The organism is Phytopseudomonas flavescens (assembly GCF_900100535.1).
Taxonomy (GTDB): domain Bacteria; phylum Pseudomonadota; class Gammaproteobacteria; order Pseudomonadales; family Pseudomonadaceae; genus Aquipseudomonas; species Aquipseudomonas flavescens.
Genome location: NZ_FNDG01000017.1, coordinates 1 through 55841, shown reverse-complemented (window position 1 = coordinate 55841; position 55841 = coordinate 1). Strand labels below are relative to the sequence as shown.

Below are 55841 nucleotides of genomic sequence, written 5' to 3'. Positions count from 1 at the left end.
TCTACGGCGACGGCCGCTTTCCGAGCGCCAACGGCCGCGCGCGTTTCATCGCCGAGGCTTACCAACCGGCCAAAGAGCGGCGCGACAGGCACTACCCCCTGAGCCTCAACACCGGGCGCCTGCGTGATCAGTGGCATGGCATGAGCCGCACCGGCACCGCAGCACGGCTGTTCGCCCATGTCGCAGAACCACTGCTCGACCTGCACCCGCAGGACATGGCGCAGCGGCACCTGCACGACGGCCAACTGGTCGAGGTAAGCAGCCGCCGTGGCACGCTGGTGGTGCGCGTACAGGCCGACAAGGGCCTGCAACAGGGCCAGGCGTTCCTGCCCATGCACTGGGGCGACCGCTTTCTCAAGGGCCTGGGCATCAACGCGCTGACCTTGCCGGCGTTCGATCCGCTGTCGAAACAGCCGGAGCTCAAGCACGCCGCCATCGACGTACAGCCCATCGACCTGCCCTGGACCTTCCACGCGCTGGTCGAAGGCGATGTCCAGCGGCGCCTGGAAGCCCTGCGCCCGCTGTGCGAAACCTTCGCCTACGCCAGCTTCGGCCTCGCCGGCCGCGAGACGTCGGCACTGGTGATGCGCGTCGCCCACCACCACGCGCCGGATGCCGGGCTGCTCAAGCAACTCCAGGAAAAACTGGGTTTGCACGAGGGTCCGGTGATCCGTTACGACGATCCTCATGGCGACCCAGGCTGCCTGCCCGTTCACAAGCGCGTGCGTATCGACGGCGGTCGCCTGACGGGCTTCTCGCTGAGCGGCGAGACCCGCGCCCGCGGTTGGCTGCATGACCTCTGGCAAAACCGGGTTGCCCTGGATGACGACAATGGCCGGCCCCTGCGTCGGTGGCTGCTGGCGCCGGTGGACGGCCCACCCGGCGAGACTCGCCAAGCGGGCGGCAGGATCCTGTGCACCTGCCTGAACGTCAGCGACAGCGCCGTACGCGAGGCCATCCAGCGCGGCTGCGACCTCAATGCGCTCAAGCAGCATCTCGGTTGTGGTACCGGCTGCGGCTCCTGCGTGCCGGAAATCAAGCGCCTGCTGGCACAGCAGCGCATGGAAGCCTAGCGACCTGGTCGCTGCCCGCGCAGGCTGGCTCGTCGCGCCGAGGCAGGGGTTCCCGACGGATCCGTACACATGCCTGTAGCAGGTCGGTTGGACTGCTATTTGCACCGTTCCAGTTCAACCGTGTTGCCGGAAAGACTGCCCCCATGCCTGACGCCACGATGCCTGCCGCCCTGCGTTTCATGCTCGCCGCCCGCCGCTGCGAGCTGCAGGGCCTGGAAAGCCTGTCCGTCACCTGCCAACTGGTGACCCATATCAGCCAGTTGGTGCACCAACTGCAAAAAGAACGCGGTTTCTGCAACCTCTACCTGGGCAGCCAGTCGAGCCATTACCTGCAGCAACTCGATGCACTCAGTGCCGAATCGGCTGCGGTGGAGCGTCAGGTACACCAGTGCTTCATGGCCATGGATACCGCGCAGGCCAATACGGCGGACCGGGCACGCCTGTTCAACCGTATCGCCTACGTGCTGCATGGCCTGGACGAGCTACCGGGCCTGCGTCGCCGCATCCGTGAGCTGCAACCCACGACGCGCCAGGCAACCCAGGCGTTCACTCGCCTGATCGGCGGGTTGCTGGCCGTGGTTTTCGAGGCTGCCGATACCGCCGTCGACCCGGGCATCACCCGGCTGCTGGTGGCCATGTTCAACTTCATGCAGGGCAAGGAACTGGCCGGCCAGGAGCGTGCGGCCGGGGTCGAGGGTTTCTCCCGCGGGTTCTTCGACGCTGAATTGCAGGAACGCCTGCAGCAACTCCAGGACGGTCAGGAGCGCTGCTTCGAGGTGTTCAGCGAGTTCACCGAGAGCGAGGCGCTCGCCCTGTGGCAGCGCATTCACGCCGGTGAGGCCGTCGAACAGGTCACCCGCCTGCGCGTTATCGCCCGGCGTACCGCGGCCAATGCCAGGGTCGATCCAGGTCTCTGCGAGCTGTGGTTCGAACTCAACACGCGGCGTATCGACGCCATGAAGGAGGTGGAGAATCATCTGGCCGAACGCCTGCTTGCGCATTGCCGCAGCAGCATCGCGCAGGCCCATGCCGACCTCGACAACCACCGCACCTTGCTGGGGCGCCTGGCGCAGATGGACGCCGGCAGCGACCAGGCATTGCTGTTCAGCGTACACAGCAGCACCCTGGACAGCGCCCCCCGGGATGCCGTGGGCAATCACCTGGCGCGCTCGGTGCTCGACCTGCTGCACGCGCAGAACCAGCGCCTGCAGCGGGTCAGCGACGAGCTCAAGGAAACCCGCGAAACCCTCAACGAGCGCAAGCTGATCGAACGGGCCAAGAAACTGCTGATGCACGACTACCGCCTCAGCGAGGAGGATGCCTACGCACGCCTGCGGCAGTCAGCCATGGAGCGCAGCATGCGCCTGGTGGATGTCGCCCAGAGCCTGCTCGCCTTCGCCGCCCGCAAGGCCCAGGAGAACCCGCACGGCGACATGAGCAGGCGCGGCTGAGGGAATCGCCCCGGTATCGCTGCGCTCCGCCACAAGCTACCGCCCCCTTCTGGCAACCCGGCGCTGAACGCAGCGATGCCCGGGGCCGACCCCCATCGGTCGTCTCTCCCCCATGCACCTGCGCCGCGCACCGCAGGCGGCAGACGCCCCGCGGTTGTGCGGTACCAGCATCCGAGTCGAGGGAATGCGCGATCGGCGAGATCACCCAGCCCAGCCGGAAAGGCTTTCCCGCTCAACCGCTGGGGCGCACACGGCGAGTCCGACAGGCAATCGTCAGCCAGCGGGGCCAGTCGCACCAGCCACTGGCATGCAACCTGCTACGTGCATGACCGAGAGGCAGGCCCTGCCTCCATACAATCCGAATCCTGGACAACGGCGTCCACCCTTGTTGCAGCCCGTGTGCTGCCATGAGTGTGACGCCGTTTTTTATTGCGCGCCTTTTGGGGATAACGAGATGGACGACAAGCCACGTACAGCGCCAACCGTTGATGACAGTGCCGATCAAGCGCGCCGCACCTTTCTCAAGCGCTCCACGGGCCTGCTTGCAAGCGGCGCGTTGATGAACCTGCTGCCCGCAGGGCTGAGCAGCGCGGTCTGGGCGGCGGACAGCGATGGCCTGGAGACCACCCGGGCCAGGCTCGGCTTCATCGCTCTGAGCGATGCCGCCCCCCTGTTCGTGGCCGATGAGCTGGGCCTGTTCGCCAAGCACGGGATGACCGATGTCGAGGTGCTCAAGCAGTCGTCCTGGGGCACCACCCGCGACAACCTGATGCTCGGCGCCGGCAGTGGCGGTATCGATGGCGCCCATATCCTCACGCCGATGCCCTACCTGATGGCTGCCGGCAAGATCACCAGCAACAACGCGCCGCTGCCGATGGTTCTGCTGGCGCGCCTGAACCTCAACGGCCAGGGCATCTCGATCAGCAACGAGTACCAGGATCTCAAGCTTGGCAGCGATGCCAGCGCCTTCAAGCAGGCGCTTGCCGCCAAGCGGGCCAAGGGGCAGAAAATCGCCGCAGCGATGACCTTTCCCGGCGGCACCCACGACCTGTGGCTGCGCTACTGGATGGCAGCCGGCGGCATCGAGCCCAACAAGGATCTGCCGACGGTGGTCATCCCGCCACCACAGATGGTCGCCAACATGAAGGTCGGCAGCATGGACGCCTTCTGCGTCGGTGAGCCATGGAACGCACAGTTGATCAACCAGGGGATCGGCTACAGCGCGGTGACCAGCGGCGAGCTGTGGGCCAATCACCCGGAAAAGGCCCTGTCGCTGCGTGCCGACTATGTGGATGCCAACCCGAATGCCACCCGCGCCCTGCTCAAGGCGGTGATGGAGGCGCAGATGTTCTGCGAAGCCGCGGAGAACAAGGAAAGGGTCGCCGAGATCTGCGCCAAGCGCCGCTGGATTGGCGCACCGGCCAAGGACCTGCTGGCGCGCCTGCAAGGCAACATCGCTTACGGCAACGGCCGCGTGGTGGAAAACAGCCCGCATCGGATGCGTTTCTGGAGCGAGTTCGCCTCCTACCCCTTCCAGAGCCACGACCTGTGGTTCCTGACCGAAAACAAACGCTGGGGCTACCTGCCAGAGGATTTCGACAGCCAGGCACTGATCGCCACCGTCAACCGCGAGGGCATCTGGCGCCAGGCCGCCGCCGAACTGGGGGTCCCCGCCGAGCAGATTCCGCAGGGCAAATCCCGCGGCGTCGAGACCTTTTTCGACGGCAAGACCTTCGACCCGCAGAACCCGCAAGCCTATCTCGACAGCCTGTCCCTGAAAGGCCTAACCGGAGCAACGCCATGAATGCGCCCGTCAAATCGCTGGCCCTGCCGGCTGGCGTCATCGCCCCCAGTTGGTCGAAACGCCTGTCGAACACCCTGCTGCAATCGGTGCTGCCCCCCCTGATAATCACCGCCGCTCTGCTGCTGATCTGGCAACTGCTGTGCAGCGGTGCCAACGCATCGTTGCCGCCGCCCAGCCAGGTCATCGAAGACACCTGGGAACTTATCGTCGATCCCTTCTACGACAACGGCGGCACCGACGTCGGCATGGCCTGGCAGTTGCTCGCCAGCCTCGAGCGCGTAGCCTACGGCTATGCCCTGGCGGTGGTCGTCGGCGTGGCCCTGGGGGTGCTGGTCGGCCAGTCGAACTGGGCCATGCGCGGCCTCGATCCGCTGTTCCAGATCCTGCGTACCGTGCCGCCGCTGGCCTGGTTGCCGCTTTCGCTGGCTGGCTTCAAGGACAGTTACCCCTCGGCCCTGTTCGTGATTTTCATCACCGCCATCTGGCCGATCATCATCAACACCTCGGTGGGCATCCGCAACATCCCCGAGGACTACCGCAACGTCGCCAGGGTGCTGCGCCTCGATGGCGTGGAGTACTTCCAGAAGATCATGTTGCCCGCCGCCGCGCCCTACATCTTCTCCGGGCTGCGCATCGGCGTCGGGCTGTCCTGGCTGGCGATCATCGCCGCGGAGATGCTGATCGGCGGCGTGGGTATCGGCTTCTTCATCTGGGACGCGTGGAACGCCTCGCGCATCAGCGACATCATTCTCGCCCTGGTCTACGTCGGCGTGGTCGGTTTCCTGCTCGATCGCCTGGTGCTGTTCGTTGGCAATCGCATCACCCGCGGCACATCGGCCTGAGGAATACGGATATGAGCAAGCACTACTTGAGCATCGAACAGGTGGAAAAGTACTTCGAGCGTGACGGCGTCACCTCCCACGTGCTGAACCAGATCAACCTCGACGTCGAGCGCGGCGAGTACATCTCCATCATCGGCCATTCCGGCTGCGGCAAATCGACGGTGCTGAACATCGTCGCCGGCCTGACCGACTCCAGCAGCGGTGCGGTGATTCTCGACGGTAGAGAGGTTCGCGGCCCCGGCCCGGATCGTAGCCTGGTGTTCCAGAACCACTCGCTGCTGCCCTGGTTGACGGTGCAGGAAAACGTCGCCCTGGCCGTCGACAAGGTGTTCAAGCGCAGCAAGAGCAAGGCCGAGCGCCGCGACTGGACGCTGCATCACCTGCAACTGGTGAGCATGGGCCACGCCCTGCACAAGCTGCCCAGCGAAATTTCCGGCGGCATGAAACAGCGGGTCGGCATCGCCCGCGCGCTGGCCATGGAACCCAAGGTCCTGCTGCTCGATGAACCCTTCGGCGCCCTCGACGCCCTGACCCGCGCCCACTTGCAGGACGAGGTGATGCGTATCCAGGGCGAACTGCACAACACGGTGCTGATGATCACCCACGACGTCGACGAAGCGGTGCTGCTTTCCGATCGTATCGTGATGATGACCAATGGCCCGTCGGCGACCATCGGCGAAATCCTCACCATCGACCTGCCGCGCCCGCGCGAACGCATCGCCCTGGCCGACGACCCGCGCTACAACGCTTATCGCCACAGGGTGTTGAGCTTCCTGCACGAGAAGCGGCGCGCGGTCGAACCCATGGGTGCGCGCCGTGGCGCCGCTGGCGCGACCGAGGAGCTGACCGGCAAGGCACGCGCACGTGCCTGAGGGGCTTGCGTCAGTCGCGGGCGATGCCGGTGACGGTGATGCCGAAGCGCTCCTCCAGGCGGACAGCGGGAGTCTGCTCCTCGTGGGGCTGCTCTTTCGGTTCGAGGCGTTCGAGGTTTTCCTCGGCCCATTCCAACAGCCAGATCACGGCCTGCTCGAGGCTGGGTTTCTCTTTCGATTTGACCTTGAGGACTTCTGCCGCCTCATCTCTGCTGTAGGCGATATTCCATTGGCTCATAGTGTCTCTCCGGCAGGTGGCATTTCAGCGGGCACGCACAGTGGTGCACCTCGATACGATGTAGACCTGCCAGCGGCGAACAGTTCGCCCTATAAATCAGTGGAACTTCACCGCATGCCCCTACTCAGAAATCAGGCATCGATTGATTTCTCCGGGCGCTGAAGGCGCCCTTTTTTTTGCCTGCGATTCGCCTGCGTGCGGCTGGCCACCGGCCCAGGGCGCGTCGCCGCGAGGAGTCTCCGTGAGCGGTTCTGTGGTCGCGCGACATCCCGCCGGGTGCCCACCCGGGAGCAATCGCGAGGCACAAAAAAGCCGGGAACACCCGGCTTGGATTCGTCCCGCAGAGGGCGCGTATCAGGTTCTGGGCAGCGTCACACCGCGTTGCCCCTGGTACTTGCCGCCACGATCCTTGTACGACACCTCGCAGGCCTCGTCGGACTCGAGGAACAGCATCTGCGCCACGCCCTCGTTGGCATAGATCTTAGCCGGCAGCGTGGTGGTGTTGGAGAACTCCAGGGTCACGTGCCCTTCCCACTCCGGCTCCAGCGGCGTGACATTGACGATGATGCCGCAACGCGCATAGGTACTCTTGCCCAGGCAGATGGTCAGCACATTGCGCGGAATGCGGAAGAATTCCACGGTGCGCGCCAGGGCGAAGGAGTTCGGCGGGATGATGCACACGTCACTCTTGATGTCGACGAAACTCTTCTCATCGAAATTCTTCGGGTCGACGGTGGCCGAGTTGATATTGGTGAAGACCTTGAATTCATCGGCGCAGCGCACGTCGTAGCCGTAGCTCGACACCCCGTAGGAGATCAATTGCTGACCGCCTTCGTTGCGCACCTGGCGCTCGACGAAGGGTTCGATCATGCCGTGTTCCTGGGCCATGCGGCGTATCCACTTGTCTGACTTGATGCTCATGGCGGGGCCGTCCTGAAGGTCTGTGCGGTGAAAAAGTGAGGGCATCTTACCGGGCTGGAGGGCAGGGTTCAAAGCCTCTCGACAGGCTCCGCGAGCCCTGCCCAATCGGCAATGATGCAAGGAAATCGCAGAAAGACTTACAGACCATTCGCACTTAGCGAAAAAAGCGGGTATGGTGACCCCACTGTGCTGCATGTGTCACCGCGAATCGCTACATGATGCCTAGATTTCGATCCAAACATCGTCCGACTCCTAGTACTCGTTGCACTCAGTCCCGGCCTGGTTCTATCCAGGGCTGTTATTTCTTTAGTTCTTAGGAGACATCACATGTCCAATCGTCAGAATGGCACCGTTAAGTGGTTCAACGATGAGAAAGGCTACGGCTTCATCACTCCGCAATCCGGTGACGACCTGTTCGTACACTTCAAAGCTATCCAGAGCGATGGCTTCAAGAGCCTGAAAGAAGGCCAGCAGGTTTCCTTCGTGGCCACCCGTGGTCAGAAAGGCATGCAAGCTGAGGAAGTTCAGGTTATCTAACCTGCTCTTTCTACAAAAAACCCCGCCTCGGCGGGGTTTTTTATGGCCTCATTTTTTGCCGAGCCCCTCGGGCATGCAGATACGCGCCCGCCAGGCGGACGCGTAACGGTGATCAATCGTCGGCGATGACGATGGTCGGTACGGCCGGGGCCGTCGCCGCGCTCGCAGCGATGCGCGCCCCGACCTGACGGGCCATCTGTTGATAGAGCATGGCGATCTGGCTTTGCGGGTCGGCGATGGTCGTTGGCTTGCCGCCATCGGCCTGCATGCGGATGGCCATGGACAACGGCATCGACGCCAGCAGGTCGACACCGAACTGGGCGGCCAACTTCTCGCCACCGCCCTCACCGAACAGGTGCTCGGCGTGGCCGCAGTTGGAGCAGATGTGCACGGCCATGTTCTCCACCACCCCCAGCACCGGAATGTTCACCTTGCGGAACATCTCCACACCCTTCCTGGCATCCAGCAGCGCCAGATCCTGTGGCGTGGTGACGATCACCGCCCCCGCCACCGGAACCTTCTGCGCCAGGGTGAGGTGGATATCGCCCGTACCGGGCGGCATGTCGATGACCAGATAATCGAGGGCATCCCAGGCGGTCTGGGTGACCAGTTGCAGCAGTGCGCCGGAGACCATCGGCCCGCGCCACACCACCGGCGTGTTGTCATCGGTGAGAAAAGCCATGGACATCACCTGCACGCCATGGGCTTGGAGCGGTACGAACCACTTCTGTTCACGCACCTGGGGCCGCGTACCTTCGGCAATGCCGAACATGATGCCCTGGCTGGGGCCATAGATATCCGCATCGAGAATGCCCACCCGAGCGCCCTCGCGGGCCAGGGCCAGGGCCAGGTTGGCAGCGGTGGTGGACTTGCCCACGCCGCCTTTGCCCGATGCCACGGCGATCACGTTCTTGACATTGGCCAGGGCAGGCACCTGAGCCTGCGCCTTGTGGGCGGCGATCACACAGTCAACGTCCACGCTGGCACTGTGCACCCCCTCGATATTCTCGATGGCCAACTGCAGCAGTTGCGCCCAGCCCTGCTTGAACAGGGCAGCAGCGTAACCCAGCTCCAGCCTGACGCTGACCTGACCGTCGTGAACCTCGATGGCCCGCACGCAGCCAGCACTGACTGGATCCTGATCGAGATGGGGATCGGTGTACTGGCGCAACACGGCTTCGACCGCGGCACGGATATCAGCGCTCATGCTTGGCTCCGGAGATGGCAGGAATAGACACCTATCCTACCCGAGCGACGCGCTGGATGCAGACCGATGACCCGAGGGGCCACCGGCCGTTGCCACTCACTGCACCGGCTGGCCCGGCAGCGGCTTGAGGTTCACCTCGACGCGGCGGTTCTGCGCGCGACCGTCGGCGGTGGCGTTGTCGGCAATCGGCTGATCCGGGCCGGCACCCCGGCTGGACAGGCGCGTGCCGTCGATGCCCTGGGCGGTCAGGTAGCTGGTCACGCTCTGTGCGCGACGTTGGGACAACGCCATATTGTGCTGGCGCGAACCGGTGCTGTCGGTGTAACCGACGATCTCGATGCTGTTGTTCTGGAACTGCTTGAACGAGGTCGCCAGGTTATTCAGCGGCGTGTAGAAACTCGGGGCGATATCCGCTGAGTCGGTGGCGAAGGTGATATTGCCCGGCATGATCAACTTGATGTCGTCGCCCTGGCGCTGCACCTCCACACCAGTGCCTTCCATGCTGCGGCGCAGCTCGGCCTCCTGGCGGTCGGCGTAGTAACCATAGCCGGCACCGGCGGCACCAGCGAGCACGGCACCGATCGCAGCGCCCTTGCCGCGGTCATCGTGATTGACCGCCGCACCGACCGCCGCTCCAGCGAGCGCCGCCAGGCCGCCATAGGTAGCGGCACGGTGGCCGCCACCGCTGGCTGCGCCACCACCGGCGTTGTCGTAGGGGTTGTTCGAGGCACAGCCAACCAACAGGGCCAGAGCGGTGGCAGAGGCGAGCGGACGTAAAACTGCAGGCATGGTTCATCTCCTTACTGGGAGCGGAAGGTACTCGTTGGAACCCGCCTGGGTCGCTAAATTCAAGTCGATGTCAGCGCTATTTGCCCGCTGGCCGGATCGCGCCCGCTTACTTTATAGTGATCGACCTCCCTCCAGCCGATGACAGCCTGACAATGTCCCAAGCTCGCCAGATTCTCGTTACCAGCGCCCTGCCCTACGCCAATGGTTCGATCCACCTTGGCCACATGCTCGAGTACATCCAGACCGACATGTGGGTGCGCTACCAGAAACTGCGCGGCAACCAGTGCATCTATGTGTGCGCGGACGATGCCCACGGCTCGGCGATCATGCTACGGGCGGAGAAGGAAGGCATCAGCGCCGAACAGCTGATCGACGGCGTCAAGGCCGAGCACAGCGGCGACTTCGCCGACTTCCTGGTGGAGTTCGACAATTTCCATTCCACCCACTCGCCGGAAAACCGCGAGCTGTCGGAATCGATCTACACGGCACTGCGCGACAATGGCCACATCGCCACACGCTCGGTGACCCAGTATTTCGACCCGGAAAAAGGCATGTTCCTGGCGGACCGCTTCATCAAGGGCACCTGCCCGAAATGCTCGGCGGCGGACCAGTACGGTGACAACTGCGAAAAATGCGGTGCCACCTACGAGCCCACCGAACTGAAAGACCCGCGTTCGGCGATTTCCGGTGCGGTGCCGGTGCTCAAGGATTCCAAGCATTTCTTCTTCAAGCTGCCGCAGTTCCAGGACATGCTCCAGCAATGGACGCGCAGCGGCACCCTGCAGGAATCGGTGGCCAACAAGCTCGCCGAGTGGCTCGATGGCGGCCTGCACGAGTGGGACATCAGCCGTGACGCACCCTACTTCGGCTTCGAGATCCCCGACGAGCCGGGCAAGTATTTCTATGTCTGGCTGGATGCGCCGATCGGCTACATGGCCAGCTTCAAGAACCTCTGCGCGCGTCGCCCGGAACTGGATTTCGATGCGTTCTGGAACAAGGACTCCAGCGCCGAGGTGTACCACTTCATCGGCAAGGACATCGTCAACTTCCACGCCCTGTTCTGGCCCGCCATGCTCGAAGGTGCCGGCTTCCGCAAACCGACCGCCATCAACGTGCACGGCTACCTGACCGTGAACGGGCAGAAGATGTCCAAGTCGCGCGGTACCTTCATCAAGGCACGAACCTACCTGGACCACCTGAATCCGGAGTACCTGCGCTACTACTACGCGGCCAAGCTGGGCCGTGGCGTCGATGACCTCGACCTGAACCTCGAGGACTTCATCCAGAAGGTCAACTCGGATCTGGTCGGCAAGGTGGTCAACATCGCCAGCCGATGCGCGGGTTTCATCCACAAGGGCAATGCCGGCGTGCTGGTGGCGGCCAACCCCGAGCCGGAACTGTGGAGCGCCTTCCAGAGCGCCGCACCGAGCATCGCCGAAGCCTACGAAAGCCGAGACTTCGCGCGTGCCATGCGGGAGATCATGGCCCTGGCCGACCGCGCCAACGCCTGGATCGCCGACAAGGCGCCGTGGTCGCTGGCCAAGCAGGAAGGCAAGGCCGACGAGGTGCAGGCGGTTTGCTCCCTGGGCATCAACCTGTTCCGTCAACTGGTGATCCTCCTCAAGCCGGTGCTGCCGCATCTGGCCCGCGATGCCGAGGCCTTCCTCAACGTCGCGCCGCTGACGTGGAATGACCTGGCCACGCCGCTGGCCGATCATCAGTTGAATCCGTTCACTCCACTGCTCAGCCGCATCGAACCCGCCAAGGTCGACGCCATGGTCGAAGCTTCCAAGGAGGATCTGGCCGCTGCCGAAGCCCCCAAAGGTAATGGCGAGCTGAAGAAGGATCCGTTGGCTGCGGAGATCGCTTTCGACGCCTTCGCAGCGGTCGACCTGCGTATTGCGCTGATCGAAAAGTGCGAGTTCGTGGAGGGCGCCGACAAACTGCTGCGCCTGACCCTGGATATCGGTGACGAGAAGCGCAATGTGTTTTCCGGGATCAAGAGCGCCTATCCCGACCCAGGCAAGCTGGAGGGCCGCCTCACGTTGTACGTGGCCAACCTGGCAGCGCGCAAGATGAAGTTCGGCGTGTCGGAAGGCATGGTGCTGGCTGCCGGCCCTGGCGGCGAAGACATTTACCTGCTCAGCCCGGACAGCGGCGCCAAGCCGGGCCAGCGCGTCAAGTAAGCGATTATCGACCCCGACTCTCGTCCTCGAGAGCTGGGAGTAGGCTGATTAACGGCGATAGCGGCCGTTCGATAATCCATGTGGGAGCGGGCCGCGCCCGCGATTTCGCGCGCATGGCGCACTCCCACAATTGTCCGCCAATCGGCCTGCCGCACATACGCACTGGCAAGCAATACGCGATAGATCGTGAACTGTTTCTGAGGTGCAAGGATGCTTTTCTCCAAATCTCGTTTTCTCACCACCGCTCTAGCCCTGCTGACGCTGGCCGGCTGCTCGCCCTCCGGCGACGGCCCCCCGCCAGCGGGCGCCACGTTGCTTGGCGAAACTACGCCGCGGGGTGCGTTTCTCGCCTACGAACACAGCGTGGGCATTCGCCTGCCCATCGAACAGGTCGAGCCGCGTCTGGCGGCCGTGCGTGAAGCGTGCAGCAGCCAGCGTTTCGGCCAGTGCGACCTGCTGGCCATCGAGCAGAGCCAGGGCCACTACCGGGCGGCGAGCATCACCGTGCGCATCGTTCCGGACGGCGTCGAGCCGCTGGTCGGTTTTGCCGGCCAAGGCGGCGAGCTGCAGAGCCGCCACACCCGCGCCGAGGATCTGGCCCAGGCGGTCAGCGACACCGAGCAGCAACGCCAACGCCTGGAGCGCCAGCAGAAAACCCTGCTGCAGTACCAAGCTCGCGATGACCTGAGCGTCAGCGACATGCTCGCCCTGGCCCGCGAACTGGCCGAGGTGGAGGTGCAACTGGCGGGTGCAGCCCAACAGTCGGCCCAGCAGCAACGACGTCTTACCAGCAACCTGCTGACCCTGAGCTTCAGCCCAGAAGGCGAACCGAGCGGGCGCCTGGCACGTATCGGCGAAGCCGCTGGCGGTATGCTCGACAACGCCACCGAGGGCGCCACCGAAGCCATCAGGCTGCTCGGCTACGGCATTCCCTTCGTGCTCATCCTGTTTCCGCTCGCCCTGCTGACCCGCTGGCTGTGGCGCAAGGCCAGCCGCGTTCGCAACGAGGCCTGAATGCACGCTGACGTGACCGTGCCGCTGTACCGGGCGCGGCGCATGCCGGATAATGTGCGGCCAACGCTTCAGCCAGACCTGCAACACCGATGATCGACTCCCGCAACCTCTCCTGCATGCGCTCGCACGGGCCGACCCCGTGCGAGCGACGCTGCGTGCGGCGACCATGAGCACTGCCCTGCGGATCGCCGCCATCGATGCCCTGCTGCCGCAGACGCAATGCGGCAAATGCGGCCACCCGGGCTGCCAGCCCTACGCCGAGGCCATCGCGGCGGGCGAAGCGATCAACAAGTGCCCGCCGGGCGGCACCGCCACCCTCCATGCGCTGGCCAACCTGCTGCGGGTTCCGGAACTGCCACTGGCACTACCGGCCACACCGGCGCAGATCGCGGTTATCCGCGAGGCGGAGTGCATCGGCTGCACCAAATGCATCCAGGCCTGCCCGGTGGACGCCATCGTCGGTGCCGCCAAACTGATGCACACGGTGATCGCCGACGAATGCAGTGGCTGCGACCTGTGCGTTGCGCCCTGCCCGGTAGACTGCATCGACCTGGTTCCTCTCAGCGCCCCGCAGGCGACGATTCAACGCCGGCGTGCCGACCAGTTTCGCGCCCGCCACCAGGCTCGCCTGTCACGCCTGGCTGGCGACGAGGCACGCCGCCGCGCCGCGCGTAGCACCCCCGTCACGCGGCCCGAACCGCGAACAGCCGCAACACCTGGCGCCAACGACGGCGACCAGAACGCACGCCTCAAACGCCTGAAAATCGAAGCCTCGATGGCCAAGGTCGCCTACGAGAAAATCCGCAAACAGGTGGCCATGCACCCCGGCTCGCCGTTCGCGGCACAGCTGGATGCCCTGCACAGCGCCAGCGAGCAGGCAGCCGCGGCCCTGCAGGCGGCTCAGCGACACAGGCCATCGACGGCTGGCGCCGTGGCGAATACCGACGAGGGTGCCTTGAAACGGACTAAGATCGATGCCGCGATGAGCCGCGCGCAGTTGCACAAGGCACTCAAGGCCTTCGGCAAAACCCCCGATGCCCCACAGCAAGAGCAACTCGATAGGCTGCGCCAGGCGGCAGAGAAAGCGCAACGGCAGTTGCACGAGCTGCTACCCGACACCGCTGGCAAGACACCCGGTGCCGGCGAGCAGGCGCTGAAGCAGGCCAAGATCGACGTTGCCAACCGCCGCGCGGCGCTGCAGTCCGGCGAACGTCGAGGCGTCGATGACGACCGGCTGAGTGCCATGCGAGCAGACTACGCGGCGGCGCAACAGGCCCTGCACGACGCCGAACAGCGCTGCGGCAAACCGGCTCCGCAGCGGGTACTGGTCGACAAAGCCGGCGTCAGCACCGAGTTGCGCCAGCTGAAAACCGACCTGGCCTACGCCCGTGCCGACGTGAGCAGGTTGCAACGCAGCGTTACCTGCGAAAGCGCCACCCTCAATGCCGCACTCGAACGCCTTGCCGTCGCCGAACGCCGGCTGCAAGCGCATATCAGCGCCACCTAGAGCGCCCCGACTACCGTGACCCGCCCTGACGATGAACGCCGCCAAACGCCTTGAAATCTTCCGCCGCCTGCGCGAAGACAACCCGGAGCCGAAAACCGAGCTGGCCTACAGCACGCCCTTCGAACTGCTGATCGCGGTGATTCTGTCCGCCCAGGCCACCGATGTCGGGGTCAACAAGGCCACCGCCAGACTCTATCCGGTGGCCAACACCCCGGAAGCGATTCTGGCTCTGGGCGTAGAGGGTCTCAGCGAATACATCAAGACCATTGGCCTGTACAACAGCAAGGCCAGGAATGTCATCGAGACCTGCCGCATGCTGGTGGAACTGCATGGCAGCCAGGTACCGCGAACCCGTGAAGCGCTGGAAGCGCTGCCAGGCGTCGGTCGCAAGACCGCCAACGTGGTGCTCAATACCGCCTTTCGGCAGTTGACCATGGCGGTGGACACGCACATTTTCCGGGTCAGCAATCGCACCGGAATCGCGCCAGGCAAGAACGTGGTGGAGGTAGAGAAGAAACTGCTGAAGTTCGTACCCAGGGATTTTCTCCTCGACGCCCACCACTGGCTGATCCTGCACGGCCGCTATGTATGCCAGGCACGCAAGCCGCGCTGCGGCAGTTGCCGGATCGAAGACCTGTGCGAATACAAATTGAAGACCTCCGACGATTGAGGCTTCATATACGCCCTGCATCAGCCGATTGAAAAAATCTTTTTTACTCGCCTGACGTTTGCCCTTATAAGGTCGGCAAATGGCCCCTGTAGCCGGGAGTAAAGCGTATGAGCAGCGGCAAAGAAGACCTGGAGCTGGAAGACGATTTCGCCAGTGAGGAAACGGACAACGGCGAAGCCCCCGTGGAAGTGGCGAAAACCAATTTGACCAAGCGACGCATCATCGACAATTTTCTCGAAGAACGGCGCCTGCACAAGCAGTTGGCCGAATACGACTTCGATCTGTAGAACGCTGCCCTCTTCGCCACGGAATGAAAAGATGCCCGTATCAGTCGATACGGGCATCGTCGTTCCGGGTGGTGATCAAGGGTTCAACGATCAAAGGCCATCCAGATAACGCTCCACGTCCAGCGCCGCCATGCAGCCGGCGCCCGCCGAGGTAATGGCCTGGCGATAGACGCTGTCCGCCACGTCGCCAGCGGCGAATACACCTGCGACACGAGTCGCCGTGGCGTTGCCGTCACGGCCGCCATTGACCTGCAGATAGCCGTCCCTGAGCGCCAGCTGGCCTTCGAAAAGTGCCGTGTTGGGCGTATGCCCGATGGCCACGAACAGCCCGTCAACCGACAGATTACGGCTACCCCCGTCCCGCTCGCGCAGCCGTATGCCGGTGACCCCCGAGGCGTCGCCGAGGACTTCATCGACTTCGGCATTCAACGCCAGCACGATGCGCCCCTCGGCCACCCGTGCCTGCAGCTTGTTCTGCAGAATCTTTTCTGCCCGGAAGGCGTTGCGCCGGTGGATCAGCGTCACCCGGCTGGCGATATTGGCCAGGTACAGGGCCTCCTCCACCGCCGTATTGCCGCCGCCGACCACTGCCACTTCACGGCCACGGTAGAAGAAACCATCGCAGGTGGCGCAGGCCGACACGCCCTTGCCCATGAACGCCGACTCGCTCGGCAGCCCCAGATAGCGAGCACTGGCGCCGGTGGCGATGATCAGCGCATCACAGGTGTAGGAGACGCTGTCGCCAATCAACGTGAATGGCCGCGCGGCGAGATCCACGGCCTGGATCTGGTCGTAGACGATTTCGGTTTCGAAGCGCTCGGCGTGGGCCTGCATGCGCTGCATCAGTTCCGGCCCGGTCAGGCCATGGGCGTCGCCCGGCCAGTTGTCCACTTCGGTGGTAGTGGTCAGTTGGCCGCCGGCCTGCAGGCCAGTGATCAGCAAGGGTTTTAGATTGGCCCGCGCCGCATACACCGCGGCGCTATAGCCGGCCGGGCCGGAACCAAGAATGATGACACGAGCGTGGCGTGCACTGGACATCTGAGACTCCTCACCGCAGAGCTGCCGAAGAAAAAAGCCTTCAGAAACCGCAGAGGGTTTGCCGGGGTGGCTCCCGAAAGCAACGCCGAAAGACTAAGCGCATGCCCTGCCTGGTGGAAATGTGCTTTGCCAATCCGGCGTATAGCCCGGCTCTATGACGTCAGCGGTAACCTGCCCGTGCTTTCGCCAGGCCCGCAAAATGGGTAAGGTCGCGCGACGTTCACTTTCTGGAGACTCTTTCATGCGCCCCCCCGTGCTGTCCGGCCCGCAATACCTCAGCGAGGGCCTGAAGCTGGTACTGAGCCCCGGTCTGCGGCTGTTCGTTTTGCTGCCCCTGGCGATCAACCTGATCCTGTTCAGCCTGATGATCGGCTTCGCCGTGCAACAGTTCAGCGGTTGGGTCGACGCCTTCATGCCGAGCCTGCCCGATTGGCTGAGTTTCCTGCAGTACATCCTCTGGCCGTTGTTCGTGGTGCTGGTGGTGTTGATGGTGTTCTTCACCTTCACCCTGCTGGCCAATATCGTCGCGGCCCCGTTCAATGGCTTTCTGGCCGAGAAGGTCGAGGTGGTGGTGCGCGGCGAGGACAATTTCCCACCCTTCAGCTGGGCCGAGCTGATCGCCATGGTGCCACGTACCCTGGGTCGCGAGGCGCGCAAGCTGGCGTATTTCCTGCCACGGGCGCTGGGCCTGCTGATCCTCTCCTTCATTCCGGTGGTCAACCTGGTCGCCGCACCGCTGTGGCTGCTGTTCGGCGTATGGATGATGGCCATCCAGTACATCGACTACCCGGCCGACAACAACAAGATGAGCTGGCAGGACATGCTCGCCTGGCTACGCGAGAAGCGCTGGCAATCCCTGGGTTTCGGCGGCATCACCTATGCCGCGCTGCTGATTCCCTTCGTCAATATCCTGATGATGCCGGCAGCCGTGGCGGGTGCCACGCTCTTCTGGGTACGCGAGGGCGGCGTCGGCAATGGCGCACGCGCCGTCACGCAAAAGCCACATTGATGTCACAAACGCTACATGACAGCGGCCCAGACTGCTGCCATGAGTACTCCCCCACTATTCATCGCCTTGGTCAGCGAGACCTTCAGCCCGGAAATCAATGGCGTGGCCAATACCCTTGGCCACCTGGTAGCCGGGCTGCGCGCGCGCGGCCATCGCCTGCAACTGGTACGCCCTCGACAGGCCACCGATAGCCCCACGAACAACGATGACGACCTGCTGCTCACCCGCGGCTGGCCATTACCCGGCTACCGCGGCCTGCAGTGGGGCCAGTCGGCACGCCACAAGCTGCTGCGCCTGTGGCGCAGGCAGCGCCCGGACGTGCTCTACATCGCGACCGAAGGCCCGCTGGGCCTGTCGGCGCTGAGAGCCGCCCGGCGCCTGCGCATTCCGGTGGTCAGTGGCTTTCACACCAATTTCCAGCAGTACACCGGGCACTATGGCATCACTTTGCTGACCCGGCTGCTGACCAACTACCTGCGCTGGTTTCACAACGCCTCACGCATGACCCTGGTGCCTAGCCTCAGCCAGCGCTGCGAACTGCAGCGTCGCGGTTTCGAGCGCCTGGAGCTGCTTGCCCGTGGCGTTGATGCCCACCTGTTCAACCCGGCCCGGCGCAGTGACGAATTACGCCGCAGTTGGGGCCTCGATGAGCAGGATATCGCCGTGCTGCATGTCGGCCGGCTGGCTGCGGAAAAGAATCTGGATCTCCTGGTGAGCACCTTCCAGGCCCTGCAGCGACAACGTGCAGGGCAGCGGCTCAAGCTGATCGTGGTGGGCGACGGCCCGCAGCGCGACAGCTTGCAGCGACAACTGCCGGATGCACTGTTCTGCGGCATACAGCGTGGCGAAACCCTGGCCGAGCATTACGCCAGCGGCGATCTGTTCCTGTTTCCCAGTCTCTCGGAAACCTTCGGCAATGTGCTGCTCGAAGCCATGGCAGCAGGGCTGGGCGTAGTCGCTTTCGACCTGGCGGCAGCCGCCCAGCACGTCGAGCACGGGCACAACGGCATGCTGGCCAGTGCCGATGACCAGCGAACGTTCATCGAATCGGCTCACTGGCTGCTCGAGGACCGGGAAAACCTGCGGCGCGTACGCCTCAATGCACGTCGGCACGCGGCCAAACAGGGTTGGTCATCGATCATCGAGCAGTTCGAAAACCACCTGCACGGCGCGCTGCATGACCCCAAGCGGCCAGCCTTGGCGCAGAACGCCGCGCTGGCTGTCGAGACGGAGCGGGCGCACTGACAGACCGTTGAAAAATGTAGGTGAGGCAGCCAGCGCAAGGAAAAAACAGGCGAAAAAGCAAATTCCAGGTGTTGGGGATGAGCATTTTGAGCCTGTTTCCAACGCCAAGATGGCAACGCAGATGCTTTTTCAACGCCTGCCAGCGGCAAGCTGGCATTGTCGCTCAGGCCAGGGCTTTCTCGATGGCCTGAATCAGTGCGGGATCGTCCGGCGCGGTACGCGGCGAAAAGCGCGCCAGCACACGACCATCCTGGCCGACGAGAAACTTCTCGAAGTTCCAGGTGATGTCGCCTGGAAACTCTGCCCCCTCTCCCGCCAGCAGTCGGTACAGGGGGTGGCGGCCGCCGCCGTTGACCTCGAGCTTGCTGCTCAATGGAAAGGTGACGCCATAATTCAGGCTGCAGAACGTGGCGATCGTCGACTCGCTGTCCGGCTCCTGAGCGGCGAATTGATTGCAGGGTACTCCCAGCACACTGAAGCCCTGCGCCGCATAGGTCTGCTGCAAGCGCTCCAGCCCGGCATACTGCGGCGTGAGCCCACACTTGGAGGCGACGTTGACGACTAGCACGACCTTGTCCTTGAGCGGAGCCAGAGGCAACTCCTGGCCATCCAGTGCGTGCAGCGTCAGGTCGTGAAAGGCGCTCATGGTGTGCTCCGGGTAACGCGGATTCGGACGTGGGAGAGACACAAAGGGCGCCGAAAAGGCGCCCTTTCTGCTTGCAGCTTAGCAGTCACGAATGACCAGCGGCCAGCAGCGCAAGATTGGCTGCCGACATACGGATCAGTGGTGATGACCACCTTCGCCGTGAACATGACCATGGGCGACTTCCTCGGCGCTGGCATCACGCACGTCGACGACCTTGACCGCGAAGGTCAGGCGCTGGCCGGCCAGCGGGTGGTTGCCGTCGACGATCACGTCGTCGCCGTCCAGCTCGCGAATGGTGACGATCTGCATGCCGCCATCCGGACCGGAGGCGTGGAACTGCATGCCGACTTCCAGTTCGTCGACGCCTTCGAACATCGAACGGTTCAGGGTAGCGACCAGCTCGGCACTGTACTCGCCATAGGCCTCCTCGGGCTCGACGGAGACATTGATCTCGTCGCCGGCCTGTTTGCCGAGCAGTGCCTTCTCGAGGCCAACGATGATATTGCCAGCACCGTGCAGGTACACCAGCGGCGCGCCGCCAGCGGAACTATCGATCACCTCACCGGCATCGTTGGTCAGGGTATAGTCGATGGAAACGGCCTTGTTGGCGGCAATCTGCATGGGGGCGAACCTTTTGCTCGAGGAAAATGAACGCGAGAGTGTAACCAAGGGTCGATGCGAAAGCGACCCGAGCCCTGACGGGCGGGCCACATCGGGCATTGCCCTGGTCGCTTTTGAGCAGGATCATGACGGCCACTGGGTGGCTGTCCTATCCTGTGGTCACACTCAGCACCTGCGCCACCAGCCACCCTGGCAGAACCGCGCCTGGGTGCTCGATGCCGCGCAACGACAAGCGTGCATCGGCACGCATTTCATGTGTGGCTGGTGTGCCGCAGCGCAGTCTGAAACGTCAACGGACCCTAAGGATCTTTGAATGCCCGCACGCAATATTCTGGTGATCAACTGCGGCAGTTCCTCCATAAAATTCGCGCTGGTCGACCCGGACCAGGCCCAGTTCGCCATCAGCGGCCTGGCTGAACGCCTCGGCAGCGCGGACGCCGTCCTGCACTGGCAGCGAGACGGCATCAAGCACACCCAGGCGATCCCCGCAGACGACCATCGCGCCGCCCTCGCTCATCTGCTGCAACGGGTGCAGGAAACCACAGGTGGCCACCTGCATGGCATCGGCCATCGCATCGTGCACGGTGGTGAGCACTTCACCAGTGCCCAGCGCCTGGACGACCAGGTGATCGCGGCGATACGAGCGGTCGCCCCACTCGCACCGCTGCACAATCCCGCAGGCCTGCTCGGCATCGAAGCGGCCCTGGCGCTGTACCCACAATTGCCCCAGGTGGCGGTGTTCGACACCGCCTTTCACCAGAGCCTGCCCGAACACGCCTTCCGCTACGCAGTGCCGGAATACCTGTACCGCGACCACGGCGTACGCCGCTACGGCTTCCACGGTACCAGCCACCGCTTCGTCAGCGCCCGCGCGGCGGAACTCAGCGGCCTGGCCGCCGACGACAGCGCCTGGCTGGTCGCTCACCTGGGCAATGGCTGTTCGACCTGTGCCGTGGTCAACGGTCAGAGCCGCGACACCAGCATGGGCCTGACGCCTCTGGAGGGCCTGGTGATGGGAACCCGCAGCGGTGATGTCGACCCCAACCTGCACAGCCACCTGTCGCGTACCCTGGGCTGGAGCCTGGAACAGATCGATCGCATGCTCAACCACGACAGCGGCCTGCTTGGCCTGTCCGGCCTGTCCAACGACATGCGCAGCCTGGAACAGGCCCGTGACCAGGGGCACCCCGGCGCGGCCCTGGCCATCGAGGTGTTCTGCTATCGCCTGGGCAAATCCCTGGCAGCCATGAGCTGTGCGCTACCGCGCCTGGACGGGCTGATCTTCACCGGTGGCATCGGCGAAAACTCGCCGCTGATCCGCAGCAAGACGGTCGCCCACCTGAAGCTGCTCGGCCTGCGACTGGACGAAGAGGCCAACGACCGTTGCCTGCGTGGCGTCAGCGGCCCGATCCACGCGCAAGATCACACTCGGGTGCTGGTGGTGCCTACCAACGAAGAGCGACAGATCGCTCTCGACACCCTGGCGCTGCTCGACTGACACGGAGAACCTCATGCACACCTTTTTCATTTCCCCGACCGGCTTCGGCGTCGGCCTCACCTCCATCAGCCTGGGCCTGGTCGGCGCACTGGAACGTGCCGGCCTCAAGGTCGGCTTCTTCAAGCCCATCGCTCAGCCGCATCAGGGCGATGCCGGCCCGGAGCGCTCCAGCGAGCTGGTCGCCCGCACCCACGGCCTGCACTCCCCCAAGCCACTGGCGCTGGCCCATGTCGAGCGGCGCCTTGGCGATGGCGATCTGGACGAGTTGCTCGAGGAAATCATCAGCCTCTATCAGGAGGCCGCCAGGGACAAGGACGTGGTGATCGTCGAAGGCATGGTGCCAACGCGCCAGGCCAGTTACGCCGCCCGGGTCAATCTGCATCTGGCCAAGAGCCTGGATGCCGACGTGATCCTGGTTTCCGCGCCGGAGCAGGAAAGCCTCAGCGAACTGTGTGACCGTGTGGAAATCCAGGCCCAGCAGTTCGGCGGCCCCAAAGACCCCAAAGTGCTCGGGGTGATCCTCAACAAGATCCGCAGCGACGACGGCCTGGAAGCCTTCGCCGCACGCCTGCGCGAGCATTCGTCGCTGCTGCGTCACCCCGAGTTCCGCCTGCTCGGCTGCATTCCCTGGCTCGACGAGCTGAATGCGCCGCGAACCCGCGACATCGCCGAACTGCTCGGCGCGCGGGTGCTCAACGCGGGCGACTACGAACAGCGGCGTATGCTGAAGATCGTGCTCTGCGCCCGCGCCGTGGCCAATACGGTGCAGTTGCTCAAGCCCGGTACGCTGGTGGTGACGCCAGGTGATCGCGACGACATCATCCTCGCCGCCAGCCTGGCGGCGATGAATGGCATGCCGCTGGCCGGCCTGTTGCTGTGCAGCGATTTCGCCCCCGATCCGCGCATCATGGAACTGTGCCGTGGTGCACTGCAAAGCGGCCTGCCGGTGATGACCGTAGGCACCGGCTCCTACGACACCGCCACCAACCTGAACCGGCTGAACAAGGAAATCCCGGTCGACGACAAGGAGCGCGCCGAGAAGGTCGCCGACTTCGTCGCCAGCCACCTCGATCACGACTGGCTCGCTGCCCGTTGCGGCAGCCCGCGTGAGTTGCGCCTTTCGCCGCCGGCGTTCCGCTATCAGTTGGTGCAGCAGGCCAAAGCGGCGAACAAACGCATCGTCCTGCCCGAAGGGGCCGAACCACGCACCGTGCAGGCGGCAGCCATTTGCCAGGCCCGCGGCATCGCCCGTTGCGTGCTGCTGGCAAAACCCGACGAGGTCCGCAGCGTGGCCCAGGCCCAGGGCATCGAACTGCCACCGGGCCTGGAAATTCTCGACCCGGATCTGATCCGCGAGCGTTACGTCGATCCCATGGTCGAGTTACGCAAGGGCAAGGGGCTCAATGCGCCCATGGCCAGCGCCCAGCTCGAAGATACCGTGGTGCTGGGCACCATGATGCTGGCCCTGGACGAAGTCGACGGCCTGGTGTCGGGCGCCGTGCACACCACTGCCAACACCATCCGCCCGGCGCTGCAATTGATCAAGACGGCGCCAGGCTACAACCTGGTGTCCTCGGTGTTCTTCATGCTGCTGCCGGATCAGGTGCTGGTCTACGGCGATTGCGCGGTCAACCCGGACCCCAATGCCGAGCAACTGGCCGAGATCGCCCTGCAGAGCGCCAGCTCCGCCGAGGCCTTTGGCATCCCACCGCGCGTGGCCATGCTCAGCTACTCCACTGGCGACTCCGGCAGTGGCGAGGAAGTCGAGAAGGTCCGCGAGGCGACCCGCCTGGCGCGCCAGGCCAAGCCGGATCTGCTTCTGGACGGCCCGTTGCAGTATGACGCCGCCGCCATCGACAGCGTGGGTCGGCAGAAAGCCCCCAACAGCCCGGTGGCCGGGCGTGCCACGGTGTTCATATTCCCGGACCTGAATACCGGCAATACCACCTACAAGGCCGTGCAGCGCAGCGCCGACTGCATCAGCGTCGGCCCCATGCTGCAGGGTCTGCGCAAACCGGTGAACGATCTGTCTCGCGGGGCGCTGGTCGACGATATCGTCTTCACCATCGCGCTCACCGCCATTCAGGCCGCCAACCTGCGCCAGTGAGGCCCGGCTCGTTCGAGCGCACTGCGCTCGGATCGGCTTGCAGTTCCATCGCCAATCGTTAACCTGTGCGGCAATTGCCCCGGCGCCCTGCGCGGGGCCCACCCTGCACGAGGTTCGCGCGTCCATGCTGCACTTTCTGCCCGCCCCCCTGCTCGGTCTACTGGGCAGTGCCCTACTGGCCCTCAATACCCTGTTCTGGTGCTGGCCGCTGTTTGCCGTGACGCTGCTGCGCATCCTGCTGCCAGTGCCCGTGCTGCAGCGTGGCTGCGATCGACTGATGACCTTCATCCACGAAGGCTGGATCAGCTGCAACAAGGCCTGGATGCAGCTTCTGGGCAATACTCGCTGGCAGGTCGAAGGGGCGCAGGGATTCGATTACCAGCACTCCTACCTGGTGACCAGTAACCACCAGAGCTGGGTGGATATCCTGGTACTGCAGTACCTGTTCAACCGACGCATCCGTCCGCTGAAGTTCTTCCTCAAGCAGGAGCTGATCTGGGTACCGGTAATCGGTCTGTGCTGGTGGGCGCTCGGCTTCCCGTTCATGAAGCGCTACTCCAAGCAATACCTGGCCAGGTACCCCGAGAAGAAGGGCAAGGACCTGCAGACCACGCGGCGCACCTGCGCCAGGTTCCGACACAACCCGGTAGGCATCTTCAATTTCGTAGAGGGCACCCGTTTCACCCCTGCCAAGCACCAGGAGCAACAATCGCCCTACCGCTACCTGCTCAAGCCGAAGGCGGGTGGCCTGGCCTTCGTGCTCGACGCCATGGGCGAGCAACTGCATGGCATCATCAACGTGACCCTGCACTATCCACAGGGCAGCCCGGGGTTCTGGACACTGCTCAGTGGCCAGCTGGAGGACGTGGTGGTGCTCATCGAGCGGTTACCGATCCCTGCTCATTTCATCGGTCGGGCCTACGACCAGGACGAAGCCTACCGCACGCAGTTCCAGCACTGGATCAACGCGCTGTGGCAAGCCAAGGACCGTCAACTCGACGCCCTGCATCAGGCCGGCCCTCGGCTCACCGAATCGCCGCCGTCGGCGTAGAAACGAAACTGCCGCCGCCCGCCGCGCTTGGCCGCATACATCGCGGTATCCGCGGCGCGCAGCACATCTTCGACGCTATTGCCATCGGCCGGTATGCAGGCAATACCGATGCTGACGCCAAGTGCCAACTGCACGCCCTGGGAAACCTCGGGCTGCTCGCCGGATACCTGCAGAACCAGCTTTTCCGCCACCGATGCGGCGTCCGCCGGGCCACCGAGGCTGTCGAGAATGACCGTGAATTCGTCGCCACCGATACGTGCCAGGCGATCGTACGGCCTGAGGCAGGCCTTGAGTTGCTCACTCACCCGCCGCAATACCTGATCCCCCGTCTCGTGCCCGAGCGTATCGTTGATGTGCTTGAAGCCGTCCAGGTCGAGGTAAAGCAAGGCGGCCTGCTGGCCGGTGCGCTCGTTACGCGAGATCGAGGCCTGAAGTTCCCGCAGGAAGCCCCTTCGGTTGAGCAGGCCGGTCAGGGCATCGGTGATCGCCAGCGACTCTAGCTGGCGATGCAGGTCACGAACCAGGGACATGTCCAACGCCAGCACAATCATGGCGTTCTGATCATCCGGCAAGGGTGAACAGGACAACGCCACCGGCACGTCGCTGCCATCCCGGCTACGCAGATTGGCGTCATGCAGGCGCAGGTGTTCCCGGCGCAACCAGTACTGATGGAAACTCGACGTCTGCCAGTGATCCTCGCGCGGGGTGTCGATCCAGGCCAGCAGCTCGCTGCCGGCCAGCTCATCGCCGTGGCAACCAAGCATCCTGGCGATCGCCGGGTTGGCGAAGCGGATGCGGCCATCATCGCCCACCACCAGGATGCCTTCGGCCGTGTTCTCCAGAATCGACGCATTGAAGGCGCGCTCACGCTCCAGTTGCTGGCTGAGGCGCAACAGGCCGCTGCGATACTGTTCATGCTCGAGCAGCGCCCGTACCTTGTGCAACAGAATCGCCGGCTGCACCGGCTTGGAAATGAAATCCACCGCCCCCGCCCCGTAGCCCTTGCTCAGGACGTCATCGGTCTGGCTGATTCCAGAGATGAAGATGATCGGCGTGAACCGGGTGCGCGGCTCGGCGCGCATGCGCCTTGCCACCTCGAAACCGTCCATGCGTGGCATCTGCACATCGAGCAGCACCAGGCCCAGGTGAGCATGCTGCATGTATTCCAGCGCCTTGGCGCCGGAGTCGACGCAGTGCACCGGCCGGCCGACCTCCTCCAGTAGTTCCTGCATGTCCTCCAGGTTCTCCCAGCGGTCATCGACCACGAGAATGCCCAACGTCTCATCCTGATCCTGCACAGCTACCTCCATGCCCACGACTGCGTCGCCGGGCAAGTGGCCGTCGCCCTCTGAGGGGCAGCGGCGACCTCGTCCCGGCGTTCGGTTGTTACTCCACACAGTCTAGCCACGCCCGGCCATATAGCCACGTGGCGGCCTGCACAATAGCAGGCATGAAAAACCCCGCCTGGGCGGGGTTCCGGATGAATCGGCGGCCCTTACAGCGGGCGCAGATTGATCTCCACGCGGCGGTTCTGCGCACGCCCCGCTTCATTGGCATTGCTGGCGACGGGCTGGCTGGGGCCGGCACCGTAGGCGGAGATACGCGATGCCGCGACGCCATTGGCCGCCAGATAGGAGGCCACGCTCTGAGCACGACGGGTCGACAGGCTCTGGTTCAAGTCGGCGGATCCGGTGCTATCGGTATGCCCGACGATATTCACACCGTTCTTGTCGAACTCCTTGAAGGTCAGCACCAGCGAGTTCAACGTCCCGTAGAAGCTGCTGGAAATGTCTGCCGAGTTGCTGGCGAAGGTGATATTGCCCGGCATGATCAGGGTCAGGTCGTTGCCATTGCGCTGTACCTGAACGCCGGTGCCTTGCAACTGCTGGCGCAGCTTGGCTTCCTGGGTATCGACGTAGTAGCCGTAGCCACCGCCCGCGGCACCGCCTACTGCAGCGCCGATCAGGGCGCCTTTGCCGCGATCCTTCTTGCTCGAGGTCGCGGCACCGATCGCCGCGCCTGCCAGGGCACCGACACCACCATAGATCCCGGCCTTGCCAGCCTGGCTCTCACCGGTATAGGGGTTCGCCGTACAGCCGGACAGAACCGCCAGTACGACCATCGCAGCCATCAGAGCGCGGCACTTATTCATCAATGATTCCCTTGTGTCGTTACGTGTGAATGTAAGATTTGGCCAGCCGTTTCGAACCGCCGACGGGCGTCGAGTTCCCGGGGCAACCCAACGTAACGGCTTGTTTTTCAAGCCCGTACGAAGGGATTGTCACGCATTTCGTCGCCCAGTCGCGTATCGGCACCGTGGCCGGTGACCACGGTCGCCTCCTCGTCCAGGCGATACAATCGCTGCCTGATCGAGCGTTCGATGGTGGCATAGTCACCACCCCACAGATCGGTACGCCCGATGCCCCGCCTGAACAGCGTATCGCCGGCGATCAGCAACTTGTTCTCGGGAAACCAGAAGCTCATCGAACCCGGCGTGTGTCCCGGCGTATGCAACGCCACCCCACAGCCGCAGGCGAGCGCCTCGTCATCGGCCAGCCACTGATCGGGCGCAGGTACGGGCGTATAGGGAACGCCGAACACCTGGCACTGCATTTCGAGGTTGTCCCAGAGAAACTGGTCGTCCTTGTGCAGGTGCAGCGTCGCTCCGGTCTTCTCTTTCATCTGCCCAGAGGCGAGAAAATGATCGAGGTGCGCGTGGGTATGGACGATGCTCACCACCGTCAGCCCCAATACCTCGAGCCTTGCCATGATCAACTCCGGATTGCCACCCGGGTCGACTACCAGGGCCTTGCCGGTCAGCGGATCGCCAATGATCGTGCAGTTGCACTGCAACGGGCCGACGGGAAAGGTTTCGCGGATCAGGGCGGGGCGATCGAGAAGCATGGACGTTCCTGGCAGACAGATCGGGTAAAAGGGCAAAGAAGGCCAAAACATCGGCACTCCAACTCCAGCAACAGCGGCGCCAGCATCGACGCGTTGGCGCCCCCAAGGCATGGCACAGCGCCTGTCTTGGATGTTGCACAGAAGAAGGCGGCCCTGACGGCCAAGAAAAAGCCGACCCTGCGGTCGGCTATTGCATTGCGGGAGGTGATCAGCGAACGCCGGACTGACGCAGGGCTGCCGGGGTGTAATCGCTTTCCTTGGCCGGATAGTCGAACTCGTAAGCACGCTTTTCTTCGTTCTTCAGGCCCAGGGCCAGGTAACGGCCGGACAACAGGTCGTGGATCACCTCTACGGCGTACCAAGGCACCTGCTTGTCGTAGTAGTACTGCGAGTGGGCTTCGGCTACACGCCACAGGGTACCGCGACCGTCGTAATGGTCGATGGCAGAGGCCTGCCAGGTATCCTCGTCAAGATAGAAGTCACGCTTGGCATAGATGTGACGCTCGCCCTGCTTGAGGGTAGCGGTCACGTGCCAGACGCGGTGCAGCTCATAGCGGGCCAGATCCGGGTTCAAGTGCCCAGCCTTGACGATATCGCTGTACTTCAGTTTCGGCGAATCGATGCGGTAGCTGTTGTAGGGAATATAGATTTCCTTCTTGCCCAGCAACTGCCAGTCATAGCGGTCCGGCGAACCGTTGTACATGTCCAGGTTGTCCGAGGTACGCAGGCCGTCGGCCGCGGTGCCCGGACCGTCATAGGACACCTGCGGCGCACGGCGCACACGGCGCTGACCGGCGTTGTACAGCCAGGCCATGCGCGGCTCCTTCACCTGATCGATCGTCTCATGCACCAACAGCACGTTGCCGGCGAGGCGTGAAGGCGCGGTTACCCGCTGCTTGAAGTAGAACAGGATATTGCTCGGCTTGCTGGTATCGACGTCCTTCATCATGCCGCGGAAGGCGAACTCCTCTTCCAGGCTGACCGGGCTGAACGAGCCATTGGCCTGCGGCGTCACCTGTACGACGTGGCGTCGAACGCTGGCGCCACGGTAGCGGGTGATGTGGTTCCAGATCGCTTCCAGGCCATCCTTGGGAATCGGGAAGGGGTTGGCCAGCTCGAAGTTTTCCAGGCCCTCGCCGCCCTGAATCAGCTTGGTGTTGGTGGCATTGCGCTTGGTCGCCGCGATGATGTTTTCCGGCACGTTCGCAGAGCGATGGGTGGGAAACACCGGCATCCGGTAAGTTTCCGGGTAACGCTTGAACATCGCATACTGGCCCGGCGTGAGCTTGTCCTTGTATTGCTCGACGTTCTGCGCGGTGATGGTGAACAGCGGCTTCTCGTTGGGGAATGGATCGGCCAGGAAACCACCACCATCCACAGCCCCGGCATTGATCGGCAAACCACCCGTCCATGCTGGAATGCTGCCATCGGCATTGCCCGCTTTCTCCGCACCAACCGGAGTCAACGTATTACCCAGCTTGGCGGCCTCATCCGAAGATACCGCCGCCATCACGCTACAGGCCAGCAGCGACAAGGTCAGAGCGCCGGTCTGCAACAGTCTTTTCGTTGTGTTCATAAATGCATTTTCCTATGAATACGGGCGCTTAGAAGTTCATGCCGAAGCTGAGGGCGACGAAGTCGCGATCGTCCTGCACGCTATAGTCACCGCCGAAGAAATTGGTGTAAGCGAGACTGGCCGTGTAGGTATTCTGGTACTCGGCGTCCAGGCCCAGGCTAACGGCTTTGCGGCCTTCTTCGAAGTTGGCACCAGGGCCAGGGGAATAACCCTTCACATCATGAGACCAGGCCACGTTGGGCTTTAGGTTCACGCCGGCGAATGCATCGTTGTAATCCCAGATGGCCCGCATGCGATAACCCCACGAATCCGAGGTGGTGAAACCATCGTTTTCGCAGTAGCGGCTGACGTTGCGCGCGTCGCCTGCACCGATGGTGCTAGCGTTGAGCGACTGGCAACGCCCGCCCGCCAATGGACCGGGACCGAATACGGGATCGCGGCCATAGCGGATTTCCGAAACGCTCTCCAGGCCGCCGACATGTGTCCAGCCGACTTCACCGACGACGGTCATACGGGCTGCGCCCATGACTTGATCGAAGAAGTGAGTGAAGGTGGTTTGCAGTTGGGTGATTTCCTTGCGTCGATAGCCGTGACTGTCCTGCCCCGCTGCTGCCTGAATCGGAGACACGGAAGGATCGATAAGGGTCAAACCGCCGAAGAGAATGTCGGTCGAGTTGATTTGTACGGGAGCATTCGGCCGATAGCTGATTTCACCACTCCACGCAGTGCCGGTTGGCAACGTGGTGGAGAAACTCAAACCGTAAAGACGGATATCTTCGGGATACTCGATAAAGTAACGGCTATTGCCTGCAATCGCAGCAGATGCCAGGCCGGTTGCGGCCGTTTGGAACTGAGCGCTGGAAAGCACGGCATTCCTGACTGCGGCCAACCCTCCTGGTGTGGAGCATGTAGCCCCGAGCGTCGCACAGCGGGCAGATATCAACGAAGTAGCCAGCCCGGTAGGTGCCGCCCGTGCAGCGGCTACCGTCGCAGCGGAAGCGGCTTGCCCACTGAAGATCGGTGCACGACTGTGATAATTCATGAAATAGGCACCGAACTCGGTGTCCAGCTCCTGAGCGTACCAACGTAGCGCAAGACCGAACTGACCATCGTCACGGGCATCCCTGTCGGCGCCACGGGGAACGATCACGCCTTCGGAAGTGGTGCGGTAGCCTGCACCGGCGGCGGCGCCAAACCCGGACAGCGCTCCGAGTGCAGGGCTGAGAACGGCCAGATTGTCGCTACAGCCATCGGCATAAACATCAGGCTGCGAGAAGAATGTACCGCAGTTATCGACGACGGTCTGATCCCACTCCAGTTGGTAGAAGAACTCTGCAGACAGATTATCGGTCAGGCTTTGCGACACGTAGAACATGTTGACCGGAATCAGCCCCTCTTTGACCTCGGCACCGGGACGACGGAACGCAGCGACGTCTACCGGGTTGATCGCATTGATGCTGTTCTGGATGAAGGTACTTTCGCCCCAGCTAACCACCTGCTTGCCCAGACGCACGGTACCGGGCTGATCGGCAATGCTGTAGTTGTGATAAACGAAAGCGTCCAGCAACTCGCCGCCAGATGACTTGGCGCCCTCCTTGCGGTTGGAATCACTGATGTCCTTGAATTCGCGCCCCTCGTCCTTAAGCTCGAAGTCATACCAATACTTGCCACGTACGAAAACACCAGTATCCCCATACTTGAGTTCGAGATCGTGGATACCTTTGAAGATCTTCGAGAAGGTTTCGCCACGCTTGAAGTTCAACCGGCCATCGTCAGTGGTTTGCGAAAGCCCGTAGCCACCATTGTTGACGCCGATCAGGTTCTTGTCGGCTTTGGACGTCGACCAACTGGCCCCCACCGACAGCGACGAATCGAACTGTCCTTCGATCTCGCCGATATTGAAATTGACGGCAAATGCCGCGCTGCTGAGAGTGGACGCGAGGCTGACAGCCAGCGGCAGCTTAGCCAGACGCCAGAACGGCCTTGTTGTGTTGGTCATCGACGCTACTCCATTTGTTTTTGTTATGGCTGATTGACTAGAGCCAGCGAGCCCTGCCGGTCGATCACCCCAGAGAATGAACGGCAGTGCTCGAGACACTCTGGCTCGCAGGTTTCGACGGATCAGTCCCATCCGTGACAAGCCAAGAATGGCCTGAAACCAGCAATTAGCAAGCCAAACGCTTGTTTGACTGATCAGTCACCTTTTTGCCGTTGAAATTCGCGCCTTACAGCGTCGATGAAAATCCGCGCCCAGCGTCCTGCGACCGCGCGAAGTCGGCGCGGATACGTTTTTTGTCCAACTTGCCCACACTGGTCTTGGGAACTTCGGTAACAAGGGCGATCTGGGTCGGCACGGCCCACTTGTTGATGTGCCCCTGCTCGACGAAGGGCTCGAGGTGTTCCGCGATGCTCCTGGCGTCCAGCTCCTGCCCCTCCTTTGCCACCACCAGGGCGAACGGACGCTCGCCCCATTGCTCATCGGCCATGCCCACCACCGCGACTTCACGCACGGCGGGGTGGCGGCTGATCAGGTCTTCCAGTGCCAACGAGGAAATCCATTCACCGCCGGTCTTGATCACATCCTTGATGCGGTCACGAATGTCGATGAAACCCATGGCGTCCAGGGTCGCCACATCGCCGGTGTGCATCCAGCCATGGGCCCACAATGCCTCGCTCTTTTCCGGCTCGCGGCAGTAGCCGCGGGTCAGCCAGGGTGATCGCAGCACCAGTTCACCCTGGGTTTCGCCATCTGCCGGCAGCCGCTGACCGTCGGCGTCCATGATCGCCGCCTCCACCAGAGGAACCGGTACACCGGCCTTGATGCGGTAGGTGATGCACTCGTCCTCAGTGCCGGCCAGCAGTTCCTCGTTGAGGTAACCACAGGCTATCAGCGGACAGGTTTCCGACATGCCATAGGCCGCCGTCAACTGGATACCGCTGGCCTTGGCCGCGGCATAGAGCGAACGATTGAGGGCGCTGCCGCCGATGATGATCTTCAAGCCCTTGAAGTCGTGCCCCTGGGCACCCGGCGCGCCGAGCAGCATCTGCAAGATGGTCGGCACGCAGTGCGAGAAGGTCACCTGTTCGCCCTTGATCAGCTTGCAGAGCATTTCCGGCTCGTAACGCCCCGGGTAGACCTGCTTCACCCCCAGCAAGGTGGCGACGTAAGGCACGCCCCAGGCATGCACGTGAAACATCGGCGTGATGGGCATGTAGACATCGTCGCTGCCCATCAGCCGGATGCTGTCCAGGCTGCCGACGGTGCAGGCCATGGACAGGGTGTGCAGCACCAGTTGACGATGGGTGAAGTAAACCCCCTTGGGATTGCCGGTGGTGCCCGTGGTGTAGAAGGTGGTGGCGACCGAGTTCTCGTCGAAGTCGGCAAAATCGTACAGCGGGCTGGCCGCCGCCAGCAGCCTCTCGTACTCGCCGACCAGGCCCGGCAGTTCTGCACGGCAGTCGCAATCATCGGTCAACAGCAGCGTGCCGGTGACGCTGGTGAGTTGCCCGGCGATCCCCTGGTACAGCGCCACGAAATCACTGTTGACCAGCACGAAGCGGTCTTCGGCATGGTTCATGGTGTAAAGGATCTGCTCGGGCGACAGGCGAATGTTGATGGTATGCAGCACGGCACCGATCATCGGCACCGCGAACATGCATTCCAGGTAGCGATGACTGTCCCAGTCCATCACCGCCACGGTGTCGCCGGCCCTGACCCCGGCCTGACCCAGCACATTGGCCAGCCGCGCGACCCGTTCGGCGAACGTCGCGTAGCTGTAACGCAGGGTATCGCGGTAGACGATCTCGCGGGTTCTCTCGTAGCGACAACCGGACAGCAGCAGGTGCTTGATCAGCAGCGGTTGCTCATGGGCATTGGCGGCGGGAGGAACGATGCGGGTCTGCAACATGGGCTCACCTGTTCTGGACTATTGTTGGTAGCGACACCACGAGGCCAGGCATCTACGGCTTGGCTCCGGCCGACGGTAGCACGGGCAGGCTGCCGTTCAATCAACCGAAAGGATGATTGTGCTGCCTTCGCGGAGCCACGAAAGCCGTTTTGCCCTATCCAACAAGAACGAGGTAAAGCATGTCAGAGATCGTCATCGTCAGCGGCGCACGCACGCCGATGGGAGGGTTCCAGGGCAGCCTGTCGACGCTCAGTGCGGTGGAACTGGGGGCAGCGGCGATTCGCGCGGCGGTGGCCAGATCAGGCGTCGCACCAGCCGAGGTACAGGAAGTGATCATGGGCTGCGTCCTGCCCGCGGGGCTCAAGCAGGGGCCGGCCCGCCAGGCATCCCTGGCCGCCGGACTGCCCAGTGCCACAGGCTGCACCACCCTCAACAAACTCTGCGGTTCGGGCATGAAGGCCGTGATGTTGGCTCACGACCTGATCAGGGCGGGCAGCAACGAGGTGGTGGTCGCCGGTGGCATGGAAAGCATGTCCAATGCCCCGTACCTCCTGCCGAAGGCACGAGGCGGCCTGCGCATGGGCCATGGGGAGGTCAAGGACCACATGTTCCTCGATGGCCTGGAAGACGCCCGCACAGGCCGCCTGATGGGCTCGTTCGCCCAGGAGACGGCGGATCGCTACGGGATTACCCGCGAAGCCATGGATGCCTATGCTATCGAATCGCTGCGCCGCGCCCAGCAGGCCATGACCTCGGGGCTGCTGGCCGACGAGATCGTGCCGGTCACCCTGAGCACCCGCCAGGGCGATGTCCAGGTAAGCGAGGACGAGCAGCCCCTGAATGCCAGGATCGAGCGCATTCCCGCCCTCAAGCCTGCCTTCAGCAAGGACGGCAGCATTACCGCCGCCAACGCCAGCTCGATCTCCGATGGCGCCAGCGCGCTGCTGCTGACGAGTGCCGAACAGGCCAAGGCGCGCGGCCTCAAACCGCTGGCAAGAATCGTCGCACACGCCACCCAGAGCCAGGATCCCAGCGAGTTCACCCTTGCCCCGATCGGCGCCATCGGCAACCTGCTGCGCAAGGTCGGCTGGCACAAGGACGAAGTCGACCTGTTCGAAATCAACGAAGCCTTCGCCATGGTCAGCATGCTGGCCATCCGCGAACACGGCCTCGATCACGGCAAGGTGAACATCTACGGCGGCGCCTGTGCCCAGGGTCACCCGGTAGGCTCGACCGGCTCGCGGATCATCATCACGCTGATCAATGCACTGCGCCAGACCGGTGGCACGCGTGGCATCGCCTCGCTGTGCATAGGCGGTGGCGAGGCGACGGCAATCGCCGTGGAAATCGTCTAGGCCTGGCGCGTGGCGCTCTTTACTTCAGCTCGGTGAAGGCCAGCTTGATCCCCAGGCCGACCAGCACGGCGCCCATCAGCCGATCGAACCAGTGGCCCATGCGGGCGAAACCATCACGCACCCGCTGATGGCTGAAGAGCATGGCCACCAGACAGAACCACAGGGCAGTGGCCACCGCCAGGTAGATGCCGTACCCGGCCTGCACCAGCAGCGGCGTATGGGGGTTGATCACCACGGTGAACAGCGACAGGAAGAACAGCGTTGCCTTGGGGTTCAGGCCGTTGGTGACGAAGCCCGTGACGAAGGCCCCGCGGCGCGTGCGCGCAAGCGCTGGAGCCTGGTTGCGGGTGGCATCCGCAGTCGCCGGCCTGGCGCGCAGTGCCTTGAAGCCGATGTACAGGAGATAGGCGGCGGCCAGCCACTTCAAGGCATTGAACAGTACGATGGACTGGGAAACGATCAGGCCGATACCCAGCAGCGAATACGCCACGTGAACGAAGATCCCCATACCCACGCCCAGCGCGCAGAACACACCCGTGCGCCGCCCGTGCGCGACGCTTTCGCGCACCACGATGGCGAAGTCCGGCCCGGGGCTTGCCACTGCCAGCAGGTGGATCAGGGCGACGGTGAAGAACTCCATCCAGTACATAGCGGCTCCGCATCGGGCTTCAAACCGTGATCGTCCCCCAACGGTCAACTCTAGACCCTCGTGGGTCAAACCGGCGGCCGATGGTGAACAGGCTCTGATAGGCTGCACTTTACCTCCCGACAAGACAGCCAGAAAGGTACAGCTGATGAGTAAAACCGGCCACGCAGTATTTCTCGACTATCGCTCCCTCGATTTGGGCGATCTGGACCTGACTCCGCTGCGCGAGCAGTTCGCCGAGCTGGTGCTCCACGAGCGGAGTACGTCGGAACAGGTCATCGAACGACTGCAGGGCGCCCGCGTGGCCATTGTCAACAAGGCTGTGATCGACGCCTCGGTGCTCGGCGCCTGCGCGGATCTCGAGCTGGTACTGGTAAGCGCCACCGGCACCAACAATGTCGACCTGGAGGCCGCCCGCAGCCGTGGCGTCGCCGTCTGCAACTGCCAGGGCTACGGTACCCCCTCGGTAGCGCAGCACACCCTCACCCTGCTACTCGCCCTGGCCACCAGCCTGGCGGAGTACCAGCACGACATCCGCGCCGGTCGCTGGCAGCAATCGCCGATGTTCTGCCTGCTCGACCACCCGATCGTCGAACTCGAAGGCAAGACCCTGGGCATGCTCGGTCACGGTGAACTGGGGGGTGCCGTCGCCCGGCTTGCCGAAGCCTTCGGTATGCGCGTGCTCTACGGGCAACTGCCAGGCCGCCCGCTGCGGGCGGATCGCCTGCCGCTGGATGAGCTGCTGCCGCAGGTCGACGCACTGACCCTGCATTGCCCGCTGACCGAGCAGACCCGCAACCTGATTACCGCCCGCGAACTGGACCTGCTCAAGCCCGGTGCTTTCGTAATCAACACCGCGCGTGGTGGCCTTATCGACGAGCAGGCCCTGGCCGATGCCCTGCGTGCCGGCAAGCTCGGCGGCGCAGCCACCGATGTACTGACTCAGGAACCACCCCGCGATGGCAACCCGTTGCTGGCTGGCGACATTCCTCGCCTGATCGTCACGCCCCACAGTGCCTGGGGCAGCCGCGAGGCGCGCCAGCGGATCGTCGGGCAACTGGCGGAAAATGCAGCGGGCTTTCTGGCAAGCCAGGTAATACGCCAAGTGAACTGAGGGCGGCATTCCTCCACCTGTGGCTTTGGGCTTGCAGCTTGAAGCGGCCGCCCCTACCCTTCGCGCTTTTGCCGGGGAGATCCCATGGATCCGAGAAGTGAAGTGCTGCTGCGCCAGGCCGGGCTGTTCAGCGGCCCGCTACTGCTGGCAGGACTCGCGGCCGATGACCTGCTCGGACACCTGCCACAGGCCCGTGGCTGGAGCTGGCACGCCGGCGACCACGCTCGACTCGAGGCGCGCTTCGCCGAACGCAGCACCTTCGGGGTGGCCCCGCCGCAGGCCAGCTTCGACTCCGCCGTACTGTTCCTGCCCAAGTCCCGCGAGCTGGCCGGTTACCTGCTCGATACCCTGGCCGCCCGCCTGCCAGGCGGCGTGCTCTATCTGGTCGGTGAGAAGCGCGCAGGTGTCGAGCGTGCGGCCAAACAGATGGCCGCTTATGGCGTGCCGCACAAGCTCGACAGTGCGCGTCACTGCCAACTGTGGCAAGTGCGCGTGGAACAGGCCCCTGCCACCCCGGACCTCTCCGCGCTGGCGCAGCGCTACAGGCTGCCGCTCGATGACGGCCCGCTCGAGGTGATCACCCTTCCAGGCGTGTTCAGTCACGGCCGACTGGATATCGGCAGCGCCCTGCTGCTCGACCACCTGGACGAGCTGCCGAGCGGTCATCTGCTGGACTTCGGCTGTGGCGCCGGCGTACTCGGCGCGGTGCTCAAGCGTCGCTATCCGCACAGCCACGTCACCCTGCTGGATGTCGATGCGTTCGCCGTCGCCAGCAGCCGCCTGACCCTTGCCGCGAACGGCCTGGAAGCCGACGTCATCAGCGGCGATGGCATCGCCGCGGCGCCCTCGGAGCTGAGCGCGATCCTCAGCAACCCTCCCTTCCACCAGGGCGTGCACACCCACTATCAGGCCAGCGAGGACTTGTTGCGCCAGGCCGCCAGACACCTGCGCCAGGGTGGCCAGATTCGCCTGGTGGCCAACCGCTTCCTCAAGTACCCGCCATTGATCGAGCAGCATGTCGGCACCTGCCAGGTCCTTGCCGACAGCGAGGGTTTTCGCATTTACAAGGCGCTCAGCCGCTGACGCTGCGGGCCTGCGGCACAGCGGCGCAGGCCTTGCCCAAAACGCCCCGTTTGGGCAGAATGCGCGCGTCCTAGGGGAGTAGTCTCCCGCGAGCGCCAGCTCGCCCGGCATGCATCAACATACTTGGTCAGTCGACCATGGTGCGTGCGACCCAAAGACCCGCCTAGACGGGTCTGCGCGACCCGGCCACAGCCAGCACGGGTGCCGCGCAGGGTTTGACAAGACCTATGACACGAACACCTTACCCGGGGCGGGAAGGCTGTACGTGTCATAGCCGTGTCTACCCGCCCTCTAGGAAAGCTGATGCTGGAATCTCTCTTCGTTCCCACCCTGATCGTCGCCCTGGCGGAAATCGGCGACAAGACGCAATTGCTCGCGTTGCTGCTGGCAGCACGTTTTCGCAGGCCGTGGCCGATCATCTGGGGCATGGTGGTCGCCACCCTGGCCAATCACCTGGTGGCCGGCGCGGTCGGCAACTGGGTCGCCGGGCTGCTGTCCCCCGCACTGTTGAGCTGGATACTGGCGGCCTCGTTCATCATCGTGGCGCTGTGGACGCTGATTCCAGACAAGCTCGACGACGACGAAAGCTCCAACCTGAAACGCTATGGCCCGTTCCTGACCACGCTGATCGCCTTCTTCCTGGCCGAGATGGGCGACAAGACCCAGGTGGCGACCGTGATGCTCGCCGCCCAATACCCCCACTTCATCATGGTGGTGATCGGCACCACCCTGGGCATGCTGCTCGCCAACGTACCGGTGGTGCTGGCCGGCAATTTCGCCGCGGATCGCCTGCCACTGACCCTGATCCGCCGCCTGGCCGCCACCGCCTTTCTGGCACTGGCGCTCTATGCGGCTTATCAGGCACTGCTGCTGAGTGGGCTCGTCGGTAAATGATCGTTAGGCCGGACGAGGACGCAGATAGCCATTGTCGGCGAACCACTGAATGCTGCGCTGCAAGGTATCGTCCACCGACTGGCGGGCGACGAAACCCAACTCTTCGCGGGCCTTGCGACCATCGAGGAACTGGCTGCCGGACATCAGCGCGATGGCCGTCTCGTCCAGCCATGGCCAGGCGCCGGTGAGGCGATGGCGCAACCGTCCCCAGGCCGCCAGGCCGTTGGCCCTGTTCAGCGACAACTCTGGCGGTGCGGTGACGCCCAGACGCTCGGCGATACGACCGATCAGATCCGCCATCTGAATGTTCTCGCCACTGATCAGGTAACGCTCCCCCACACGGCCATGCTCGAGGGCCAGCAGCAACCCCCTGCCCGCCTCACTGGCGTCTATCAGGTTGCGTTCACCCGGGACGTAACCGCGCATTTCACCGCTGTCGATGGCAGTGATCAGCCGGCCGCTGCTTGGCCCGGCATCCAGTTCGCCAAGGCACAGGCCAGGGATCGCGATCACCACCGGCAGCCCGGCACGCGCCTGCTCACGGGCCTGCTGGTCCAAGGCCCATTTCGACAGAAGGTAGGCATTGCGCGAGCGCGGCATTTCGTCGTAGAACAACCCTTCATGCCCGGGCTGCCCCAACGGGTGCCTGGGCAGGGCGATCGCCGAGCCCACGTAGACGATGCGGGTTAATTCGACCGCCTGGCAGGCCTCATAGAAACGCCGGGTCTGATCGAGCGCACTGGCGACCTCGTCCTGCCAGTGACGGGGCCGCTGCGGGTAATGGCCGGCGCAGAAGATCACGCCGTCGACGTCGTGCAGCGCCTTGGTCAGCGCGCGCCGGTCGAGCAGCTCGGCCGCCCGGCATTCAGCGCCGAGGTAAGCCAGGCGCTCGATGCGCGAGGACAACCGATGAACCAGCACCACCTGATGCCCGGCGGCCTTGATCGCGCGCGCCGCATGATGACCGAGCAGGCCCGATGCACCGACGACGGCGATTCTCACGCAAGGCTCCCGGGCGCCCGGGAGATCGCTAGCGGGCGAACTCGAGGGGGAGCGCGGGAATCACTTCTTCGCCTGCTCATACAGCGGCATCACTTTTGGAATGGCGGCCCGTAGCGAGGCGATGCGACTCGACGATGCCGGGTGAGTGCTCATGAACTCGGGCGGCGCGCCTTCGCTGGCCTTGGCCATTTTCTCCCACAGAGAAATCGCCGCGTTGGGATTGAAACCGCCCCGCGCCGAGAGCTCCAGGCCGATCAGGTCAGCTTCGTTCTCGTTGCTGCGGCTGTTGGGCAGGGTCATGCCGTAATTCACGGCGGCATCGGCCAGGGCCATCTTGTCCGATGTCACTCCCAGCAGCGCGGCAGCCCCCTGCTTGGCCAGGTTCACGCCATAGGCCTTGGACATCGCTTCGCGGCCATGCTCGCGCAGGGCATGGGCGATTTCATGGCCCATCACCGCCGCGATCTCGTCATCGGTGAGTTTCAGCTTGTCGATGATGCCGGTATAGAAAATGATCTTGCCACCCGGGCCGCAATTGGCGTTCAGCTCCGGGCTGTCGATCAGATTGACTTCCCATTGCCACTGCGCGGCATCGGGCCTGAACAGCGGCGCCTGCTTGATCAAGCGGTCGGCGATACGCTGCAGACGCTTGGCATCGGCACTGTTCTTGTCCAGCACGCCCTTGGTGGAGGCTTCCTTGAGCGTCGCCTGGTAGGACTGGGCATACATCTGGTTGACTTCATCGGTCGACAGCGCACTGAACATGTACTGCTTGCGCTCGACGCCCACCGCACCGCCACTGGTGGTATTGACGGCCTGGCATCCTGCCAACAGCAGGGCCGCTGCCAGCGTGGTGAAAGACAACGACGGTTTCATGCTGGGTCTCCCTGGGAACTGAGCGACGTATGCTAGGGGCTGCTCGTGTTGCAGCGCAAGCCGCGCGTTCAGGCGGGCGTCAGACACTCCGGCCCGTCGAGCGTCGGATCGTTGACCAGGTTACTCAACACCCGTTCCCTCAGGGCCGGTGACGCGCCGACGAGCAGCGGCTTCAGTTCCTCCAACGGTGTATCCACAGCCAGCCAGCGCTGCTGATCCTGTGTATCGAGAATCAGCGGGCGACGCAGCGTGGCAGCGGCCTGGGTGACCATGGCAGTGCTGAGGTAGACATGCCCCTCGACCGGATAGGCTTCCCAGATGGCCGCGAAATAAAGCAGAGAATCCTGGCCGCTCAACCAGTAGGGGCGCTTGCGCGCGGCACCGCGCCACTCGTAGAAGCCGTTCGCCGGGATCAAGCCGCGGCGCAGACGAAAGCCGTCGCGAAACATGGGTTGGTCGACCAGCGTCTCGGCACGTGCATGGGACGGCGTCTTCGACAGATCGGTGAGCCACGGCGGCGTCAGCCCCCAGCGCGCCCGCACCAGCGAACGCTGCTCACCATCGGCGCGCTGCAGGAGCACCTGAGCGCCGGGCGACAGATTCCAGTGAGGCTGTTGATCAGCGGGAAAACCGGCCAGCGCCGCAAAAGCAGGTGTCCAGCGAAACAGGGCGAAGCGTCCACTCATGGGTGATCCGATCAGGATGGATGCGCAGCTGCATCAACACAGCAACACACCCTGGAAATTATCCGGCTCGTCACCGGGCAGCGGTTGCGCACCATTGTACTCGGCGATCAACTGGCGGGCGCGCTCGCAATCATCATCCTCGACCAGCATACCCAGCAGGCCGCAGGCCGGCAGCTCGCCCACCGCGCCGACCAGATGGCCACCGACCAGGTGTGCCTGAATACCCTCGCTGGCGAGCATGCCTTTCAATAACTCGCCCTCCATGAGGTCCTGGGGTTCGTAGACTCGCTTCATCAGTCGTTCTCCCCGCGCACATCCAGTTGCCAATCCACCCCGTCGGTATTGAGCGAAAACACGATTGGCCGGCAGCACACTGGACAGTCCTCGATGTACTGCTGATCGCCGGCCGACAGATCCAGCACGGCCTCGACCGGCTCGCCGCAATAAGGGCATTGATAATCCTGGGTTTCCAGCATGGGGCGCCTCCCTGTGACTTGCAGGGTATAATGGGCGGTCTATTGCTGCCTCTCGGGTCTGCTGTCGTCGTGCTCACGGGCCCGAACGGCGGCGGCTCTACTCGACGGGGCGCTCAACCTCTCAATCGCAGCGACAATCACAAGAGATCATGATGGGCGAATTCGATAGCATCCGACCTTACGCCGACGCGGAAATTCCAGCGGTTCTGGCGCGCCTGTTGGCCGACGATGCGTTCCTCGACATCCTTACCCAGTTTCGTTTCCCGCGTCTTGCGGGACCATTCGGCTGGTTGCTCAAACCTCTTATAGCTCATCGGCTGCGTTCGCGGTTGCGCGCCATCGATTCGGTGAGAGCCCTGCAGGACACCATCGAGCCCTACGTCGACCGCACCGTCGAGAAAGCCACCGACGGCGTGACCTACTCCGGCGTGGAAACCCTCAAGTCAGGCAGCGCCTACCTGTTCCTGGCCAACCACCGCGACATCGTCATGGATCCGGCCTTCGTCAATTACGCGGTGTATCACGCCGGGCTGCAGACGCCACGTATCGCCATCGGCGACAACCTGCTGCAGAAGCCTTTCGTCAGCGACCTGATGCGCCTGAACAAGAGCTTCATCGTACACCGCTCGATCAGCGGCCGCCGCGAGAAGCTGGCAGCCTACCAATTGCTGTCGGCCTATATCAGCCACTCGATTCGCCACGACGGCGAGTCGATCTGGATCGCCCAGGCCGAAGGTCGCGCCAAGGACGGAGACGACCGTACCGATTCGGCGATCCTCAAGATGTTTCACATGAGCCGCAAGGACGAGCCGTTCGCCGAGGTCATCGGCAGCCTCAAGCTGACTCCGGTGTCGATCAGCTATGAATATGATCCCTGCGACCTCGCCAAGGCCCGTGAGCTCTATACCCGTGCGACGACCGGCAGCTACACCAAACAGCCGGGTGAAGACGACAAGAGCATCGCCTTGGGCATTACCGGCTACAAAGGGCGCGTACACGTGCATTTCGGCGACCCGCTAACCAGCGGCTTCGAAGATGCCAAGCAGTTGGCCGCCATCACCGATGCGCAGATCCTCACCGGCTATCGGCTGTTCCCCGTGCACTACCTGGCCTATGCGATGTGGAGCGAGCGCGATGCACAGCTCGATGTTCCTGCGGCCGAGACGCTGTTCGACGCCGCCGAACTAGCCGCCGCCAGGGAGCAATGGCAGCAGCGCCTGGGCAAATGCCCGAGCGAGCACCGCCCCTACTTGGTACAGCAGTACGCTATGCCGGTGCGCAACCAGTATCGCATCAAGGCCGGCCTGCCGCTCTGATCGCGCAGACGCGCATCGCTCAAAAATGAAAAAGCCCCGACATGTCGGGGCTTTTCCGTACTGCGTGACCGATTTACTGACCGCTGAGGACCTGCGACAGGGTGGGGTCCTTGAACGCTCGGGTCAGCGCGTCGCTCAACACATCACTGACCAACTTGGTGTTGGTTTCCTGATTGGGCGCCATGCCGAAGCGCTGGTTCAGGGAAGCACCGTAGCGACCGCTGTAACGGCGCTTGCTGTTCTGCACGTCGGCACGGAAGGAAGCAGTCATGTCCGCCTCGGTGACGTAGAGGCCTTCCTTGGGGGACTGATATTTCAGCTCGGCCAGGGTCAGCGTCAGCTGGGGCGCATTGTAGGCGTTGGCTGACGGCGTGAAGCCCAGCAGACGGACTGCGGCTTCGGCCTGGGCTTGCAGTTTGGGTAGCACATCCTGGCCAGCGACGCTGATGGCGCTGGTTTCCGGATACAGGCCGCCACGGGTACCCAGCACCGGGGATGGCCGGCCGTCGACCACGCGCACGACCACCGGCTGGCCTTGACCGACAGCGGTCAGCGGGCCGGTGAGTTTGGGTTGCGGACTGATTTGCTGCGGGCTGTGGGCACAACCGACAAGAGCCAGACTCAGAGCGGCAAGCAGACCAAACAACAGGCGATTCATACTCGGTTCTCCATGGAGGGGCGCATAAGGCGTCGCGAAGTATAACGAATCGACCCGCGATGGGTGAACGCGGTTCCGCGTCATGTGCCGGTCACATGCCGGCGGTATAAGACTTTGGTCGCTTTGCATGATGGAAGTTTGTTTGATGCGCGCATTACTGGAAAAGCTGTCACCTTCACCACGCCCGCGTATTTTCGCTTGTTTGGATGAGCAGGGAATATGCCGGGCATTTCGCCAGAGCGCCCAGGAGCCGGGGCCTTCAAGCTGGCATGAGGTCAACGAAAAACGCCTTGCATGGCTAGGCCGCCCACTCCCCAAGAGCGCCTTCAGCGCCGGCTGAACGTGCCTGTACGCGTTCGCGCACGGCACGGCGTGTGCAATAAAAGTCACACGCATCTGATCAACGCCCTCGCTTTCGCCTTATAATCGCGCCCCGATTATAAGGACGCCTCCTGATCGGCCTCGCCGTACCGCTGATGCAGTTCACGCCATCGGCAACGCCACAGAGAGTCGCCCACTTCGTGCTGCTCGATATCGACAGCCCTTCTCGCTCTATATGCTGCGATTGCCGCGTTTTCGCGGAACATCTGCTGGCGAGAAAGGCCCAACAGGCACATGAACTTTTGAGGTTCGCGTTCCAAAAGGACGTGAAAAAACGGTTTCAATAACTTCACGAGAGTGTGGCGAACATATGAATCATCTTACGGCAGGACAAGGCGACCCCCTTCCGTCATCCGGATCCCCAGGACAGCTCTGCAACCGCTGACAGGCGCACTTACGCCCAGGCCAAAGGCCATCGATTGGAAGCTGATTTTTTGGAGATGTGGTAATGGCGCAGAACGATTACGAAGCTGTAGATGTAGTGCTGGTCGGAGCCGGCATCATGAGCGCGACATTGGCCGTACTGCTCAAGGAACTCGATCCGGGCATCACCCTGGAAGTCGTGGAAGCCATGGACAGCGGCGCGGTGGAAAGCTCCAATCCCTGGAACAACGCAGGCACCGGCCATGCGGGCCTGTGCGAGCTGAACTACACCCCTGAGTCCGAAGACGGCTCCATCGACATCAAGAAAGCGGTGAGCATCAACGCCCAGTTCGAAGAGTCCAAACAGTTCTGGGCCTACCTGGTCAACAAAGGCACGTTCGGCTCGCCGAAGACCTTTATCAATCCGGTCCCACACCTCAGCTTCGTTCGCGGCCAGAAAGGTATCGATTACCTGAAGAAGCGTTTCGAAGCCCTGCGTGCGCACCATGCCTTCGCGGACATGGTGTACAGCGAAGACCGCGACACCATGGCCCAGTGGATGCCACTGATGATGCCTGGTCGCGATGCCAGCGAGCCGATCGCAGCGACTCGCGTGGCCAATGGTACCGACGTCAATTTCGGTGCACTGACCAAGAGCCTGCTGGATTATCTGGTGCAGCAGAGCAATGCCCGCGTGACCTGCAACCAGCGAGTCACGGACCTGACCCGCAACGAGCACGGCTGGCGGGTGAGCACCAAGGACACGAAAAACGGCAACCACCGCAGCATTCAGGCACGCTTCGTGTTCCTCGGTGCCGGTGGCGGTGCCCTGCCGCTGCTGCAGATATCGGGCATTCCGGAAGGCAAGGGCTTCGGTGGTTTCCCGGTCAGCGGCCAATGGCTGCGCTGCGACAATCCGGAGGTGGTCAATCGCCACCAGGCCAAGGTGTACAGCCAGGCCGAGGTGGGTTCGCCCCCCATGTCGGTACCGCATCTGGACACGCGGGTCGTAGACGGCAAGAAATCCCTGCTGTTCGGGCCATACGCCGGCTTCACCACCAAGTTCCTGAAGAAGGGCTCGTTCCTCGACCTGCCCCTGTCGGTGCGCCTCAACAACATCGGCCCGATGCTGGCGGTGGCACGCGACAACTTCGACCTGACCCGCTATCTGGTCAAGGAAGTCATGCAATCCCAGGATCAGCGACTCGATACACTACGCACCTTCTACCCAGAAGCCAAAGCCAGTGACTGGCGCCTGGAGATCGCCGGGCAACGCGTGCAGATCATCAAGAAAGACGCCAAGAAAGGCGGCATCCTGCAGTTCGGCACCGAACTGGTGGCCGCCAAGGATGGCTCCATCGCCGCCCTGCTGGGCGCCTCACCGGGCGCCTCGGTAACGGTCTCGATCATGCTCGACCTGATCCGACGCTGTTTCCCCGAGCAGGCGGCTTCGGCCGAGTGGAGCAGCAAATTGCAGGAGATATTCCCTGCACCATCTTCGGTGCTGAGCAGCGATGCCGAGCAGTACCGGGCCGTGCAGTCGCATTCGGATGCTCTGCTGCAGTTGAACGGCACACTGCCGGCCTGACCGTGCAGCGTGAAGACAAGATGGCGCCCGTTAAGGCGCCGTCTTTGCACGCAAGATGATCACCGCGCAAAGCCTCGATACACCATAGCCCCGTCGACCACGCTGCCAATAAAAATGCCAGTCAGCAAGGCTGACTGGCACGAGGCTTGGCAGGCCGGGAATTATTGAAACAGGGAGTCGGCTGAAAGGCCGTTCTTCTCGAGTATCTCACGCAGACGCTTGAGCGCTTCCACCTGGATCTGCCGCACCCGCTCGCGGGTCAGGGCAATCTCCTGGCCCACCTCCTCGAGGGTGCAACTTTCATGGCCACGCAGACCGAAGCGACGAACCACAACCTCCCGTTGCTTGTCGGTCAACTCCGACAGCCACTGGTCGATACTCTGGGAAAGATCGTCGTCCTGCAGCAACTCGCAGGGATCGGTGGGCCGGTCATCGGTGAGGGTGTCGAGTAGCGTCTTGTCGGAGTCCGGGCCGAGCGATACATCCACCGACGATACGCGTTCGTTCAGGCCGAGCATACGCTTGACTTCACCCACCGGTTTTTCCAGCAGGTTGGCGATTTCCTCAGGCGAGGGCTCGTGATCGAGCTTCTGGGTCAACTCGCGCGCTGCACGCAGGTAGACGTTGAGCTCCTTGACCACATGGATGGGCAGGCGAATGGTACGGGTCTGGTTCATGATCGCCCGCTCGATGGTCTGCCGGATCCACCAGGTCGCGTAGGTGGAAAAACGGAAGCCACGCTCGGGGTCGAATTTCTCCACGGCGCGGATCAGGCCGAGGTTGCCTTCTTCGATCAGATCCAGCAGCGAGAGCCCACGGTTGACGTAGCGCCTGGCGATCTTGACCACCAGCCGCAGATTGCTCTCGATCATGCGCTTACGGCCGGCGGGGTCGCCCTTTTGCGCCAGGCGCGCGAAGAACACCTCTTCCTGCGGAGTAAGCAGAGGGGAAAAGCCGATTTCGTTGAGGTAGAGCTGAGTGGCGTCGAGCGCCCGTGTGTAGTCGATGTACTTGTGCTGCTTGCTGCCAGCGGATGGCTTGGCCTTGGAACGCACAGTGGGCTTGATTCCAGCTTGCTCGCCCCTCCCATCGTCGAGATCGATGTCGGGCTCCATCAGGAGCACCTCATCCTCGATGTCAAACTCCGGCGCTTCTTGATTCTTGAGTGCCATTTTGTTTTCCGTCCCTTGCTGAGTTCGACCAGCAAGCTCCGACGCGCCATTCTCCTTGGCGACATCCGAGCCCGTCCATCCCACATGAAGGGGCGAACGAGCGACAGATCAACGACGTGGCAGGTATTGCATTGGATCTACAGGCTTACCCTGGCGGCGAATCTCGAAGTGAAGTTTCACCCGGTCAGTTCCCGTGGAACCCATCTCGGCAATCTGTTGCCCGACTTTGACCTGCTGCCCCTCTCGTACCAACAGTCTCCGATTATGACCGTAGGCACTCACGTAGGTATCGCTGTGCTTGATGATCACCAATTCGCCGTAGCCCCGTAACCCACTCCCGGCGTAGACAACGGATCCACCAGACGCAGCAAGGACAGGCTGTCCCAATTCCCCGGCGATATCAACGCCTTTATTCAAACTGCCGTTTGATGAGAATCGACCGATAATCACACCACTGGCAGGCCACGCCCACCCCGTTGCAGAGCGCTGAACAGGCTGTACGGGAGTGGTGGCGGGCGCCACCACGACGGGCACCGAGGGCTGGGTGGGCGTCCTTGCCGGAGCGCCCTGGACGGGTGTGGCCGGCCGGCTTGGTGTAGTCACTATCGGGGACCTGACGGACGGTGCGGAAGTGGCCACCGGCCCACTCGAGCCACCCGGGCCGAAACGAATGATCTGTCCGACACGGATCATGTACGGAGCCGCGATCGCGTTTTTCGCAGCCAGCGCCTTCCAGTCCCAGCCATAGCGGAAGGCGATGGAATAGAGTGTGTCGCCTCGTTGCACGCGGTACTGCCCAGACGTGACCGGTTGACGCTGCGCTGCGGCATTGTTGCGATCCACGACCTGTACATTGCCGGAGTGCGAACTGGCGCATCCGGCCAGCACGGTACTCAGCACCGTCAGAACCAGCAGATGGCGTAGCATGCCCGAGCGGTAGTGCCCTTGATTGGCTGTGAAACTCACCCGTATCTCCCTTGCAGACGCCCTTGAGGGGCCGGTAACCGACGCCGGCACCTCAGAACACTTCCAACTGACGGCGGCGCGCCAGCCATTCCACACCCAGAACCAGAACGATGGCACAGCTGCTCAAGGCAATGGCCAGCAGCAACTGCGTCTCTTCACCACTGACCTCGGTGAATTGCCATGGCAATAGATTGACCTGTTCAAGAGGAAACGATTCACCATGACGGTTGGTTTGCCAGCTGAGCGTGTGTTTCCAGGGCCATACCTTGACCAGCGAACCGAGCATCAGACCGGCCAGGAAGGCCATGGTCAGGTCACGCACATGCGCCAGCAGCCAGCTCAGCAGCTTGGAGAAGGTCAGCAGGCCCAGCACACAGCCGGCACAGAACACTGCCAGAACCGTCAGATCGAAATTCTTCACCGCCCCCAGCACGACCGGGTAAAGGCCCAGCAGTACCAGGATGAAGCTGCCAGAGATGCCGGGCAGGATCATCGCACTGATGGCGATGGCCCCGGAGACAAACAGCATCAGCGGATCCGCGGAAAGCTGCATGGGCACAGCCAGGGTGATCCACAACGCAAATGCCAACCCTGTGGCGAATCCCACCAGCCGGTTGGTGCGCCAGGCACTGACCTCGCGCCCCACCAGATAGACGGACACCAGAACCAGGCCGAAGAAAAACGCCCAGAGCGGCACCGGGTGCTCGTTCATCAAGTAGCTGATCGCACGGGCCAGGGTGAAGATACTGCTGAGCATGCCCAGCATGACGACCAGCAGAAAGCTGGCATTACATGCCTGCCAGGCCTCCTTGATACGACCGCGGGCGAACAGCAGCAAGGCTTCGGGCATACTGGCGAGCGAGGCGAGCAACTTGTCGTATATACCGGTTATGAGGGCGACGGTGCCACCGGAAAATCCGGGCACCACGTCGACAGCGCCCATGGCTATCCCTTTGGTATATAGCAACAGGGTTTTCTTCATGCATCCTTCCGTATGATCGAATCAAGCCAGGGGGCCGTTGAGCAGGGGCACGAAGCGTACTGTGTCGAGGACGTGCCGAGAGAACCCCTGCTCCTCTCGAATGATCAGCAACAATTGCTGAACGTCACCTGAACCGACAGGAATGACCAGACGCCCACCTGGAGCCAGCTGATCCAGCAACGCCTGAGGCACTTCGGATGCCGCTGCCGTGACGATGATGCCATTGTAGGGTGCCAGCGCAGGCCAACCCTCCCAGCCATCGCCCCAGCGGAACACCACGTTGCGCAGGCTGAGTTTGACCAAGCGTTCCTTCGCCCGTTCCTGCAACCCCTGAATACGTTCGACCGTGAACACCCGCTCGACCAGCTGAGCCAGAATCGCCGTCTGATAACCAGACCCCGTGCCGATCTCCAGCACCTTGTCCAGTGGCCCGGCAGCGAGCAGCAACTCACTCATGCGGGCGACCATGTAGGGCTGCGAGATGGTCTGGTTATGGCCGATCGGCAGGGCCGTGTCCTCGTAGGCACGGTGCGCCAGGGCTTCGTCGACGAACAGGTGGCGCGGCGTGCGGCGAATCACCTCGAGTACCTGAGCGTTGGACAGGCCCTCGTCGTAGAGACGCTGGATCAAGCGCTCGCGGGTGCGCTGAGAGGTCATGCCAATCCCGTGGCGGTCATGCTCCCGAGTCATGTCATCAGCCCCTCCAGCCAGGGTTTCAGGCGGTTCAGACCCTCCTGATAAGTGCGGTCGAGCTGCAGCGGCGTTACCGAGACGTAGCCCTGCATCACCGCGTGGAAGTCGGTGCCCTGAGCGCCGTCCTCCACATCACCGGCAGCCGCGATCCAGTAGCCCTCCTTGCCACGCGGATTGACCACCTTCACCGGCGCTGCGGCCCGCGCACGATGGCCGAGTCGGGTCAGTTGCACGCCACGGATATGCTCGAGTGGCAGATTGGGCACGTTGACATTGAGCACGGTGCGCGGCGGCAGATCGAGCTGTTCATGGGCCTCGACCAGCCTGCGAGCGAAATAAGCGGCGGTCGGCATGTTTTCGGCAGAACGCGAAAGCAGCGAAAAGGCGAATGCCGGGCGGGCCAGGAAACGGCCTTCGAGGGCGGCGGCCACGGTGCCGGAATACAGCACGTCGTCGCCCAGATTGGCCCCCAGGTTGATACCCGCCACCACCAGATCGGCAACCTCGGGCAACAGACCGTTGAGGCCCAGGTGCACGCAGTCGGTCGGCGTACCGTTGAGGCTGATGTAACCATTGGCCAGCGTGCACGGATGCAGCGGACGATCAAGGGTCAGCGAACTGCTCGCGCCACTCCGATCGCCATCGGGGGCAATCACCGTGCAGTCGGCGTAATCGGCCAGCGCAGCGTGCAACGCGGCGAGGCCCGGTGCGGCCACGCCGTCATCGTTTGAAATCAGAATACGCATGGGTTGTCCGTCTGCCCTGCCGGCAAAAGGTCGACGATTTCGCGCACCAGAACAGTCGCGAAACATCCAGCCGGCAGAACGAATTCCAGTTGCAGAATGTCAGGCTCGGGATAATGCCACGTCAAACCACTAATGGGGAGGCGCAGGATACGCCGTTCGTGCGCCATGCCCGCTTCTGCAAGCCATTGAGCCAGTTGCGCTTCGGCATCGCCGATACCCTGCTCGAGATCTCCGGTGGCGCCATCCGCTGGCGACGGGCCCTCGCCCCATAACGGCCCGGTCGGGTGCAGGTCCAGCAGGGCCAAACGCGGATCCAGGCATTCGGCTTCACCGGCAGCGAAAAAACTGCGGCTGTCGGTGAACGCCAGCAGGTCGCCGGGCTGCGCCTCGTTCCAGTTGCCGGCAGAGACTCGCTCGGCCAGTACCCGGTTGAACAGGAAGCTGCGCGCGGCCGACAGCACCCGTGAACGCACATTGCGCTTTTCCGGCAGCTCCCTGCGCTCGGCGAAATGCCGGGCATGCGCGACGTTGCCGCCTTCGAAACCGAAGCGCTGGGCACCGTAGTAATTGGGGATACCCTGGGCGGCGATACACTGCAAACGCTCGTCCAGGCTGGCGTGATCGGCCTGCAGTCGGGTCAGGCGCAGGGTGAAACCGTTGGCCGCATGGGCACCGCGCTGCAACTTGCGCGAATGGCGCTCCTGCCTGAGGACTCGCAGGGTTTCGTCCTGGGCGTTGGCCAGGTCCGGATCGTTCCTGCCCGGCAGGTGCAGGCTGAACCACTGGCGCGTCAGCGCCTGGCGGTCCTTGAGGCCGGCATAGCTGACCATCCGCACCGGCACGCCGGCCGCTCGGGCCAGGCGAACCGCCGCTTCCTCGGTGTTCAGCCCGCGCTTCTCGACCCACAGCCACAGGTGCTCGCCGGCACCGGACAGTTCGATGTCCAGCACCTCATCGACCTGGAAATCCTCGGCCGTGGCCTTGAGCACCGCCTGCCCACAGGGCTCGCCATGGGCGCGGGGGCCAAGCAGTTCCAGTTCGGTCATGCGCTGACCAGCAAGGCGACCGCATGCACGGCGATACCTTCCTCACGCCCCACGAAACCCAGCTTCTCCGTGGTGGTGGCCTTGACGTTGACCTGATCCAGCTCGACCTGCAGATCCTCGGCGATCAGACGGCGCATGGCTTCGATATGCGGCGCCATCTTCGGCGCCTGGGCCTCGATGGTGGCGTCGACGTTGCCGACTTTCCAGCCCTTGCCGCGAACCAGTCCCAGCACATGCCGAAGCAACACACGGCTGTCGGCGCCCTTGAATTCGGGATCGGTATCCGGGAAATGCTTGCCGATATCGCCAAGCGCCACGGCGCCCAGCAAGGCATCGGCCAAGGCATGCAGGACCACGTCGCCATCGGAGTGGGCGACCAGGCCGAACGTGTGGGGAATACGAACACCGCCCAGGGTGATGAAATCTCCGTCGCCGAAGCGGTGTACATCGTAACCGTGGCCAATGCGCATGAACCGACGCCCTCGCAAAAAGGCCGATTCTACCCGAAAGAACAACCGGAGGCGGACTTGCCCGGCGACCGAATCAACCAATGGAATGAAGCCCATTACCGGCTGCGCATTTTCACGGCCCACCTGTCGAGCAAGAATTCAGCCATGTGGCGACAGGCCTGAGGCAGCGCCATCGACGGCTGAATACCCATACACCGTCGAGGTGAAAAACGGCAAAATTCTCCACTGCCATGCCTTTGGCCGCCTTCGCCAAAACCTCCACGGCGAAAATGTTGGAATGTTCTCGGCCTGCCGGTAGTCGACAAGAGGTAGCAAAACATTTCTAGCAACCATGGAGACCATCATGGCCGTAGCACGCAAGCCGACAGCAGCAAAACCCAAGGCAAAAGCCAGCGCACAGAAACTCAAAGGCGATGGCCTGGCCATCAATACCAGCGTCGATGGCGCTGCCCGCGAGAAGGTCGCTGAAGCACTGACCAAGGCGGTCGCGGACAGCTACACCCTGTACGTCAAGACCCTGGGCGTGCACTGGAACGTGCAAGGCTCGAATTTCTATGGCCTGCACAAGCTGACCGACGCGCAGTACAACGAAATTCATCAGGCCGCTGACGAGCTTGCCGAGCGCATTCGCGCCCTGGGCAAACTGGCGCCGACCGGTGGAGAAACCTTCCGCGCGCTCACCGTCATCGACAATGAAGCGCCACACAAACCTACACCGCAGATGATCGGCGAGCTGGTGAAGGACAACGAAGCAGTGGCTCGGCGCATGAGCGAATTCGCTGAACTGGCGGAAGAAGCCGGTGACCTGTTCAGCCACGACATGCTGGTAGCACGCATCGGTGTGCACGAGCAGAATGCCTGGATGCTGAGATCCAGCCTGGGTGAGTGATCTGTAGCAGCCAAAAGAAGGGCGCTGCCGGTTGAACCGGCAGCGCCCTTTTTCATTCAGCGGGCCAACGCCTCGGCATGATGGCGCAAGTGGTCGTCGATGAAACTGGCGATGAAGTAGTAGCTGTGGTCATACCCCGGCTGCAGACGCAGGGTCAGCGGATGGTTGGCCGCCTTGGCCGCCGCCTCCAGCGCCTGGGGCTTGAGCTGGCCATCGAGAAAATCGTCACGATCTCCCTGATCCACCAGAATCGGCAACTTCTCCGTCGCATCAGCGATCAGCACGCTGGCATCCCACTCGCGCCAGCGCGAACGGTCTTCACCCAGATAGTTGGAAAACGCCTTCTCCCCCCACGGGCAGTTGACCGGATTGGCGATCGGCGAAAAGGCCGAGACCGATGCATAACGCCCCGGATTCTTGAGCGCGCAGATCAACGCGCCGTGGCCGCCCATGGAGTGTCCGGAGATGCCGCGCTTGTCCGATACCGGAAAGTTGGCCTCGATCAACGCTGGCAGTTCCTGCACCACGTAATCGTACATGCGGTAATGGCGCGCCCAGGGCTCCTGCGTCGCGTTGACGTAGAAGCCGGCACCCAGACCGAAATCGTAGGCGCCATTGGCGTCGTCCGGCACACCCTCGCCGCGCGGGCTGGTATCGGGCGCGACGATGATCAGGCCTAGCTCGGCAGCCATGCGCTGGGCGCCGGCCTTCTGCATGAAGTTCTCGTCGCTGCAGGTCAGCCCGCTGAGCCAGTACAGCACCGGCAGCCTGGCGCCCTTCTCGGCTTGCGGCGGCAGGTAGACGGCGAACACCATGTCGCAGTTGAGCGACGTGGAGCGATGACGGTAGCGCTTGTGCCAGCCGCCAAAACTCTTGTTGCTGGAAACGATTTCCAAAGTCATGACGAGTCCTCACGGGCGGCGGACAAGCCGTCGGGCGACGGCGTTATCCGCCCCACTGATCAATAGTGGATGACGGTGCGGATGCTCTTGCCTTCGTGCATCAGATCGAAGGCGTCGTTGATCTGCTCCAGGCCCATGGTGTGGGTGATGAAGGTATCCAGCGGAATTTCGCCGCTCTGCGACTTCTCCACATAGCTCGGCAGCTCGGTGCGGCCCTTGACGCCACCGAAAGCCGAACCACGCCAGACGCGACCGGTTACCAGTTGGAACGGACGGGTGCTGATTTCCTGACCGGCCCCGGCCACGCCGATGATCACGCTTTCACCCCAGCCCTTGTGCGCGCACTCCAGTGCGGCGCGCATCAGTTGCACGTTGCCGACGCACTCGAAGCTGTAGTCCACGCCGCCATCGGTCAACTCGATGATCACGTCCTGGATCGGCTTGTCGTAGTCCTTGGGGTTGACGAAGTCGGTGGCGCCCAGCTCGCGGGCCACGTCGAACTTGGCCGGATTGATATCGACGGCGATGATGCGCGAGGCCTTGGCCATCTTCGCACCGATGATCGCTGCCAGGCCGATGCCCCCCAGGCCGAAGATGGCCACGGTGGCCCCCTCCTCCACCTTGGCGGTATTGAGCACGGCGCCGATACCGGTGGTCACGCCACAGCCGAGCAGGCAGACCTTTTCCAACGGCGCGTCCTTCGGAATGACAGCCAGGGAGACTTCCGGCAGGACGGTGTATTCGGAGAACGTCGAGCAGCCCATGTAGTGGTAGATCGGCTCGCCGTTGTAGCTGAAGCGCGACGTACCATCGGGCATCAGGCCCTTGCCCTGCGTAGCACGCACCGAGCTGCACAGGTTGGTCTTGCCCGACAGGCAGAATTTGCACTTGCGGCATTCCGCGGTGTACAGCGGGATCACGTGGTCACCTACGGCCACTGATGTCACGCCGTCGCCGATGGCTTCGACGATGCCGCCACCTTCGTGGCCTAGGATCGAGGGGAACACGCCCTCGGAGTCAGCGCCGGACAGGGTGTAGGCGTCGGTGTGGCAAACGCCGGTCGCGACGATACGTACCAGCACTTCCCCAGCCTTGGGGGGCTCTACATCCACTTCGACGATTTTCAGCGGCTCGTTGGGCGCAAAGGCTACGGCGGCGCGCGACTTGATCATATCCAGAATCTCCTGATGGGAAAGCGATGGGGAGGGAGTGTAGTAGACCCACAGCGAGAGATAATCAGGCAGAATGCAAAACATTATTGCTATACAGGGATAATCAATCGCTGGCCAGGCAAAAGGGAAGAACATGAATCGTTGGGAAGGCCTGGACGAATTCGTCGCCGTCGCGGAATGTGGCCAGTTCACGGCTGCAGCTGAACGCCTGGGTCTGTCCTCATCCCAGGTAAGCCGACAAATCGCCCGCCTGGAAGAACGTCTGCATACCCGGCTGTTCTATCGCACCACGCGCAAGGTGGCGCTGACCGAGGCGGGTCAGACCTTTCTGCAGCATTGCCAGCGCCTGCAGGATGCACGGGAGGAAGCGCTCAATGCGATTGGCGATCTAGGCGGCGAGCCCAAGGGGCTGCTGCGCATGACCTGTGCGGTGGCTTACGGCGAGCGATTCATCGTGCCCTTGGTCAGCGCATTCGCCGCCCGCCACCCGCGGCTTTCCGTGGATATCGAATTGAGCAATCGCACCCTGGATCTACTCCAGGACGGCTTCGACATCGCCATTCGCCTGGGTCGCCTGCAAGACTCGCGAATGCTCGCGACGCGCCTGGCGCCGAGGCGCATGTACCTGTGCGCATCGCCTGACTACCTGCAGCGCTACGGCCGGCCGCACAGCCTCTCGGAGCTGGCTCGACACAATTGCCTGGTTGGCAGCAGCGATGTCTGGACATTCCAGCTCGACGGCTGCGAAGCCTCGCAGCGGGTTCAAGGCAACTGGCGCTGCAACAGCGGCCAGGCCGTGCTGGATGCGGCGCTCGGTGGACTGGGCCTGTGCCAGTTACCCGACTATTACGTGCTAGAACACCTGCGCAGTGGCGCCCTGGTGTCCCTGCTCGACAATCACCAGCCACCGAATACCGCAGTATGGGCGCTCTACCCGCAACAACGGCATCTGTCGCCCAAGGTCAGGCAACTGATCGATGCGCTGCGCGACGGTTTGAGCCAACGCATCGAATACGCCTAGCTGTGTAAACCCAGTACGTTGTTCAGTGGAAGTGGCGCGCGACTGATGGGTGGTAGGTAGCCTAGGCTGGCGTGAGGTCGGTGCCAGTTGTAATGATGAAGCCAAGGTAGCAGGTGGGCGGCCCGTTGCTCTGAAGTGTCATAGCTGCAGGCATACGCCCACTCGCGCAAGCTGGTCTGGATGAATCGCTCGGCCTTGCCGTTGGTGCGCGGTGTGTAGGGTTTGGTCCACAGATGACGCAAGCCAAGCCTGCGCACCAAACGCCGGAAGCGCTTGGATCGGTAGCAGACGCCATTGTCGGTCATGATGCGAGTAATCCGTATGCCCAGGCCGCGGTAGTAGC

Annotated in this window: 55 protein-coding genes (1 of these 55 running past the window's edge); 25 read left to right on the top strand and 30 right to left on the bottom strand. The window is 63.1% G+C overall.

Annotated features, from left to right (window positions below):
* The 5 genes from BLR94_RS19650 to BLR94_RS19630 form a co-directional block, all read left to right on the top strand.
* Positions 1 to 1073, top strand: the 3' portion of a protein-coding gene (locus tag BLR94_RS19650; RefSeq protein ID WP_084307733.1) for a nitrate reductase. 1681 nt of this gene lie to the left of the window's left edge; the window shows 1073 of its 2754 coding nt (coding positions 1682-2754); its start codon lies beyond the left edge, outside the window; the stop codon is at positions 1071 to 1073.
* A 143-nt stretch (positions 1074 to 1216) separates the two neighbouring features.
* On the top strand, positions 1217 to 2524 hold the full coding sequence (locus tag BLR94_RS19645) for a nitrate regulatory protein (RefSeq protein ID WP_084307734.1): 1308 nt from the start codon (positions 1217 to 1219) through the stop codon (positions 2522 to 2524).
* Between the two features lie 454 nt (positions 2525 to 2978).
* Entirely contained in the window at positions 2979 to 4328 is a 1350-nt protein-coding gene (locus tag BLR94_RS19640) for a CmpA/NrtA family ABC transporter substrate-binding protein (protein WP_084307735.1), read from the top strand.
* On the top strand, positions 4325 to 5170 hold the full coding sequence (ntrB, locus tag BLR94_RS19635) for a nitrate ABC transporter permease (protein WP_090423745.1): 846 nt from the start codon (positions 4325 to 4327) through the stop codon (positions 5168 to 5170). Before BLR94_RS19640 ends, ntrB begins: the two co-directional genes overlap by 4 nt.
* An 11-nt stretch (positions 5171 to 5181) precedes the next feature.
* Positions 5182 to 6042 (top strand): ABC transporter ATP-binding protein, encoded by an 861-nt coding sequence (locus tag BLR94_RS19630; protein WP_084307736.1) that lies wholly within the window; start codon positions 5182 to 5184, stop codon positions 6040 to 6042.
* Between the two features lie 10 nt (positions 6043 to 6052).
* Here BLR94_RS19630 and BLR94_RS19625 read toward each other — a convergent pair whose 3' ends face one another.
* A complete protein-coding gene (locus BLR94_RS19625; protein ID WP_084307737.1) occupies positions 6053 to 6280 on the bottom strand; it encodes a hypothetical protein in 228 nt (75 codons plus the stop codon).
* A gap of 354 nt (positions 6281 to 6634) precedes the next feature.
* A complete protein-coding gene (dcd, locus tag BLR94_RS19620) occupies positions 6635 to 7201 on the bottom strand; it encodes a dCTP deaminase (protein WP_084307738.1) in 567 nt (188 codons plus the stop codon).
* 327 nt (positions 7202 to 7528) lie between these two features.
* On the opposite strand from dcd, the gene BLR94_RS19615 reads away from it, so the two are divergent.
* Positions 7529 to 7738: a cold-shock protein gene (locus BLR94_RS19615; protein WP_042555234.1), complete on the top strand. Its 210-nt coding sequence runs from the start codon at positions 7529 to 7531 to the stop codon at positions 7736 to 7738.
* Positions 7739 to 7850: 112 nt separating this feature from the next.
* Here BLR94_RS19615 and apbC read toward each other — a convergent pair whose 3' ends face one another.
* Positions 7851 to 8945 (bottom strand): iron-sulfur cluster carrier protein ApbC, encoded by a 1095-nt coding sequence (gene apbC / locus BLR94_RS19610; protein ID WP_084307739.1) that lies wholly within the window; start codon positions 8943 to 8945, stop codon positions 7851 to 7853.
* 96 nt (positions 8946 to 9041) lie between these two features.
* Positions 9042 to 9734 carry a YiaD family glycine zipper/OmpA-like lipoprotein gene (locus tag BLR94_RS19605; RefSeq protein ID WP_084307740.1) on the bottom strand — a complete coding sequence of 231 codons (693 nt, stop codon included), beginning with the start codon at positions 9732 to 9734 and terminating at the stop codon, positions 9042 to 9044.
* Positions 9735 to 9886: 152 nt separating this feature from the next.
* Here BLR94_RS19605 and metG point away from each other — a divergent pair, with 152 nt between their 5' ends.
* The 5 genes from metG (at position 9887) to BLR94_RS19580 (ending at position 15398) form a co-directional block, all read left to right on the top strand.
* Positions 9887 to 11920 (top strand): methionine--tRNA ligase, encoded by a 2034-nt coding sequence (gene metG / locus BLR94_RS19600; RefSeq protein ID WP_084307741.1) that lies wholly within the window; start codon positions 9887 to 9889, stop codon positions 11918 to 11920.
* A 210-nt stretch (positions 11921 to 12130) separates the two neighbouring features.
* Positions 12131 to 12934 carry a DUF4349 domain-containing protein gene (locus BLR94_RS19595; RefSeq protein ID WP_084307742.1) on the top strand — a complete coding sequence of 268 codons (804 nt, stop codon included), beginning with the start codon at positions 12131 to 12133 and terminating at the stop codon, positions 12932 to 12934.
* Positions 12935 to 13100: 166 nt separating this feature from the next.
* A complete protein-coding gene (locus BLR94_RS28230; RefSeq protein ID WP_084307788.1) occupies positions 13101 to 14441 on the top strand; it encodes an RnfABCDGE type electron transport complex subunit B in 1341 nt (446 codons plus the stop codon).
* A 31-nt stretch (positions 14442 to 14472) separates the two neighbouring features.
* Positions 14473 to 15111: an endonuclease III gene (gene nth / locus BLR94_RS19585; RefSeq protein WP_084307743.1), complete on the top strand. Its 639-nt coding sequence runs from the start codon at positions 14473 to 14475 to the stop codon at positions 15109 to 15111.
* 107 nt (positions 15112 to 15218) lie between these two features.
* On the top strand, positions 15219 to 15398 hold the full coding sequence (locus BLR94_RS19580) for a PA3496 family putative envelope integrity protein (RefSeq protein ID WP_084307744.1): 180 nt from the start codon (positions 15219 to 15221) through the stop codon (positions 15396 to 15398).
* A gap of 90 nt (positions 15399 to 15488) precedes the next feature.
* On the opposite strand, the gene trxB is transcribed toward BLR94_RS19580, so the two are convergent.
* The gene (gene trxB, locus BLR94_RS19575; RefSeq protein ID WP_084307745.1) at positions 15489 to 16436 is read right to left on the bottom strand and encodes a thioredoxin-disulfide reductase; all 948 of its coding nucleotides are present in this window, start codon (positions 16434 to 16436) and stop codon (positions 15489 to 15491) included.
* Between the two features lie 241 nt (positions 16437 to 16677).
* Here trxB and cysZ point away from each other — a divergent pair, with 241 nt between their 5' ends.
* Both cysZ and BLR94_RS19565 read left to right on the top strand, forming a co-directional pair.
* The gene (gene cysZ / locus BLR94_RS19570; protein WP_084307746.1) at positions 16678 to 17445 is read left to right on the top strand and encodes a sulfate transporter CysZ; all 768 of its coding nucleotides are present in this window, start codon (positions 16678 to 16680) and stop codon (positions 17443 to 17445) included.
* Positions 17446 to 17484: 39 nt separating this feature from the next.
* On the top strand, positions 17485 to 18690 hold the full coding sequence (locus BLR94_RS19565; protein ID WP_084307789.1) for a glycosyltransferase family 4 protein: 1206 nt from the start codon (positions 17485 to 17487) through the stop codon (positions 18688 to 18690).
* 163 nt (positions 18691 to 18853) lie between these two features.
* Here BLR94_RS19565 and BLR94_RS19560 read toward each other — a convergent pair whose 3' ends face one another.
* Entirely contained in the window at positions 18854 to 19336 is a 483-nt protein-coding gene (locus tag BLR94_RS19560) for a glutathione peroxidase (RefSeq protein WP_084307747.1), read from the bottom strand.
* Positions 19337 to 19471: 135 nt separating this feature from the next.
* Positions 19472 to 19957: an FKBP-type peptidyl-prolyl cis-trans isomerase gene (locus BLR94_RS19555; RefSeq protein ID WP_084307748.1), complete on the bottom strand. Its 486-nt coding sequence runs from the start codon at positions 19955 to 19957 to the stop codon at positions 19472 to 19474.
* Between BLR94_RS19555 and BLR94_RS19550 the strand changes: the two genes are divergently transcribed.
* The 4 genes from BLR94_RS19550 to BLR94_RS19535 all read left to right on the top strand — a co-directional run bounded on the left by BLR94_RS19550 (position 19926) and on the right by BLR94_RS19535 (position 24613).
* Entirely contained in the window at positions 19926 to 20270 is a 345-nt protein-coding gene (locus BLR94_RS19550) for a DUF3565 domain-containing protein (RefSeq protein ID WP_084307790.1), read from the top strand. The two genes, BLR94_RS19555 and BLR94_RS19550, sit on opposite strands and share 32 nt — an antisense overlap.
* Complete coding sequence (locus BLR94_RS19545; RefSeq protein WP_084307749.1) at positions 20271 to 21455, top strand: acetate kinase; 1185 nt, start codon at positions 20271 to 20273, stop codon at positions 21453 to 21455.
* A gap of 13 nt (positions 21456 to 21468) precedes the next feature.
* On the top strand, positions 21469 to 23562 hold the full coding sequence (gene pta, locus BLR94_RS19540) for a phosphate acetyltransferase (protein WP_084307750.1): 2094 nt from the start codon (positions 21469 to 21471) through the stop codon (positions 23560 to 23562).
* 124 nt (positions 23563 to 23686) lie between these two features.
* Positions 23687 to 24613, top strand: coding sequence for an acyltransferase (locus BLR94_RS19535; protein ID WP_084307751.1), 927 nt, complete (start codon positions 23687 to 23689; stop codon positions 24611 to 24613).
* Here the strand turns inward: BLR94_RS19535 and BLR94_RS19530 are convergent.
* The 6 genes from BLR94_RS19530 to BLR94_RS19505 all read right to left on the bottom strand — a co-directional run bounded on the left by BLR94_RS19530 (position 24571) and on the right by BLR94_RS19505 (position 33001).
* Entirely contained in the window at positions 24571 to 25911 is a 1341-nt protein-coding gene (locus BLR94_RS19530; protein WP_244158237.1) for a diguanylate cyclase domain-containing protein, read from the bottom strand. The two genes, BLR94_RS19535 and BLR94_RS19530, sit on opposite strands and share 43 nt — an antisense overlap.
* Positions 25912 to 26108: 197 nt before the next feature.
* Positions 26109 to 26765 (bottom strand): YiaD family glycine zipper/OmpA-like lipoprotein, encoded by a 657-nt coding sequence (locus BLR94_RS19525; protein WP_084307753.1) that lies wholly within the window; start codon positions 26763 to 26765, stop codon positions 26109 to 26111.
* 107 nt (positions 26766 to 26872) lie between these two features.
* Positions 26873 to 27517, bottom strand: a complete 645-nt coding sequence (locus tag BLR94_RS19520; RefSeq protein ID WP_084307754.1) for an MBL fold metallo-hydrolase — start codon at positions 27515 to 27517, stop codon at positions 26873 to 26875.
* A gap of 208 nt (positions 27518 to 27725) precedes the next feature.
* Complete coding sequence (locus tag BLR94_RS19515) at positions 27726 to 29093, bottom strand: DUF1329 domain-containing protein (RefSeq protein ID WP_084307755.1); 1368 nt, start codon at positions 29091 to 29093, stop codon at positions 27726 to 27728.
* Positions 29094 to 29121: 28 nt separating this feature from the next.
* On the bottom strand, positions 29122 to 31092 hold the full coding sequence (locus BLR94_RS19510; RefSeq protein WP_084307756.1) for a DUF1302 domain-containing protein: 1971 nt from the start codon (positions 31090 to 31092) through the stop codon (positions 29122 to 29124).
* A gap of 226 nt (positions 31093 to 31318) precedes the next feature.
* Positions 31319 to 33001: a fatty acid--CoA ligase gene (locus BLR94_RS19505; RefSeq protein WP_084307757.1), complete on the bottom strand. Its 1683-nt coding sequence runs from the start codon at positions 32999 to 33001 to the stop codon at positions 31319 to 31321.
* Between the two features lie 179 nt (positions 33002 to 33180).
* Here BLR94_RS19505 and BLR94_RS19500 point away from each other — a divergent pair, with 179 nt between their 5' ends.
* A complete protein-coding gene (locus tag BLR94_RS19500; protein WP_084307758.1) occupies positions 33181 to 34356 on the top strand; it encodes an acetyl-CoA C-acyltransferase in 1176 nt (391 codons plus the stop codon).
* A 19-nt stretch (positions 34357 to 34375) separates the two neighbouring features.
* On the opposite strand, the gene BLR94_RS19495 is transcribed toward BLR94_RS19500, so the two are convergent.
* Positions 34376 to 35005 (bottom strand): LysE family transporter, encoded by a 630-nt coding sequence (locus BLR94_RS19495; protein WP_084307759.1) that lies wholly within the window; start codon positions 35003 to 35005, stop codon positions 34376 to 34378.
* A 145-nt stretch (positions 35006 to 35150) separates the two neighbouring features.
* Here BLR94_RS19495 and BLR94_RS19490 point away from each other — a divergent pair, with 145 nt between their 5' ends.
* The 3 genes from BLR94_RS19490 (at position 35151) to BLR94_RS19480 (ending at position 38093) form a co-directional block, all read left to right on the top strand.
* Entirely contained in the window at positions 35151 to 36116 is a 966-nt protein-coding gene (locus BLR94_RS19490) for a 2-hydroxyacid dehydrogenase (RefSeq protein ID WP_084307760.1), read from the top strand.
* An 84-nt stretch (positions 36117 to 36200) separates the two neighbouring features.
* A complete protein-coding gene (locus tag BLR94_RS19485) occupies positions 36201 to 37199 on the top strand; it encodes a class I SAM-dependent methyltransferase (protein WP_084307761.1) in 999 nt (332 codons plus the stop codon).
* A 303-nt stretch (positions 37200 to 37502) separates the two neighbouring features.
* Positions 37503 to 38093, top strand: coding sequence for a TMEM165/GDT1 family protein (locus BLR94_RS19480; RefSeq protein ID WP_084307762.1), 591 nt, complete (start codon positions 37503 to 37505; stop codon positions 38091 to 38093).
* Positions 38094 to 38096: 3 nt separating this feature from the next.
* Here the strand turns inward: BLR94_RS19480 and BLR94_RS19475 are convergent, their stop codons facing one another.
* The 5 genes from BLR94_RS19475 to BLR94_RS19455 form a co-directional block, all read right to left on the bottom strand.
* The gene (locus BLR94_RS19475; protein ID WP_084307763.1) at positions 38097 to 39095 is read right to left on the bottom strand and encodes an NAD-dependent epimerase/dehydratase family protein; all 999 of its coding nucleotides are present in this window, start codon (positions 39093 to 39095) and stop codon (positions 38097 to 38099) included.
* A 60-nt stretch (positions 39096 to 39155) separates the two neighbouring features.
* Entirely contained in the window at positions 39156 to 39971 is an 816-nt protein-coding gene (locus BLR94_RS19470; protein WP_084307764.1) for a M48 family metallopeptidase, read from the bottom strand.
* Between the two features lie 68 nt (positions 39972 to 40039).
* Positions 40040 to 40657, bottom strand: coding sequence for an SOS response-associated peptidase (locus BLR94_RS19465; RefSeq protein WP_084307765.1), 618 nt, complete (start codon positions 40655 to 40657; stop codon positions 40040 to 40042).
* Positions 40658 to 40690: 33 nt separating this feature from the next.
* Positions 40691 to 40951 carry a putative signal transducing protein gene (locus tag BLR94_RS19460; protein ID WP_084307766.1) on the bottom strand — a complete coding sequence of 87 codons (261 nt, stop codon included), beginning with the start codon at positions 40949 to 40951 and terminating at the stop codon, positions 40691 to 40693.
* On the bottom strand, positions 40951 to 41133 hold the full coding sequence (locus BLR94_RS19455) for a CPXCG motif-containing cysteine-rich protein (RefSeq protein WP_084307767.1): 183 nt from the start codon (positions 41131 to 41133) through the stop codon (positions 40951 to 40953). Before BLR94_RS19455 ends, BLR94_RS19460 begins: the two co-directional genes overlap by 1 nt.
* A 152-nt stretch (positions 41134 to 41285) precedes the next feature.
* Between BLR94_RS19455 and BLR94_RS19450 the strand changes: the two genes are divergently transcribed.
* Positions 41286 to 42449 carry a 1-acyl-sn-glycerol-3-phosphate acyltransferase gene (locus tag BLR94_RS19450; RefSeq protein ID WP_420895751.1) on the top strand — a complete coding sequence of 388 codons (1164 nt, stop codon included), beginning with the start codon at positions 41286 to 41288 and terminating at the stop codon, positions 42447 to 42449.
* Between the two features lie 73 nt (positions 42450 to 42522).
* On the opposite strand, the gene BLR94_RS19445 is transcribed toward BLR94_RS19450, so the two are convergent.
* Positions 42523 to 43107, bottom strand: coding sequence for a YajG family lipoprotein (locus tag BLR94_RS19445; RefSeq protein ID WP_084307769.1), 585 nt, complete (start codon positions 43105 to 43107; stop codon positions 42523 to 42525).
* A gap of 829 nt (positions 43108 to 43936) precedes the next feature.
* Between BLR94_RS19445 and mqo the strand changes: the two genes are divergently transcribed.
* Positions 43937 to 45439, top strand: a complete 1503-nt coding sequence (gene mqo / locus BLR94_RS19430; protein ID WP_084307772.1) for a malate dehydrogenase (quinone) — start codon at positions 43937 to 43939, stop codon at positions 45437 to 45439.
* A gap of 161 nt (positions 45440 to 45600) precedes the next feature.
* On the opposite strand, the gene rpoS is transcribed toward mqo, so the two are convergent.
* The 7 genes from rpoS to ispF form a co-directional block, all read right to left on the bottom strand.
* A complete protein-coding gene (gene rpoS / locus BLR94_RS19425; RefSeq protein WP_084307773.1) occupies positions 45601 to 46611 on the bottom strand; it encodes an RNA polymerase sigma factor RpoS in 1011 nt (336 codons plus the stop codon).
* A gap of 108 nt (positions 46612 to 46719) precedes the next feature.
* Positions 46720 to 47538, bottom strand: coding sequence for a peptidoglycan DD-metalloendopeptidase family protein (locus tag BLR94_RS19420; RefSeq protein ID WP_084307791.1), 819 nt, complete (start codon positions 47536 to 47538; stop codon positions 46720 to 46722).
* A 91-nt stretch (positions 47539 to 47629) separates the two neighbouring features.
* Positions 47630 to 48559 (bottom strand): polyprenyl-phosphate transporter, encoded by a 930-nt coding sequence (locus BLR94_RS19415; RefSeq protein WP_084307774.1) that lies wholly within the window; start codon positions 48557 to 48559, stop codon positions 47630 to 47632.
* A 21-nt stretch (positions 48560 to 48580) separates the two neighbouring features.
* Positions 48581 to 49249 (bottom strand): protein-L-isoaspartate(D-aspartate) O-methyltransferase, encoded by a 669-nt coding sequence (locus tag BLR94_RS19410; protein WP_084307775.1) that lies wholly within the window; start codon positions 49247 to 49249, stop codon positions 48581 to 48583.
* Positions 49246 to 49998: a 5'/3'-nucleotidase SurE gene (gene surE, locus BLR94_RS19405; RefSeq protein ID WP_084307776.1), complete on the bottom strand. Its 753-nt coding sequence runs from the start codon at positions 49996 to 49998 to the stop codon at positions 49246 to 49248. The genes BLR94_RS19410 and surE overlap by 4 nt, the downstream gene beginning before the upstream one ends.
* Positions 49986 to 51044 (bottom strand): tRNA pseudouridine(13) synthase TruD, encoded by a 1059-nt coding sequence (gene truD, locus BLR94_RS19400; protein ID WP_084307777.1) that lies wholly within the window; start codon positions 51042 to 51044, stop codon positions 49986 to 49988. Before truD ends, surE begins: the two co-directional genes overlap by 13 nt.
* Positions 51041 to 51514 (bottom strand): 2-C-methyl-D-erythritol 2,4-cyclodiphosphate synthase, encoded by a 474-nt coding sequence (ispF, locus tag BLR94_RS19395; protein ID WP_084307778.1) that lies wholly within the window; start codon positions 51512 to 51514, stop codon positions 51041 to 51043. Before ispF ends, truD begins: the two co-directional genes overlap by 4 nt.
* A gap of 343 nt (positions 51515 to 51857) precedes the next feature.
* Here ispF and BLR94_RS19390 point away from each other — a divergent pair, with 343 nt between their 5' ends.
* The gene (locus BLR94_RS19390) at positions 51858 to 52403 is read left to right on the top strand and encodes a Dps family protein (RefSeq protein ID WP_052493837.1); all 546 of its coding nucleotides are present in this window, start codon (positions 51858 to 51860) and stop codon (positions 52401 to 52403) included.
* Between the two features lie 56 nt (positions 52404 to 52459).
* Here BLR94_RS19390 and fghA read toward each other — a convergent pair whose 3' ends face one another.
* Positions 52460 to 53305 (bottom strand): S-formylglutathione hydrolase, encoded by an 846-nt coding sequence (gene fghA, locus BLR94_RS19385; RefSeq protein WP_084307779.1) that lies wholly within the window; start codon positions 53303 to 53305, stop codon positions 52460 to 52462.
* 59 nt (positions 53306 to 53364) lie between these two features.
* Complete coding sequence (locus BLR94_RS19380; RefSeq protein WP_084307780.1) at positions 53365 to 54477, bottom strand: S-(hydroxymethyl)glutathione dehydrogenase/class III alcohol dehydrogenase; 1113 nt, start codon at positions 54475 to 54477, stop codon at positions 53365 to 53367.
* A 133-nt stretch (positions 54478 to 54610) separates the two neighbouring features.
* On the opposite strand from BLR94_RS19380, the gene BLR94_RS19375 reads away from it, so the two are divergent.
* Positions 54611 to 55498, top strand: coding sequence for a LysR substrate-binding domain-containing protein (locus tag BLR94_RS19375; RefSeq protein ID WP_084307781.1), 888 nt, complete (start codon positions 54611 to 54613; stop codon positions 55496 to 55498).
* Here the strand turns inward: BLR94_RS19375 and BLR94_RS19370 are convergent.
* Positions 55495 to 55841: integrase core domain-containing protein (locus tag BLR94_RS19370; RefSeq protein ID WP_139207481.1), on the bottom strand; the 347-nt coding region annotated here is incomplete at its 5' end. The genes BLR94_RS19375 and BLR94_RS19370 overlap by 4 nt on opposite strands.

Bases quoted from the DNA above. Each gene is read 5' to 3' on its own strand.
- BLR94_RS19510 (WP_084307756.1), bottom strand. From the start codon at position 31,092: ATGACCAACACAACAAGGCCGTTCTGGCGTCTGGCTAAGCTGCCGCTG.
- BLR94_RS19560 (WP_084307747.1), bottom strand. From the start codon at position 19,336: ATGAGCGCCTTTCACGACCTGACGCTGCACGCACTGGATGGCCAGGAG.
- BLR94_RS19375 (WP_084307781.1), top strand. From the start codon at position 54,611: ATGAATCGTTGGGAAGGCCTGGACGAATTCGTCGCCGTCGCGGAATGT.
- nth (WP_084307743.1), top strand. From the start codon at position 14,473: ATGAACGCCGCCAAACGCCTTGAAATCTTCCGCCGCCTGCGCGAAGAC.
- BLR94_RS19380 (WP_084307780.1), bottom strand. From the start codon at position 54,477: ATGATCAAGTCGCGCGCCGCCGTAGCCTTTGCGCCCAACGAGCCGCTG.
- BLR94_RS19445 (WP_084307769.1), bottom strand. From the start codon at position 43,107: ATGAATCGCCTGTTGTTTGGTCTGCTTGCCGCTCTGAGTCTGGCTCTT.
- ntrB (WP_090423745.1), top strand. From the start codon at position 4,325: ATGAATGCGCCCGTCAAATCGCTGGCCCTGCCGGCTGGCGTCATCGCC.
- BLR94_RS19545 (WP_084307749.1), top strand. From the start codon at position 20,271: ATGCCCGCACGCAATATTCTGGTGATCAACTGCGGCAGTTCCTCCATA.
- BLR94_RS19535 (WP_084307751.1), top strand. From the start codon at position 23,687: ATGCTGCACTTTCTGCCCGCCCCCCTGCTCGGTCTACTGGGCAGTGCC.
- BLR94_RS19625 (WP_084307737.1), bottom strand. From the start codon at position 6,280: ATGAGCCAATGGAATATCGCCTACAGCAGAGATGAGGCGGCAGAAGTC.
- rpoS (WP_084307773.1), bottom strand. From the start codon at position 46,611: ATGGCACTCAAGAATCAAGAAGCGCCGGAGTTTGACATCGAGGATGAG.
- BLR94_RS19640 (WP_084307735.1), top strand. From the start codon at position 2,979: ATGGACGACAAGCCACGTACAGCGCCAACCGTTGATGACAGTGCCGAT.
- metG (WP_084307741.1), top strand. From the start codon at position 9,887: ATGTCCCAAGCTCGCCAGATTCTCGTTACCAGCGCCCTGCCCTACGCC.
- BLR94_RS19420 (WP_084307791.1), bottom strand. From the start codon at position 47,538: ATGCTACGCCATCTGCTGGTTCTGACGGTGCTGAGTACCGTGCTGGCC.
- BLR94_RS19615 (WP_042555234.1), top strand. From the start codon at position 7,529: ATGTCCAATCGTCAGAATGGCACCGTTAAGTGGTTCAACGATGAGAAA.
- BLR94_RS19485 (WP_084307761.1), top strand. From the start codon at position 36,201: ATGGATCCGAGAAGTGAAGTGCTGCTGCGCCAGGCCGGGCTGTTCAGC.
- BLR94_RS19390 (WP_052493837.1), top strand. From the start codon at position 51,858: ATGGCCGTAGCACGCAAGCCGACAGCAGCAAAACCCAAGGCAAAAGCC.
- BLR94_RS19520 (WP_084307754.1), bottom strand. From the start codon at position 27,517: ATGCTTCTCGATCGCCCCGCCCTGATCCGCGAAACCTTTCCCGTCGGC.
- BLR94_RS19645 (WP_084307734.1), top strand. From the start codon at position 1,217: ATGCCTGACGCCACGATGCCTGCCGCCCTGCGTTTCATGCTCGCCGCC.
- BLR94_RS19495 (WP_084307759.1), bottom strand. From the start codon at position 35,005: ATGTACTGGATGGAGTTCTTCACCGTCGCCCTGATCCACCTGCTGGCA.
- ispF (WP_084307778.1), bottom strand. From the start codon at position 51,514: ATGCGCATTGGCCACGGTTACGATGTACACCGCTTCGGCGACGGAGAT.
- BLR94_RS19505 (WP_084307757.1), bottom strand. From the start codon at position 33,001: ATGTTGCAGACCCGCATCGTTCCTCCCGCCGCCAATGCCCATGAGCAA.
- trxB (WP_084307745.1), bottom strand. From the start codon at position 16,436: ATGTCCAGTGCACGCCACGCTCGTGTCATCATTCTTGGTTCCGGCCCG.
- BLR94_RS19565 (WP_084307789.1), top strand. From the start codon at position 17,485: ATGAGTACTCCCCCACTATTCATCGCCTTGGTCAGCGAGACCTTCAGC.
- BLR94_RS19470 (WP_084307764.1), bottom strand. From the start codon at position 39,971: ATGAAACCGTCGTTGTCTTTCACCACGCTGGCAGCGGCCCTGCTGTTG.
- BLR94_RS19595 (WP_084307742.1), top strand. From the start codon at position 12,131: ATGCTTTTCTCCAAATCTCGTTTTCTCACCACCGCTCTAGCCCTGCTG.
- BLR94_RS19525 (WP_084307753.1), bottom strand. From the start codon at position 26,765: ATGAATAAGTGCCGCGCTCTGATGGCTGCGATGGTCGTACTGGCGGTT.
- BLR94_RS19515 (WP_084307755.1), bottom strand. From the start codon at position 29,093: ATGAACACAACGAAAAGACTGTTGCAGACCGGCGCTCTGACCTTGTCG.
- BLR94_RS19605 (WP_084307740.1), bottom strand. From the start codon at position 9,734: ATGCCTGCAGTTTTACGTCCGCTCGCCTCTGCCACCGCTCTGGCCCTG.
- cysZ (WP_084307746.1), top strand. From the start codon at position 16,678: ATGCGCCCCCCCGTGCTGTCCGGCCCGCAATACCTCAGCGAGGGCCTG.
- dcd (WP_084307738.1), bottom strand. From the start codon at position 7,201: ATGAGCATCAAGTCAGACAAGTGGATACGCCGCATGGCCCAGGAACAC.
- BLR94_RS19460 (WP_084307766.1), bottom strand. From the start codon at position 40,951: ATGAAGCGAGTCTACGAACCCCAGGACCTCATGGAGGGCGAGTTATTG.
- mqo (WP_084307772.1), top strand. From the start codon at position 43,937: ATGGCGCAGAACGATTACGAAGCTGTAGATGTAGTGCTGGTCGGAGCC.
- truD (WP_084307777.1), bottom strand. From the start codon at position 51,044: ATGACCGAACTGGAACTGCTTGGCCCCCGCGCCCATGGCGAGCCCTGT.
- BLR94_RS19500 (WP_084307758.1), top strand. From the start codon at position 33,181: ATGTCAGAGATCGTCATCGTCAGCGGCGCACGCACGCCGATGGGAGGG.
- BLR94_RS19630 (WP_084307736.1), top strand. From the start codon at position 5,182: ATGAGCAAGCACTACTTGAGCATCGAACAGGTGGAAAAGTACTTCGAG.
- BLR94_RS19480 (WP_084307762.1), top strand. From the start codon at position 37,503: ATGCTGGAATCTCTCTTCGTTCCCACCCTGATCGTCGCCCTGGCGGAA.
- surE (WP_084307776.1), bottom strand. From the start codon at position 49,998: ATGCGTATTCTGATTTCAAACGATGACGGCGTGGCCGCACCGGGCCTC.
- pta (WP_084307750.1), top strand. From the start codon at position 21,469: ATGCACACCTTTTTCATTTCCCCGACCGGCTTCGGCGTCGGCCTCACC.
- BLR94_RS19450 (WP_420895751.1), top strand. From the start codon at position 41,286: ATGGGCGAATTCGATAGCATCCGACCTTACGCCGACGCGGAAATTCCA.
- BLR94_RS28230 (WP_084307788.1), top strand. From the start codon at position 13,101: ATGAGCACTGCCCTGCGGATCGCCGCCATCGATGCCCTGCTGCCGCAG.
- BLR94_RS19415 (WP_084307774.1), bottom strand. From the start codon at position 48,559: ATGAAGAAAACCCTGTTGCTATATACCAAAGGGATAGCCATGGGCGCT.
- BLR94_RS19550 (WP_084307790.1), top strand. From the start codon at position 19,926: ATGGAAACGGCCTTGTTGGCGGCAATCTGCATGGGGGCGAACCTTTTG.
- BLR94_RS19455 (WP_084307767.1), bottom strand. From the start codon at position 41,133: ATGCTGGAAACCCAGGATTATCAATGCCCTTATTGCGGCGAGCCGGTC.
- fghA (WP_084307779.1), bottom strand. From the start codon at position 53,305: ATGACTTTGGAAATCGTTTCCAGCAACAAGAGTTTTGGCGGCTGGCAC.
- BLR94_RS19410 (WP_084307775.1), bottom strand. From the start codon at position 49,249: ATGACTCGGGAGCATGACCGCCACGGGATTGGCATGACCTCTCAGCGC.
- BLR94_RS19555 (WP_084307748.1), bottom strand. From the start codon at position 19,957: ATGCAGATTGCCGCCAACAAGGCCGTTTCCATCGACTATACCCTGACC.
- BLR94_RS19465 (WP_084307765.1), bottom strand. From the start codon at position 40,657: ATGAGTGGACGCTTCGCCCTGTTTCGCTGGACACCTGCTTTTGCGGCG.
- apbC (WP_084307739.1), bottom strand. From the start codon at position 8,945: ATGAGCGCTGATATCCGTGCCGCGGTCGAAGCCGTGTTGCGCCAGTAC.
- BLR94_RS19580 (WP_084307744.1), top strand. From the start codon at position 15,219: ATGAGCAGCGGCAAAGAAGACCTGGAGCTGGAAGACGATTTCGCCAGT.
- BLR94_RS19490 (WP_084307760.1), top strand. From the start codon at position 35,151: ATGAGTAAAACCGGCCACGCAGTATTTCTCGACTATCGCTCCCTCGAT.